At 42.0% G+C, this 57,671-nt stretch carries 42 protein-coding genes and 3 riboswitches (1 of these 45 running past the window's edge); of the genes, 27 read left to right on the top strand and 15 right to left on the bottom strand.

All coding sequences use genetic code 11. From position 1 onward, the window contains the following. A protein-coding gene (locus tag CSV70_RS01115) for a hypothetical protein (protein ID WP_099660879.1) crosses the window boundary here: on the top strand, positions 1-3,024 show its 3' portion. The gene continues 201 nt to the left of window position 1, outside the view; 3,024 of the gene's 3,225 nt are visible here — the last part of the coding sequence; its start codon lies beyond the left edge, outside the window; its stop codon occupies positions 3,022-3,024. A 15-nt stretch (positions 3,025-3,039) separates the two neighbouring features. Continuing rightward, the gene (locus CSV70_RS01120) at positions 3,040-3,648 is read left to right on the top strand and encodes an Ig-like domain-containing domain (protein WP_099628296.1); all 609 of its coding nucleotides are present in this window, start codon (positions 3,040-3,042) and stop codon (positions 3,646-3,648) included. Between the two features lie 299 nt (positions 3,649-3,947). On the opposite strand, the gene CSV70_RS01125 is transcribed toward CSV70_RS01120, so the two are convergent. The 4 genes from CSV70_RS01125 to CSV70_RS01140 all read right to left on the bottom strand — a co-directional run bounded on the left by CSV70_RS01125 (position 3,948) and on the right by CSV70_RS01140 (position 9,360). Next, positions 3,948-5,408, bottom strand: coding sequence for a CoA-acylating methylmalonate-semialdehyde dehydrogenase (locus tag CSV70_RS01125; RefSeq protein ID WP_099628297.1), 1,461 nt, complete (start codon positions 5,406-5,408; stop codon positions 3,948-3,950). Between the two features lie 33 nt (positions 5,409-5,441). Beyond that, positions 5,442-6,617 (bottom strand): iron-containing alcohol dehydrogenase, encoded by a 1,176-nt coding sequence (locus tag CSV70_RS01130; RefSeq protein ID WP_099628298.1) that lies wholly within the window; start codon positions 6,615-6,617, stop codon positions 5,442-5,444. A 126-nt stretch (positions 6,618-6,743) separates the two neighbouring features. Further along, complete coding sequence (locus tag CSV70_RS01135) at positions 6,744-8,459, bottom strand: sigma 54-interacting transcriptional regulator (RefSeq protein ID WP_158232382.1); 1,716 nt, start codon at positions 8,457-8,459, stop codon at positions 6,744-6,746. 286 nt (positions 8,460-8,745) lie between these two features. Beyond that, positions 8,746-9,360, bottom strand: a complete 615-nt coding sequence (locus CSV70_RS01140) for a TetR/AcrR family transcriptional regulator (protein WP_099628300.1) — start codon at positions 9,358-9,360, stop codon at positions 8,746-8,748. A 258-nt stretch (positions 9,361-9,618) separates the two neighbouring features. On the opposite strand from CSV70_RS01140, the gene CSV70_RS01145 reads away from it, so the two are divergent. The 3 genes from CSV70_RS01145 (at position 9,619) to CSV70_RS01155 (ending at position 13,467) form a co-directional block, all read left to right on the top strand. Next, positions 9,619-10,527: an NAD(P)-dependent oxidoreductase gene (locus CSV70_RS01145; RefSeq protein ID WP_099660880.1), complete on the top strand. Its 909-nt coding sequence runs from the start codon at positions 9,619-9,621 to the stop codon at positions 10,525-10,527. 33 nt (positions 10,528-10,560) lie between these two features. After that, positions 10,561-12,075, top strand: coding sequence for a CoA-acylating methylmalonate-semialdehyde dehydrogenase (locus tag CSV70_RS01150; protein ID WP_085132848.1), 1,515 nt, complete (start codon positions 10,561-10,563; stop codon positions 12,073-12,075). 108 nt (positions 12,076-12,183) lie between these two features. Beyond that, a complete protein-coding gene (locus CSV70_RS01155; RefSeq protein ID WP_099660881.1) occupies positions 12,184-13,467 on the top strand; it encodes a GntP family permease in 1,284 nt (427 codons plus the stop codon). A 125-nt stretch (positions 13,468-13,592) separates the two neighbouring features. Here CSV70_RS01155 and CSV70_RS01160 read toward each other — a convergent pair whose 3' ends face one another. Together CSV70_RS01160 and dapA are read right to left on the bottom strand one after the other, a co-directional pair. Further along, positions 13,593-14,198 carry a transposase gene (locus tag CSV70_RS01160; protein ID WP_233191732.1) on the bottom strand — a complete coding sequence of 202 codons (606 nt, stop codon included), beginning with the start codon at positions 14,196-14,198 and terminating at the stop codon, positions 13,593-13,595. Between the two features lie 512 nt (positions 14,199-14,710). Beyond that, positions 14,711-15,604, bottom strand: coding sequence for a 4-hydroxy-tetrahydrodipicolinate synthase (dapA, locus tag CSV70_RS01165; RefSeq protein ID WP_099660882.1), 894 nt, complete (start codon positions 15,602-15,604; stop codon positions 14,711-14,713). Between the two features lie 117 nt (positions 15,605-15,721). After that, a riboswitch (Lysine riboswitch) is annotated at positions 15,722-15,899 on the bottom strand. A gap of 288 nt (positions 15,900-16,187) precedes the next feature. Between dapA and grpE the strand changes: the two genes are divergently transcribed. Both grpE and CSV70_RS01175 read left to right on the top strand, forming a co-directional pair. Beyond that, a complete protein-coding gene (gene grpE / locus CSV70_RS01170) occupies positions 16,188-16,778 on the top strand; it encodes a nucleotide exchange factor GrpE (RefSeq protein WP_085132852.1) in 591 nt (196 codons plus the stop codon). Positions 16,779-16,862: 84 nt separating this feature from the next. Then, entirely contained in the window at positions 16,863-18,083 is a 1,221-nt protein-coding gene (locus tag CSV70_RS01175; RefSeq protein ID WP_099628304.1) for a tetratricopeptide repeat protein, read from the top strand. Positions 18,084-18,161: 78 nt separating this feature from the next. On the opposite strand, the gene CSV70_RS01180 is transcribed toward CSV70_RS01175, so the two are convergent. Continuing rightward, on the bottom strand, positions 18,162-19,235 hold the full coding sequence (locus CSV70_RS01180; RefSeq protein ID WP_099660883.1) for a YARHG domain-containing protein: 1,074 nt from the start codon (positions 19,233-19,235) through the stop codon (positions 18,162-18,164). A 285-nt stretch (positions 19,236-19,520) separates the two neighbouring features. On the opposite strand from CSV70_RS01180, the gene CSV70_RS01185 reads away from it, so the two are divergent. Further along, a complete protein-coding gene (locus CSV70_RS01185) occupies positions 19,521-21,011 on the top strand; it encodes a S8 family peptidase (RefSeq protein ID WP_099660884.1) in 1,491 nt (496 codons plus the stop codon). A gap of 67 nt (positions 21,012-21,078) precedes the next feature. On the opposite strand, the gene CSV70_RS01190 is transcribed toward CSV70_RS01185, so the two are convergent. Genes CSV70_RS01190 through CSV70_RS01200 form a run of 3 tightly spaced genes read right to left on the bottom strand, consistent with a single transcriptional unit; the run spans position 21,079 to position 23,632 of the window. Further along, positions 21,079-22,119 (bottom strand): ABC transporter substrate-binding protein, encoded by a 1,041-nt coding sequence (locus CSV70_RS01190; protein WP_099660885.1) that lies wholly within the window; start codon positions 22,117-22,119, stop codon positions 21,079-21,081. Next, entirely contained in the window at positions 22,116-22,868 is a 753-nt protein-coding gene (locus tag CSV70_RS01195) for an ABC transporter permease (RefSeq protein WP_199171582.1), read from the bottom strand. Before CSV70_RS01195 ends, CSV70_RS01190 begins: the two co-directional genes overlap by 4 nt. Further along, complete coding sequence (locus tag CSV70_RS01200; protein WP_099660911.1) at positions 22,865-23,632, bottom strand: ABC transporter ATP-binding protein; 768 nt, start codon at positions 23,630-23,632, stop codon at positions 22,865-22,867. The genes CSV70_RS01195 and CSV70_RS01200 overlap by 4 nt, the downstream gene beginning before the upstream one ends. An 87-nt stretch (positions 23,633-23,719) precedes the next feature. Beyond that, positions 23,720-23,817: riboswitch (TPP riboswitch) on the bottom strand. 141 nt (positions 23,818-23,958) lie between these two features. Further along, positions 23,959-24,146, top strand: a riboswitch (cobalamin riboswitch). A gap of 122 nt (positions 24,147-24,268) precedes the next feature. Between CSV70_RS01200 and CSV70_RS01205 the strand changes: the two genes are divergently transcribed. The 3 genes from CSV70_RS01205 (at position 24,269) to CSV70_RS01215 (ending at position 31,510) form a co-directional block, all read left to right on the top strand. Further along, a complete protein-coding gene (locus CSV70_RS01205; protein WP_099660886.1) occupies positions 24,269-27,697 on the top strand; it encodes a DUF4430 domain-containing protein in 3,429 nt (1,142 codons plus the stop codon). Positions 27,698-27,844: 147 nt separating this feature from the next. Further along, positions 27,845-28,414, top strand: a complete 570-nt coding sequence (locus CSV70_RS01210; RefSeq protein ID WP_099627316.1) for a TetR/AcrR family transcriptional regulator — start codon at positions 27,845-27,847, stop codon at positions 28,412-28,414. Between the two features lie 39 nt (positions 28,415-28,453). Continuing rightward, positions 28,454-31,510: a YhgE/Pip family protein gene (locus CSV70_RS01215; RefSeq protein WP_099627317.1), complete on the top strand. Its 3,057-nt coding sequence runs from the start codon at positions 28,454-28,456 to the stop codon at positions 31,508-31,510. Positions 31,511-31,618: 108 nt separating this feature from the next. Here CSV70_RS01215 and CSV70_RS01220 read toward each other — a convergent pair whose 3' ends face one another. Continuing rightward, positions 31,619-33,868 carry a DEAD/DEAH box helicase gene (locus CSV70_RS01220; RefSeq protein ID WP_233191733.1) on the bottom strand — a complete coding sequence of 750 codons (2,250 nt, stop codon included), beginning with the start codon at positions 33,866-33,868 and terminating at the stop codon, positions 31,619-31,621. 140 nt (positions 33,869-34,008) lie between these two features. Beyond that, on the bottom strand, positions 34,009-34,329 hold the full coding sequence (locus CSV70_RS01225) for a GRAM domain-containing protein (RefSeq protein WP_085132860.1): 321 nt from the start codon (positions 34,327-34,329) through the stop codon (positions 34,009-34,011). 933 nt (positions 34,330-35,262) lie between these two features. On the opposite strand from CSV70_RS01225, the gene CSV70_RS01235 reads away from it, so the two are divergent. The 7 genes from CSV70_RS01235 to CSV70_RS01265 all read left to right on the top strand — a co-directional run bounded on the left by CSV70_RS01235 (position 35,263) and on the right by CSV70_RS01265 (position 43,076). Next, positions 35,263-36,240 (top strand): LacI family DNA-binding transcriptional regulator, encoded by a 978-nt coding sequence (locus CSV70_RS01235; RefSeq protein ID WP_099628312.1) that lies wholly within the window; start codon positions 35,263-35,265, stop codon positions 36,238-36,240. Next, positions 36,240-37,118, top strand: coding sequence for a ribokinase (rbsK, locus tag CSV70_RS01240; protein WP_099628313.1), 879 nt, complete (start codon positions 36,240-36,242; stop codon positions 37,116-37,118). The genes CSV70_RS01235 and rbsK (CSV70_RS01240) overlap by 1 nt, the downstream gene beginning before the upstream one ends. After that, on the top strand, positions 37,115-37,504 hold the full coding sequence (rbsD, locus tag CSV70_RS01245) for a D-ribose pyranase (protein WP_099628314.1): 390 nt from the start codon (positions 37,115-37,117) through the stop codon (positions 37,502-37,504). The genes rbsK (CSV70_RS01240) and rbsD overlap by 4 nt, the downstream gene beginning before the upstream one ends. Positions 37,505-37,520: 16 nt before the next feature. After that, positions 37,521-39,017, top strand: a complete 1,497-nt coding sequence (locus CSV70_RS01250) for a sugar ABC transporter ATP-binding protein (RefSeq protein WP_099628315.1) — start codon at positions 37,521-37,523, stop codon at positions 39,015-39,017. Continuing rightward, positions 39,004-39,945, top strand: a complete 942-nt coding sequence (gene rbsC / locus CSV70_RS01255) for a ribose ABC transporter permease (protein ID WP_085132865.1) — start codon at positions 39,004-39,006, stop codon at positions 39,943-39,945. The genes CSV70_RS01250 and rbsC overlap by 14 nt, the downstream gene beginning before the upstream one ends. Before the next feature lie 16 nt (positions 39,946-39,961). After that, positions 39,962-40,897: a ribose ABC transporter substrate-binding protein RbsB gene (gene rbsB / locus CSV70_RS01260; protein WP_099628316.1), complete on the top strand. Its 936-nt coding sequence runs from the start codon at positions 39,962-39,964 to the stop codon at positions 40,895-40,897. A 505-nt stretch (positions 40,898-41,402) separates the two neighbouring features. Beyond that, positions 41,403-43,076, top strand: coding sequence for a glucosaminidase domain-containing protein (locus CSV70_RS01265; RefSeq protein ID WP_233191740.1), 1,674 nt, complete (start codon positions 41,403-41,405; stop codon positions 43,074-43,076). Between the two features lie 49 nt (positions 43,077-43,125). Here CSV70_RS01265 and CSV70_RS01270 read toward each other — a convergent pair whose 3' ends face one another. Beyond that, the gene (locus tag CSV70_RS01270) at positions 43,126-44,046 is read right to left on the bottom strand and encodes an NAD(P)/FAD-dependent oxidoreductase (RefSeq protein WP_085132878.1); all 921 of its coding nucleotides are present in this window, start codon (positions 44,044-44,046) and stop codon (positions 43,126-43,128) included. Between the two features lie 177 nt (positions 44,047-44,223). Between CSV70_RS01270 and CSV70_RS01275 the strand changes: the two genes are divergently transcribed. Further along, positions 44,224-45,159 carry a carbohydrate kinase family protein gene (locus CSV70_RS01275; protein ID WP_099660889.1) on the top strand — a complete coding sequence of 312 codons (936 nt, stop codon included), beginning with the start codon at positions 44,224-44,226 and terminating at the stop codon, positions 45,157-45,159. A 350-nt stretch (positions 45,160-45,509) separates the two neighbouring features. Beyond that, positions 45,510-47,438, top strand: coding sequence for an FUSC family protein (locus CSV70_RS01280; protein ID WP_099628329.1), 1,929 nt, complete (start codon positions 45,510-45,512; stop codon positions 47,436-47,438). Positions 47,439-47,773: 335 nt separating this feature from the next. Here the strand turns inward: CSV70_RS01280 and CSV70_RS01285 are convergent, their stop codons facing one another. After that, complete coding sequence (locus tag CSV70_RS01285; protein ID WP_099629169.1) at positions 47,774-48,058, bottom strand: hypothetical protein; 285 nt, start codon at positions 48,056-48,058, stop codon at positions 47,774-47,776. A 279-nt stretch (positions 48,059-48,337) separates the two neighbouring features. On the opposite strand from CSV70_RS01285, the gene CSV70_RS01290 reads away from it, so the two are divergent. The 4 genes from CSV70_RS01290 (at position 48,338) to CSV70_RS01305 (ending at position 51,581) form a co-directional block, all read left to right on the top strand. Beyond that, on the top strand, positions 48,338-49,396 hold the full coding sequence (locus CSV70_RS01290; protein WP_099660890.1) for a trypsin-like peptidase domain-containing protein: 1,059 nt from the start codon (positions 48,338-48,340) through the stop codon (positions 49,394-49,396). Positions 49,397-49,399: 3 nt separating this feature from the next. Next, positions 49,400-49,696: a TcaA NTF2-like domain-containing protein gene (locus CSV70_RS01295; protein WP_483315630.1), complete on the top strand. Its 297-nt coding sequence runs from the start codon at positions 49,400-49,402 to the stop codon at positions 49,694-49,696. A 137-nt stretch (positions 49,697-49,833) separates the two neighbouring features. Continuing rightward, complete coding sequence (locus CSV70_RS01300; protein WP_099627763.1) at positions 49,834-50,538, top strand: CBS domain-containing protein; 705 nt, start codon at positions 49,834-49,836, stop codon at positions 50,536-50,538. A 23-nt stretch (positions 50,539-50,561) separates the two neighbouring features. Beyond that, positions 50,562-51,581 (top strand): ATP-binding cassette domain-containing protein, encoded by a 1,020-nt coding sequence (locus tag CSV70_RS01305; RefSeq protein ID WP_099660892.1) that lies wholly within the window; start codon positions 50,562-50,564, stop codon positions 51,579-51,581. Here the strand turns inward: CSV70_RS01305 and CSV70_RS01310 are convergent. Next, on the bottom strand, positions 51,578-52,930 hold the full coding sequence (locus CSV70_RS01310) for a YjiH family protein (protein ID WP_099660893.1): 1,353 nt from the start codon (positions 52,928-52,930) through the stop codon (positions 51,578-51,580). The genes CSV70_RS01305 and CSV70_RS01310 overlap by 4 nt on opposite strands. A gap of 176 nt (positions 52,931-53,106) precedes the next feature. Between CSV70_RS01310 and rbsK (CSV70_RS01315) the strand changes: the two genes are divergently transcribed. The 3 genes from rbsK (CSV70_RS01315) to CSV70_RS01325 all read left to right on the top strand — a co-directional run bounded on the left by rbsK (CSV70_RS01315) (position 53,107) and on the right by CSV70_RS01325 (position 56,390). Further along, a complete protein-coding gene (gene rbsK / locus CSV70_RS01315; protein ID WP_099660894.1) occupies positions 53,107-53,997 on the top strand; it encodes a ribokinase in 891 nt (296 codons plus the stop codon). Between the two features lie 152 nt (positions 53,998-54,149). Next, a complete protein-coding gene (locus CSV70_RS01320) occupies positions 54,150-54,674 on the top strand; it encodes a DinB family protein (protein ID WP_085132893.1) in 525 nt (174 codons plus the stop codon). A 93-nt stretch (positions 54,675-54,767) separates the two neighbouring features. Further along, positions 54,768-56,390, top strand: a complete 1,623-nt coding sequence (locus CSV70_RS01325; protein WP_099627754.1) for a M20/M25/M40 family metallo-hydrolase — start codon at positions 54,768-54,770, stop codon at positions 56,388-56,390. Positions 56,391-57,671: the final 1,281 nt, after the last annotated feature.

Genomic DNA, 57,671 nt, shown 5'->3' on the forward strand with positions numbered 1-57,671 from the left:
GGCAAAGAGTGGGCTACTGACATATTAACAAATGCAGAAAAAAAGCAGATTTTACTTAATGCCATTATTGCCGATCAGGATAAAGAACAGTGGGAAAAGCTGAAAAAAGATATTACTGTCCAGGAAAATCCAACAGATAGAACCGAGTTGATCTTGACATTACCAAGTGGAAAAGATTATAAAGTTACTCAGAACCAGAATATCACCATCAATATCAACCCGGTATTAATTGAAAATTGGCCTGGAGAAGTAACACCTGTAAACTTTACGATTTTTGCAGAGCCGCAGATTACATTAGGCGGGTCTATTACGAAGGATACTGTACTGAATAACATACAAAAGGGTGGCAAAGTAGTAGAGCTTCAATTGTTAAATGCAAAATGGGATGAAGAATACATAACAACCATTACTAACTTCAATACGTTGTTAGACAGTTTTACAAACTCAGGTGCAGGTGTTTGGGATGCAGCACAGGCTTTGAAAAATACTGACCCTAACAAAACTGTTTCATACTCTAATGATAAGAGAACGTTACTGTTAAAATTACCTGCTTTAAATAGTAGCTATGCAGGTATTGTCAAAGTTCAAGTACCTAAACTATTTTATAAAGTTGAAAATGTAAATAGTGAAGGAATAATTAGTGAAACTGGGACTGAAATTACTGGCGATAAAATATCAGGAACGCCTGTTATGTTTACAATCAAACAAGACGCCACTCCTACTATGAATATTGAGGGAACGTTATTAGAAAAAGATATAAAAGATACTATAGTTTCACCGAAATTGACGTTTAAATTAGAAAATGCAAAGTGGGCTTTGTCTTCTGTCGAAAAGAAAATGCTTCTTCTCGATAGTATTCAAGCGAACGATCAGAAAGACCAGTGGCAATTAATCAAAAATAAATTGTCTTCTACTAATATTGATTCTACTACTAATGATTCAGAGGTCACGATTAATTTTCCTACAGTAGAAGATCTTCATTTAATAAAAGATATGCATTTGTCTATCAACATTCCTTATCAATTGCTACAGAACGATGTGAAAATTCCTGTACAACAGTTTAGCATTAAAGCACAGCCTAAAGTTCTGCTATCTGGTACCGCTATGCCAGTTATGACGCAGACGGACTTTGCTAAAGGTGGAAAGACCATTGTACTATCGTTGGTAAATAACACATGGCAACATGATGTAGCTACCAATACAACAAAGCGTGAAAATCTTTTAAAAGCTTTCACGTGGTACACCTCTGAAGCAGAAGTATTAGCCCGAGCAGATGTGAAACGTACAAATAATTATACAGTGACAATAAAATTACCAGCAGTTTCAGATAAATTCAGCGGAAAGATTCTGTTTAAAAGCCAAGAACTAACTGGGAAATCTCTTCTAGTAGCTGATCAATACTTCCTTAGTAAAGAGGATAGTATTGAAGTGGAACCTGTTAATAATCAATCAGCAGTCATAACGGGTACTGCAACAAGTAAAATCAATGATTTGGATGTGGCTAGAGGTGGTCAGACCGTAATCATTTCGTTGAAAAATGATAGTTGGAAATCAAATATAGAAAGTATTAATGCTACAAAACCGATTGTTTTATCAACGAGTAACAATAAGGAAATAAAATACAAAATCACAAGAACAAGTGATACAACCGCGACGTTGAAGTTATATAATAACGATGCATTCATATTGACAGAAGATCAACATGTTAATATTACGATACCTACAGAATTACTAAATGTTCGTGCATCTGGACCTCTACAAATTGACTCTGCTTTTAAAGTCGCTGCTGTCACAGCGTCTTTATCTGGAACAGGCATGAATTTAGAGCCGGAAGATATTCAAAGAGGAAGTAAAACTCTTGTTGTTACGCTTAACAATGCAGAGTTTAAAGACAACTTGAGTGTTGCAGAGTTAAAAACAATGTTCAGTAGTGCCTCGTTGCCTTGGAATTTCACGACTTCTGACTACTCCGTAGCGAAGAACAGATTGACGATTAAACTTCCTGCAGTTCCAACGTATTCAACAGAAAATGGACAATCCTTTACATTGAACTTTAAAAATACGATGTTGAAGAATTATGAAAGTAGTTCACCAGTGAAAACAAAAGATGTACAAAATGGAACAGTTTCAATTGGCGGAATTGCATCCGCAAGTTTAGGGCAAACATCATTTGCGGAGTCAGATGTCCAAGCGGGTAATCGTTCAATTACTATGACTTTAACTAATGCAGAATGGGACGCTACAATCGAAACGAATGCTAGCAAAAAAGCGGCATTACTAAAAGGATTTGTAGTGACTGACCAAACGAAAGAGTGGGCGATTGCATCTTCTGCCATAGCGAAAGATGGTAAGTTTATTGTGAATGGCAAAACACTTGTTATACATTTGCCTAAAATTCCCAGTTATTCTATTGTACGAGATCAAAAGATAGCAGTGACGGTTCCAAAAAGTGTGCTTAGCAACTATAAGTACGATATAAAAGTTAATCAAAGTTTACTTATTAGCGTTCCAGCTATTCAATCTGAACAATCATTTGCAGATATACTCGATTCAGGATTAGCTGATTATATCGATCAAGTTGGAATAGGCAATATTCGTATTGAAGTTCCAAAGAAAGTAATTCAGAAGATTTTCACGTATGCGGCTCAACTAGGTAACAACACGCTTACTACTGTCGAAGTAGAAGCCGATGCATTTGCGAAGAAGGCAGTAGCGACGATTCATTCTGCAGATGGGGAAGTAACAAAAGAGTCGGAAGTTAGAATGAATGATAAATTTACTTTTGTATTTGATGATGTTCAGCCAAATAGTACACTGGAAATTGTGGTGTATGATGATTCGGATACGGTGATAGACTCTTCATTCAATAAAATGGTTGCAGGAAATAAAATCTTTTCGGACCTTCCTGCTAGCCCACTTGAAGGCAGTTACTCATTATATTCATTGCTGACAGAGCAATCTTTATTGTCAAATATACTTAAATACTATTCACTCGAAGACTTGAAAATAGGAACAACCAATTAAGGAAGGTGAAGATTAATGAAAATGTGGAAACGATTCTTTTTATCGACAGTACTGATGTGCTTGGTAACTTTGGTCATTGTCCCTGCCGCTTCAGCAAAGTCATTCCCATCTAAATCAGTCCATGATGCTATGAAATCATGGAGTATTAAGTTCAGCCAACAGGTTGAACCGGGCTCTGTAACCGAAGCCAACATTTATATAATGGATGGCAGTAAAAAGCATGCTGCTTCCGTACAGTTATTAAGTGATGGTAGGACGATTAAAATAACACCAAGAACATCTTACGTATCTGGAAAGATATATCAGCTAGAAGTGTCAGATGAAATTCGCTCTACGAAAGGTGAAACGTTGAGTAAGAAAACAACTATGCCTTTTGAAGTAACGGATCCATTAGCAGCTATTGAAACCATACACTATACTTCTGGTGAAGGTTTGCATCACTTCAAAATTACCGCAAAACCTGAAGTCCACGCGGTCAAGATTAACGGGATTCCACTTCGTCTGACAGGATGGAATGAGTTTACCCATACGTTTAATAATCTAAAAGCAGGTAGCACAGTTACAATAAAAGCCTATAGCGAGACGAATAAAACGCTAGAAACGAAGACGTATAAACTGGATTAAAACGTATTAAACATGTTAATGACTAGTGTGAAGACGGTATGCTACCGAATTCACACTAGTTATTTTTAATTTAGTAATCAGTTCAGGTAGATACTCAAATATGTATAGATTGACGATATGATACGAGCTGGGTTTGTGGAGTTGTGTAAATATGTTGCAATTTATTAAAAGGCAAAGAGAGAGTTTATAGAAATTCTCTCTTTGCCTTTTTTGATTTCGGTTTTAATTTGGATCTGTCACTTCATTAGTGAGAAAGAGAAGTTTACTGTATCGGGTAACGCACTTCGATGATTTTTTACTTATTCCCAACGCCCCGTAAGTACTTTCTGACGTGTATAGAAATTCAGTCCGTCTTTACCGTTCGCATGAAGATCGCCATAGAAGGAATCTTTCCAACCGGAGAATGGGAAGAAGGCCATAGGTGCAGGTACGCCGATATTTAATCCGAGCATTCCTGCGTCAATATTTTCGCGGAAATTGCGTACGTTTCCACCGTCTCTTGTGAAAATACATGCGCCGTTACCGAACTTGGATTTATTCGATAAGTCGATCGCTTCATCCAAGTTTTTCACACGGCTGATCGATAGGACAGGGGCGAAAATTTCGTCTTGCCAAATCTTCATTTCGCTCGTGACATGATCAAAGATCGTAGGTCCGACAAAGTATCCTTTTTCTTTAGCTGCACTGTCTAGGCGACCATCGCGAACCATTGTTGCGCCTTCATTTTCACCAGTCGCGATGTATTGTTCTGTACGTTCTTTATGCGTGTCACGAATGACGGGTCCAAGGAAGATTCCTTCGTCCAAACCGTTTCCGATTGTGAGTTCATTTGCTCGATTGAGCAATGTTTCAACAAATTCATCTGCAATGTCCTCTTCAACAGCGACGACTGAACATGCCATGCAACGTTCTCCGGCTGAACCGAATGCTGCGTTGATGATTTGTGTGGCGGCATTGTCTAAGTTCGCATCTTTTAAGACGATGGAGTGATTTTTTGCTCCCGCTAGTGCTTGAACGCGTTTTAGATTATCTGTTCCGCGTTTGTAGACGTATTCTGCAACGGGCTGAGAACCTACGAATGAAATGGCGGCGATCTTTTCGTGATCTAGAATACTATTTACTACGTCGTGTGCTCCGTGCACAATATTGAATACCCCTTTAGGTAATCCGGCTTCTTCGAGTAGTTCAGCTAAGCGGTTTGCTAGCATCGGTGTGCGCTCGGACGGCTTGAGTACAAATGTATTTCCTGTTGCGATTGCCATCGGGAACATCCAGCATGGCACCATCATCGGGAAGTTGAATGGAGTAATTCCGCCAATGACGCCGATTGGATAGCGATAGGTTCCAGATTCCAAACCTGATGCGACGGATGGCAAGTTATCACCCATCATCAACGTAGGGGCTCCTGTGGCAAATTCTACACATTCAATTCCGCGTAGTACTTCACCGTGCGCTTCAGTAAGGTTTTTTCCGTTTTCGACTGTGATAATTCGAGCGAGTTCATCCCAGTGATCGACTAATAGTTGCTGATATTTGAATAGAATACGTGCGCGACGTGGAACGGGTACTTCTTTCCAAGTAACAAATGCTTCGCTAGCTACTTGTACTGCGCGATCTACATCTTCTTTTGTTGAGATGGGTACGTGTGCGACGACTTCTCCAGTGGCAGGATTATATACAGGCTCTGTTTGGTCTGTCGTAGCAGATACCCATTCACCGTTAATATAGTTTTGTACTGTTACTGTTGAATTTGTTGTCATATAGATGGCCTCCTAGTGTAATTACATATTCTATTAAAATTGGTATTCATAACATACTTGATATAGCTCTGCGATTTCTTCTTTTGAGGGTGTTTTAGGATTATTGCTAGGGCTTCCGCTGGCGATCGCGTCTGTAGACATTTTACTGATAGCGCTTACAAACTCTGCACGTGGAATTCCCCATTGTTCAAGATTCGGGATAGCTAATGCTTTACATAAATCCTTCACTGATTGTACAGCGATTTCTGCGGCAGCTTCATCTGATACTTGTTCTGCTTCGGAAGAAAAGATCCGGCCGATGTCTGCCAATCTATCAATACATGCATCTTTGCTATATTCCAGTATAGCAGGTAAAAGCATCGCATTCGAGAAACCGTGTGGCACATCAAATAGGGCACCAATGGGCCTAGACATTCCATGGATTAAACAAACGGATGCATTGGAAAATGCACTTCCAGCTTGAAGCGCAGCGAGTGACATACCTTCTCTAGCTTCGATGTTTTGACCGTCCGTGAATGCTTGATACAAATTCTTTGAGATTAACTTGATTGCGGATAATGCCATCATATCTGTCATCGGATGAGATTTTTTAGATATGTATGCTTCAATGGCGTGACTCAGTGCGTCTACGCCGGTCGCTGCTGTTACTTTTTGAGGAGAAGAGAGCGTCAGCAATGGATCGACGATGGCTACATTCGGCATGAAAGCAGGCTGTTTAATCATCATTTTCACTGTTGTTGCTGAATTCGTGATGACGGTGACGTCTGTGGCTTCTGAACCGGTTCCTGCAGTAGTTGGAATCGCGATGTGGGGTACAGGTGCTATTTGTGCAATTTTCTTCATGCCTACGTAGTCTTCGATGTTTCCACCGTTAGTCGCTACTACTGCAACTGCTTTCGCCGTGTCGATACAACTTCCGCCACCTAATGAAATAATCAAGTCGCATGTTTCATCTTGATATAATTGAAGTGCATCTTCTACATATTGGTCATTGGGCTCTGAAGCTACACCAAGGAAGACTACACTTTTAACAGAGTGTTCCAATAATTCACGCTGACACTCTTCTACGTATCCGAGATTCTGCATGATTTGGTCGCTGATGATCAGTGCTTTCTTACCGAGATGTACAGCTTTTTCACCAATCTGTGCAAATGAATTTTGCTGGTACAGTATGGTGGGTGGCATTTGAAACGTTTTGCAAGTTTCCATCAGGTCAGCTCCTTACATTATAATACGTGTAATAAAGTAGGACGTTTAAAACAGTAATAAAAAAGTGTAGCGTCTAGGCTACACTTTTATTAATAAACAGAGTGTAGCATTAAGGCTACACTCTAGTCAAATATTAAATTTTCTCATTTTTTTGTATAACGTCGTTCTGTGGATGCCAAGCAGCTCAGCGGTCTTTGATTTATTGCCGTCTGTTTTATCTAGTAAATCGATAATCATCTTTTTTTCTTCTGCGTCTTGTTTCTCTCTGATATTTTCCAATGTGTGGATATTTTGTCCATCCACGATTAGTTGGGGTAAATCTGTTACGTCGATGCTATTGGAATGAACCGTGCTGACTAAGTGTTCTAGCACGTCAATCAATTCTTCGATATTGCCTTTCCATTCGTAATTCATTAAGTACGTCACAGCCGAAGTGGTAAAAGACTTCTCGGGTATTTTATGTCTGAAACATATTTCCTGCATATAGTGTGACAGTAAATAGGGAATGTCTTCTTTCCTGTTGCGAAGTGCAGGAATGGTCAGTTGCAACGGATTTAATTGGGCATATAACTCGGAGCTGAATGCATCACTTTCGGCTAATTCATATAAATTTTGTGTAGAAGAAATAATGAGTTGGACAGGGAAGCCTTCTGGAGCGTGTCGTAAACAGTCCAGTAACTTCATTTGTAAAGTCATAGATAATGCTTCTATATCTTGTAAGTAGAGTGTGCTTTCGTTACCGGAAGTGAGGATTCCATGCATGCCGAAAAGCTGTTCGTCCACGTTTTTTAAGACCTCTACCGTACAGTGTATGATCGTAAATGGTTTTGATGCGAGTGGGCTTAATAAGTGAATGCTTTCTGCGAATGCCTTTTTCCCGGTGCCTTTTTCGCCTGATAGTAAAACGACAGCTTGTGTCCGTGCAGCAGTCCGCGCTTTTCTTTTCAAGTCGGATATCGCTTCACTCGTTCCGATAATTTGATTGAGACTCGAAAAGCCTTCTGATGATAGGGGAGGAAGTTCTGTATCGGCCATGACTTTCTGCAGTTGCAATCGTTCATAGATCCGGTAGATGTCCGAAACCCCTTCAAAAATGAGCATGCCGATTGCTGCGACTACTTTGCCATTTTTCCAAATAGGGATTCGGTGAACGACCATGTCTTGCCCTTGTATATTTTGTAGAACGCCTCTTTCCGGAATGCCTTTTTGGACCGTTTCATGTAAATTCGTGTTTTCAATTACGTCTGTTACATGCCTTCCCATTGCCTCGGATCTAGGTACACCTGTGAATTTGCTATATGCCTCATTGAATTCGATGATGATCCCATTTTCATCGACTACCGCAATACCTTCATACGCTTTTTCAAGAATAACAGATAAAATATCCGTCACTTTGTCATTTTGTATATAGCTTTCCATCAGTGCCGTTAGCCCTTTGAAGATTTCTTTTTGCGTTAGGAGGCCTGTGAGCATACCTTGTTGATTTTTCACCATATAGACAGCCGGATTGTCGGATTGAAAAGGGAGTTCACTCAACAATGACTGCTCATCTATTTCAGCTACTTGCGTGAAGAACATCGTCTCGAGCAACATATGTTTGTCACGGCCACTGACGAATTCTTCCAGTATATGGTTTGGAGTCATCATGCCAATCGGTTTATGATGTGAATCGACAACTGGAAGAAATTCAAGTTTCAATTCCTTCAAAACTTTAGCCGCTTCTAGCAATGTCTTATCTGATTGGATGACCGAAAAGTTTTCATTCATCCAATTCGCTACAGACATCCATTTCTTATCGTTTTCAAATTGTATGAGTGTATGAATAAATGCGTCTTTAAACATTAGAGCCTCCATGAGATATCTATTTTTACGTTGTGTTAGTTAATTATAGCTTGAAAATTATACATGTGCACGGGACTGAATGAAGGGAGAATGTATTTCGAACTTGCAGTAAAAACACCTTCCATAAAAATCGGTAGAAGGTGTTTGGAATTTACTATAGTTGAAACCGAATGCATTCGAGTGGTTTCTGTTGTGCGTGAAAGAAACAATAGATCTTTACGGTGAAATAGCTAGCGATCAGTAAAGGGAGTCTGTTCTGTCATTACACTCTCGTAAAAGATTTATTTCATTCACTATCACATTTTAGTCCATCTAACACTACGGAAGTAATACAGTGAATTTCTACTACAGGATCCAGACGTTCTCTAAAAATGATCCAATCGTAGATCGTTCCGCGCATGCAACGTGTGACGAGCATTGAAATCTCATCAACCGAAAGCTCTCGTTTAAACTCATTTCGTTCTACTCCTTCTTCTACATAAGAGCGAATGATTTGATACAGTTGGCGATTTTGGTCAGTTAAATAGTGTTCATCATCTATCGTTAATGCCAGTGCGCTTGTGTAAATCGTATGAATGAAATCTTTTCCTAAGACATCCCTTAAATACGTCATTTGGCCTTTATAAAAAAGAAGAATTTTTTCTGAAGCCTTGAGATCAGCGGGAATGCTAGGAATGAATGATAGATAAAATTCATCGATATCTTTAAATTTTTCTAAGAAGACATCATATTTCGAATTAAAATGAACGTAGAATGCCCCTTTGGAAACGTTACATGCTTTTGCGATACTTTCTACCGTTACATTATCGAAACCTCTTTCATGGAAAAGCTCTAGGCCTTTTTCTAGGAGGTTTTTCTTCGTCTCTTGCGCTTTTAATTGACGGGGTGTAAGTTCTATCATGTTCTGTTCCTCCTTTACCATGTTTGTTAACAGGATACCATGTTAGCAGGTTTATTTAAAATTTTTAGAAAATGGGTTGACTAATTGGATAATTCTAGATACTATTGAGTGACTGTAGTATGTGACTACGGTATGTGAAATAAATTAAGGATCATTATGTAATTATTAATCGTTTACAAATTGTTAGGTTTCTATATTTTTTTATTGTTAATGACAACGCTTACATTTTTATGAGCGAATTAAAAAGGAGGAATATGTATGGCGAATGAAAAGAAGATTGGTTTTATTGGGCTTGGAAATATGGGTTTCCCGATGGCGCGTAATTTATTGAAAAAAGGCTACTCCGTTTACGCTTTGGATATCAATAAAGAGTCGGAACAGAGCTTTGGAGAATTAGGGGGGCATGTGGGTCTTACCACTGCTTCGTTACTCAAGGAAGTGGATCTCGTTTTCACCAGTCTACCTACTCCTGCTATTGCGGAAAATGTGTATTTAGGTGAAGAGGGAATTGTGAATAGTGCTACGAAGCCAGTAGTATTAGTGGATTTAAGTACGATTTCACCTGAGCTGAACAGGAGAATTGAAATAGAGGCATTGCAACAAAATCTTGAATACTTGGGCGCGCCGGTAAGTGGAAGTGTCAGTGGTGCGGTGAACGCTACGTTATCCATTATGGTAGGTGGCGAAAAAGAAACGTTTGAATCGGTACTGCCTCATTTACAAGCTATTGGATCGAATGTATTTCATGTAGGAAAAGATCCGGGTGTTGGTACTATTGTAAAGCTCATCAATAATATGATGGCGGGTATCCACAATCAAGCAGTTGCGGAAGCTCTCTCACTAGCGAAGCTTGCGGGTGTTAATCAGGATATCGTCTATGACATCGTTAACGTCAGTTCGGGCGCGAGTACAATTCTTACGCGTAACTACAAGACGTATATTTCACAGGATGAGTACAATAAAGGTGCATTCACGACTTCATTATTATTAAAAGATTTGAAGCTTGCGAAACATGTATCAGATTCACTTAACGGAGAGCTACCGATTACTTCGCAGCTGATTAAATATTATGAAGAAGAAGTAGAAAAGGGTCATGCTCATGAAGATATGTCTTCTTCGTATTTGATGATTCAAGACAAGTTGAATCATCAAAAGCAAAACGTATAAGAGAATTCATTATAAATTAGGAGGAATAGATCTATGCAAAAAACAGATGTAAAGACGTTAACTCATTTTATTAATGGTGAAGAGGTTGAAGGCAAGAGTGGACGTTTTGGAGATGTCTTTAATCCTTCCACTGGAGAGAGGATTGCAAAAGTGCCATTGGCTTCAACAGAAGAAGTGAATGAGGTCGTGAAGCTAGCGAAAGAAGGGTTTACGCACTGGTCTAAGATTTCAGTTGGAAAACGAATGGAAGTACTTCACAAGTTCCGTGCCCTACTTGTAGAAAATACGGATCGATTGGCCTATGCAATTGGTGAAGAGAACGGAAAAACGCTCTCTGATGCAGCAGGTGAAATCTCACGTGGTATCGAGTCGGTGGACTTTGCGATTGGTGCTCCACACTTGTTAAAAGGTGAGCACTCGGTGAATGTGGGGGGAGAAATCAATTCGTATTCCATGCACAAGCCATTAGGTGTTGTAACATGTATTTCACCATTTAACTTCCCGGTAATGGTACCTGTCGCGATGAGTACGATGGCGGTGGCAGTAGGTAACGCGATGATTCTGAAACCTTCAGAAAAGGTTCCTCATTCTGCATTAATTCTTGCGGAGCTATGGTCTAAAGCGGGATTGCCAGCTGGTGTTTGGAATGTGGTCAATGGCGATAAAGAAGCTGTCGATGCCCTGCTTACGAATAAAGACGTTATGGCTGTTAGCTTTGTAGGGTCGACACCGGTAGCTGAAGCAGTTTATGAAAAAGGAACAAAAAATCATAAGCGTGTACAGGCATTTGGTGGCGGAAAGAATAATATGGTCATCATGCCGGATGCGGATATCGATACAGCGGTGAATTCATTCCTTGGCGCAGCTTACGGTGCCGCATCACAAAGGTGTATGGCAATTTCTTCTGCGATTCCTGTAGGTCAGAAAACAGCTGAAGCATTTGTTGCCAAGCTAACAGAAAAAGTGAATGAACTGAAAGTCGGAAAGTTCGATGACAAAGAAGCAGATTTCGGACCTGTGATCAGTGCTGAAGCAAAAGCGAGTGTAGTGAAATCCATCGATTTGGCTATAGAAGAAGGAGCCGTCCTAGCTGTGGACGGACGAAATCCTAAAGTAGCGGATGAAGGAGGCTATTACTTAGCACCAACGTTGCTTGATCATGTAACAACAGACATGAGTGTGTACAAGGAAGAAGTCTTCGGTCCTGCACGAATCGTGGTTAGGGTAGATACGCTCGAACAAGCGATTGATCTAATTAATGAGCACGAATATGGTAATGGCGTGACGATCTTTACCAACAGTGGAAGCGCTGCACGGACGTTCACGGATCAAATCGAAGTGGGAATGGTAGGGGTAAATGTTCCGATTCCCATTCCAGTTGGTTACCATAACTTCGGTGGATGGAAACGCTCCAGATTTGGTGAAGGGCAAATGTTTGGTCCGGATACGGTTCGCTTCTTTACGAAAACCAAAACCGTTTCTGAGAGATGGTTTGATACTTCTTATAATGATGAAAGCAAAACAGATTTCGACTTCCCAAGTAGTTAATTGACCATAAGCAGGATCGTAGTGAATATTTAACTCCGATCCTGCTATTTTTCTAAATTAAAGTCGTTTTATTTTGAATAGTACATAGTCAGTTGGAGGAGGGGTAGTATGTTAGGGATATTTATAGGTTTAGTGTTACTCATGGTATTGGCTTATAGAGGTTGGTCGATCATCTGGATTGCACCGATTTGTGCAGGAATCGTAGCATTATTCGGTGGATTAAACTTATTGGACGCGTATACGGATACATATATGACAGGGTTCGTTAACTTTGCAAAGCAATGGTTTCCGGTATTTATGTTGGGGGCAATTTTTGGGAAGTTGATGGAGTACAGCGGAATGGCCCATTCAGTAGCTATTGGAATTTCACGCGTTTTTGGTAAAGAGCGTGCAATCATTGGTGTCATTGTGGCAGCAAGTGTATTGGCTTACGGTGGTGTGAGTGTGTTCGTTGTTGTATTCGCAGTCTATCCATTGGCTCTGAATATGTTCCGTGAAGCAAATATTAGCAGACGTCTTCTTCCAGGAGCGATTGTAGCGGGGATGATGACATTCGCCATGACGGCATTGCCAGGTACACCGCAAATTCAGAATCTGATCCCGACACAGTACTTTCATACGACGGCGGCAGCGGCTCCGATTATCGGACTTGTTTCATCGGCGTTCATGATTGTCTGTTCCATATTGTATTTGAATCGTAGAGTACGAGTGTTAAGAGAAGCAGGGGAAGTTTTCGAAGAACGTGAAGAGGACTTGAATGCTGAACCACGTACGAACTATCCACATATCATACTTTCGTTATTACCTTTACTGGCTGTTATTATTACATTGAACTTTTTAAAATGGGATATTGTCATAGCCTTGGCAACGGGCATTGTTCTAATTTTACTCATTTCTATTAGAGAATTCAAAGGCTTCACAAAAGCCGTAAACAGTGGAGCGAGCGATTCTGTTATGGCGATGATCAACACGAGTGCCGCAGTAGGATTCGGAACGATTGTACGATCCGTTCCGGGCTTTGAAAAGTTAAGCGACGCGATTTTAGGAATCAATGCAAACCCTTTAATCTCTGAAGCCATTGCGGTAAACGTTTTAGCAGGAGCGACAGGGTCAGCTTCCGGTGGTCTTGGTATCACATTAGAAGCACTAGGCTCGCATTACTATGAGATTGCAACCACTACGGGTCCTGCGCCCGAAGCCTTTCACCGCATTGCATCGATTGCATCGGGTGGATTGGATTCTCTTCCTCACAACGGGGCGATCTTGACGATTTTAATTGTGACAGGTATGACCCACAAGGAATCGTATAGAGAGATGGGTGTGATCGCGATAGTGTTCCCTATGCTTTCATTGATTCCTGCGATTGCGCTTGGGATTATGGGGATTTATTGATGGTGTTCGCAAACGGTACCAGGTCCCCACACAACTTCTAAACTATTCAGACAACCCAGTGTATCGCGCCAAAAGACTTCTAATCCAGTACATTAGAAGTCTTTTGGTATTTCATTATATTGAGATTAAGGGAACGCTTCTAGAATGTCCTTACTTTTCTGGCGGTTCAAAATATCCTCTATGTCCATCAAACAATAATGCACGTAGGCTTCTGTAGTTTTCTCGAATGGTTGAGGTAGGCAGTGTGGGAGTTTTGATGTATCTAGATACGGATAAGGTGACGGTGCAGAAGAGTGATAGTAGGGGAATGTGCTGAATGGATAATCAGCCAAATGCTTGACCAAAGGTGTTTTTATTGTGATCGGATTGCGGTGAATATAGCGGCTTACAGCGAGCATTGCGTATGGAGATTTTACTTCTTTAGAATAATATCGGCCCTGATAAAGTTGTCCAATATATCCATAACGTTTAGAGTAATAATCGCTGTATTTTCGATTGATATGCCGCATGATTTTAGATAGGCTGTCTTCAGATTGAAGTAGAATATGATAGTGATTGGTCATGATACAGAACGCGAAAATTGTGAATTGATAATAGATAGATGCATGGCCTATGCATCGCATCAGATGCCACATATCATCTTCCGTGTTGTAGATGTTCTGTCGGTTATTGCCACGCATGACGACATGGTAGTTTGCATTCGGCCTCCAATTCCGTTTACGTCTTGCCATTAACCTCTCCTCCTATTATTTTGTGAATATATTGAGTATAGTGGAGAAGTTTTATTTTGGTCAAAAGAGTGAAATTGAATTTTGGAAAATGGAAAGTGCGTACGAATAACGTTATAGGTTTGAAGAATTGAATTTTTGCAGCTGTTACAGTAGAAGAATTTAATTCCTGAGTGAATTGAGTTCGAATTGTGTGAGGACCTGGTACCGTATCGTATCACAGCTGAATTGTGTTCGAATTGTGTGAGGACCTGGTACTGTGTCGGTATCACAGCCGAATTGTGTTCGAATTGTGTGAGGACCTGGTACCGTATCGTATCACAGCCAAATTGAGTTCGAATTGTGTGAGGACCTGGTACTGTGTCGTATCACAGCCGAATTGTGTTCGAATTGTGTGTGTACCTGGTACCGTATCGTAGAACCTGGCACCGTATCGAATGAATCAAAAAGCTGCTACGAGACGACCATATCATACGGTCGACTCGCAGTAGCTTAAAGTGGTTTCTATATATGGATCAAAGGCCGATTGCGGATTGGTTTCGAAGCGCTAGAAGGTCTTTTAACGATTCTACTTGTTCGTCAGGCAACGCAATCATCGGTAAACGAACGCCACCAACCGGTACGCCCGTCAAGTTCAGCGCGGCTTTTGTAGGAGAAGGGTTCGGTGCAGCGAACATCGCTTGCATGATCGGCAATAGGCCACGATAAATGGTAGCAGCTTGCTTGGTATTGCCGGTCTTGAAGTGGTGCATCATTTCTTGCATTTCATTTCCTATAATATGAGCAGAAACCGACACAATGCCTGTGCCGCCAATAGCGAGTACAGGAAGTGTAGACGCATCATCACCTGTGTAGACAAAGAAGTCATCTCCGGTATGTTCAATGATCGCCGCAACGGCTTCTAGATCACCACTTGCTTCTTTGACAGACGTAATATTCGATACGTTGTTAGCCAATCGGATAATCGTTTCGGGCAACATATTCACGGCACTACGTCCTGGGATGTTATACAGCATGACTGGTAATGTAGTCGTTTGTGCAATCGTCTTGAAGTGCTGGTACAATCCTTCTTGACAAGGCTTATTATAATACGGGACGACAAGCATAATTCCGTCGACGCCAGCTTCTTCTGCTTGGATCGTCAAGTCGATGGATTCTCTTGTACTGTTTGTTCCTGTACCTGCAATAACTGGCGCGCGACCTGCCACGGTTTGCACAGTGAATTTGAATAGTTCTACTTTCTCTTGTGCAGTAAGAGTAGGGGATTCTCCTGTCGTACCTGCGACAACTAGTGCGTCTGTTCCATTGGCTAGTAAGTGATTGATTAAGTTTTGTGTTGCTGGGTAATCGATGTCTCCTCTTTCATCAAACGGAGTAACCATCGCTGTCATAATTGATCCGAAATTCATTATTCTCCACATCCTATCATTTTATTAAAAAACATAGAGGTGGGGGCGGTACGTAATTGAACGCAAAAAGCAACAACGAGGGCTCGCTGTTGCGTTGAAATAATGAATTATTTCTTTGCACGAGATAGCCCACCATATAGTTTCCTATATGACAATCCTGCACTTGTTCAGTCCAGAATCAGCTTGGAGATCATGAGTGTCTCGCCGCTTCGGCAAATTCCCCTTTCCACAATCTTCACAGAACCTCATGATTCTCTGATTGTGTACTAATGGTTTTTGCGCCTCTATCCTTACTCCGAAATTATCGAAATAAGTGAAAGTTTAATTAATCCCTACTCTACTTGTTATCTGAAGAAATAGCAACCTTAACATTTCTAGATGAATGTTCTGTCTATCGATGCCACTTCGTGCAACAATGGGTCAACAAGTGTACGAAAGTCGCCTCATTCCTTCGACAATTCACTGCCCAGTATTGTGTTAGCCTCCAAAAAGTGCTATCTTATCAGTATAATAGCCTAAGGGTAAACTGGGCTTTTCTTGCTTGATTTATGCATTACATAAGTTTTCTGAAAAGGGGAATTCGATGAGTACTATACATGAGTCCGCGAATAACAGGCCGGAAGAGTTACAGCGCATATTGGATAAAGAATTATTACAGTTGGAGAAAATTACGATTGAAGATTTCGAAGTAGATCCTATCGAGAAGCCCGTCACACAAGAAGATTTAAAACAATTTCAGCAATTTACATCGACGAGTTTTCGCTCCCTAGAAGAATTGTTGGAGAGCAATCAAGCCGTCTTGCCCGTTGATGAGGCCATCACGCGTTTGCAAGATGAAGCATTGCAAGACCGCGTCCAAATGGCAAAACGCGCGGTGCAAATCTTTAGTTTATTTGAAGACGTGCGTCAAACGGTTGATCCTGCATCTGTCGATTTACTTGCACAATTGGATGCCGTGATGGATCAAGCGCAGCTTTTACTTGAAGAAATCGGTATAACAGAGTTACCGGTGTACGATGAGTATTTCGATGAAAGCTATATGGAAGCGGTTGGCACTATACCCGAAGAAGAAGCACAAGGGATCGAGCGTTTTAAAGTGGCGGCTGTATTCCGCAGAGCCTTTTCAATAGAAGGTCAAGTCATTCAAGATGCACTAGTGAAAACGGTTTCGTAAAAGGGGGAACGTTTATGACGAGCATAACAATTGATCAATGGGTGAGTCACTACGTACGCCCGTTTAGTAGGTGGAGGTGATTCAATGAGTTCATTTACTAACGTTCCTATGCTAATTCAGCAAATGCAACAAGAGATACGACAGAAACGTTACACGATGGCACTTGATACGATACGGGAATTGGAAAAGTTGAATGTTAGCCGCAAGCAGATTCTGTGGCATAAAGCGTTGCTTGAGAGTAAGGTCGGAAATTTGCATGTGGCATTAGCTTACCTGAAGGAACTAGATAGCGACGAGTCACATGCCATTAAATTGAAGCAAACGATTACCGACAATTGGGACACGTATACGCAGGTCATCGATGAATACAACCATGCAGTGTCGGAAATTCAGCTAGGATTTGGTGAAAACGCACTACATATTATTGATCACGCGATTCAACTGGCAGGAAAACTGCCCGTCCCGATTGAATTATATCGTATGAAAACGGTCTTGTTGGCGCGTTATGAAAGCGGTACTTTATCTCGTTATACGGCGGGGCTACCTTTGTATGTACTCGACGATCCGACTATCAAACGTGCTGTGGCGGCAGAACCTCCACGTCCAGATATCGCACGACCGGTTCCTAAACCTAGGCGCAAACGTAAGCTGAAAAAAGAGGCGGTAGTGCTATTCGCTAGTATTGCGACCGTGCTGTTAGTATTTTTCGTCTGGTTACTAGCGAATCTACTGACACAGCCTGAAACCGCTACGGAGTCACCCACTACAGCACCGGTGAAAAAACCGGCTATTACGGAGACTGTGTCTAAGAAAGAAGAGCCGGTTGAAAAAAGAGTAGAAGTGGTAGAGCCAAAAGAAGAAACGGAGCTTGCATTCGTTTCAAATGAAGCAGCGAATATGTATTATAATGAAGGCTATAGGCAATTCGTAAAGGAAGACTTCCCAGCAGCTGTTGCGTATTTAGAATACGCTGTGCGCACGGAAGAAAGTGATTACTTCACGGACGATGCATCGTACTTCCTAGCTTCGAGTTATTTACGCGAGCAGAAGTATGAAGATGTCGTGGAGGTCGCGAAAGCATTCCGTAAAGAACAAGATGTGAATTATATGGAATCACCTTACCGAGAAGGGATTCGTCTTCAGGAAAGCCGTGCTTTGTGGCAGCTCGGTGAAGAGGCACAAGCGGTTTCGATTTTGGACGAATTGATCAACAAGCCCGATGAAGACTGGGTGACGTATGAAGCAAGGGCTATGAAGAAGTTTGTAGTAGAAGGCGAGAGTGGGGATGACGAAGAAGCTAGCTGAGTTAGCTTGTGACCGCGCTACTCCACAAAAAAGAGGAGCAACCCGCGAAGTCAGCTGACTTCGCGGGTTGCTCTTCTTTCATTCTTGTGATTTAATCAACTCAATATTATGCTTCTCCCACTCGGTCATTTTTCCATCGAAGGATGGATTCGGTTCGTACCAAGACTGTGAGCCAAAGTAGTTCTGCAGTTCTTTTGATTTGAATACATAGCCGTGCCGTGCATAGATTTCATTGCGCGCTAAACGTAAATCATCTTTTGACAGTCCTTTTAAATCGGAAGTATCGAGGAAGACATCACCGCTGTACGAGATGATGAAATGGTCGTTTGAACCGCCAACTGGTACTTCTTTAATCACTTCTTTGACAATTACCGTTTCGACAGGTTCTTCTTTTACGACGTCGTTTTGCACGACTGGCAAATCGTTGTCGGTTTCCGTATTGGTTGCGATCGCCAATTCTTTGATCGAATCAAAAGCGAGATGAACCGATTGCTTCGCTCCGAATACGTTTGCTTGAATTTCTTCGCGCACGCTTTCATCATTCAAAGTGGTCGTCATTTTGATTGGATATATCCCTGCCATATACGGGCCAAATTCTGCTTGTTCTTTACTTTTTTTGATATAGCCCATCTCTGTATCATGAATTGACAGGACGGTTTCCTCCCCGATAGATTTCACTTTGAGAATATAGCCCGTCGGATTGATCGTATAGCGCGGGAAGAGGCCGAATCGTTTTCCTGTTATGCGCATGGAGAACATGCCTTCGTCGGTCTTTTCTTTTAAATTAGTTTCTACTACTTGAACGATAGAAGGGTTTTTTTCCACCAATGTAAGCAATGCTCCAATACTTTCTGCATTGATCGAAATACGACTATCTTTCGGCACAATCAATTCATGCAAAGCATCATGATCCTGCTCGATCAGCGCTGAAATAAAGTGCTCAGTTGTTGCCTTACGACCGTATTTAGTTTCCATAGCGTAATAGCTTGTAATCGCGACTAGCACAATAGCTAGTAATAAAATCGGGTACACTGGTGTTTTCAGTAACGACCGTTTTTTATTGGAATAGCGTGATGCCAGAAATGCTTTGCAGTGTGTACAGTACTCTTGCTGTTTTCTATTCATTTCATTACATATCGGACATTTTTTCATATAAATTCTCCTACTTCATGCTATGGCTCTCTCTTTTAAAATGAGTATAGATACCAATGTAGTCAAGATTATACTATGACTGACGGGATTATTCTAGACGTAAGGCAGGTAGTGGCATAAAGGAAGTAGGCCGTAGAGTATTTAGGAAAGTGGGTTTCTCAAAATATCTCAGGTAAAGTAGTCCTATCTAACGTATAGGATGTATGAAGATGGTAAATGGTGAGTTATAATGGTTTAAAAGAATCCCATATTGCTAAAGTGTGACAGGGAAGAAAAGAGGGTCGAATGAAAAGACAGCATCATCTACTTTTGATTATATGCATTGGATGGATGGCGGTATTTGGTTTACAAGAAATAGTTAGTGCGGAAGTGATTTCAAATGAGTTACTGGTAGAGTATGAAAATAATCGCCAAACGTTTTCTATAGACGAAAACTTATCGGGTGTAGAAAACCGCGAAACTATTACAGACGAAGTGGAGTTATGGAGCTTTACAGATTCTGCTGAGATGCTTCTGATGAAGGAACAACTTCTCGAAGATCCAAATGTTTTACATATTGAACCGAATTATGAGCGCTCTTCACATGTCGTATTCAACGATCCTCTTCTTGTGAAGCAGTGGTGGATTCCACAACTAAAGCCGCAGTTGATGTGGTCTAGGGTGCAAGAGCAAAAGAAAAATACCGTCGTAGCCGTCATTGATTCTGGTATTGATCTATATCATGAAGATTTACAAGGGCGAATACAGCCAGGCGGTTATAATTTTTACGCAGATAATACGAATGTTCAGGACGTCAACGGCCATGGAACCGCAATCGCAGGCGTCATTGCGGCTAGGGCTGGGAATCATCTAGGGGTAGTGGGAATTACAGGAATATATGATACCAAAGTATTGCCGTTGAAAGTCTCGCATCTGAACGGGCTCAGTAAAGTGTCAGATAGTATCCAAGCGATTGATTACGCCATCAAGAAACAAGTCGACGTGATCAACATGAGTTACGGAAGTAGCCAAGCTTCCCAATTGGAGGAAAAAGCGATACAGCGTGCAGTGGAATCGGGTATTACGGTCGTTGCGTCTGCAGGAAACGATGCAATGGAGGGAAATTCCATCATGTTTCCTGCATCCTACGCTTCTGTAATTTCAGTGGGGGCAACAGAAAGAGATAATCAGCGCGCTTACTTTTCAAACTATAACTCTCACGTTAGCTTAGTTGCTCCAGGTGCGGCAATCTATACAACAACAATTAATAATAGCTATAAGTCAGTCAGTGGAACTTCTTTTTCAGGACCTATGGTAGCAGGCGCAGCGGCGTTATTGAAATCTATAAAGCCCGAAGCGACGCCCACTGAGATTAGACGGTTACTTGAAACGACCGCGACAGACTTAGGGGCGCCGGGAAAAGACATTCATTTCGGTGCGGGATTAGTTAATATAGAACGACTTAGCAACGCATTGCTGAATGAATTTAAGGGCGATTTTCCTGAACTGCATGTACAACCAAATAAGGTATTCAAAATCAAGTTCACTAGTGCATTGCTACTGGAAGAAGACTATGCTCGACATATTTACATTACCCGTTCGCCAAATAGCACAGAACGTATCGAAAGTTTTACAGCGAAAGTGGATCCTTTAAATAGTAAGCAATTATTCATTACACCAACTACTGAATGGCCACAAGGGGTTCATTATTTACGTGTGGATCAAGGTGCGCAAAATAAGAATGGAGTTGCGATGAAGAAGTCATTTGCTGTGAAGTTTACCGTACTGCCTCACTAATCGAATATCATCGGAAAAGGCTATTGCGGTCCGTCATGGAGACTCTCGCAATAGCCTTTTGAGTATTTTATTTCGTTAATTTAGAGAACATTTCTCCCGTATTGATATCTAAGATCATCTCATCCACTTCAGGTTTCGTCTTGATCATTTCCATTTCATGTAGCCAGTCCCGTACTTCTTTCCAAGACGTTTCATCCAGCGTGCCAAATGCTTCACCATCTGTATCCATCTTAGGTAATAACACTTGTAAACTTTCCGTTTCGATTGCTTTGTCTAGCGGGAAGTTTGCTTGATCTTGGTTGTTCAGCAAGAGGTCGAGTGCTTCTTCGGGCTGTTCTACCATAAATTCATAGCCTTTTTGAGCTGCTCGCCAGAAAGCCTGGATGGCGTCTTGTTCTTTATCCCATGTATCATCACTCGTCAACAACACGATTTCACTATAATTCGGCACGCCATAGTCTACTGGATTAAAGTAGCGCGTTTTGAATCCTTTCGAGTCCATAACAGGCACTTCGTGGTTAATAAATGTTCCTGTTACGGCATCGACGCGTTTCGAAACGAGTGAAGATTCCAATTCAAATCCAACATCGATCATATTCACTTTGTCATAATCGCCACCGTCATTCGTTACCATCGTTTTAATCAGAGATTCGTTCAGTGGAATTCCAGGATAGCCAACTGTTTTGCCTTCGAGATCTTTAGGTGATTGAATCGAGCTTTCTTCCAACATGACTGTGTAATTAAGCGGCTCACGTACGATGGAGGCAATCGCTTTAACCGGAATATTTTCATTTGCTTGCGCTAAAATGACGTCCGGTTGGTAATACAATCCAAGTGTCACTTTACCAGCTGCGGTCAAGTTCATTGGGTCGGTCGGATTGGCAGGGAATTGAATGTCCACTTCCACGTTTTCTTCATTAAAAAATCCTTTTTCTTGCGCAACATATATATAGCTATGTACGGCATTCGGATACCAGTCGAGCATAATGCTGACTTTTTTCTTTTCATTGTTCGGTGTCTCTTCTTGATTGGCAGGGGTTGTATCATTTGTACATCCCACTAGAAGTAGAAGAAGACACGTGATGCTAAGGAACAGACGTTTTTTCATTGATGATTCCTCCATTGTAAAAAGTATTTTTCTATTACGACAACGAGTAAAAAGAAGATAATGCCTACTGCCGAAAGCAAGACGATCGGTGCGAATACAGCAGCACTATCAAATTGCGTCATCATTCTTCTGCTGAAATACCCAAGTCCTGCCTGCGCGCCTAACCATTCTCCAATGGCCGCACCGATTACGCTAAGTGTGACCGCCACTTTGAGTCCAGAGAAGAAAGATGGCAAAGCGGAAGGTAGGTCTAGCTTATAGAAGATATCTTTGGCGGATGCGCCCATTGTCAACATTAACTCACGTAAGTTCTTATCTGACGAGCGTAAGCCGTCGAATACGCTGACGGTGATCGGGAAAAAAGTGATCAAGACGGTGACTGCGACTTTACTCCAAATGCTGTAGCCGAACCACAAGACAAAAATCGGTGCAAGCGCAATGACAGGAATCGTTTGCGACGCGATCAAAATAGGGTAAAATGCTTGCTCAATTGGTTTCTTACTATACATCGCAATCGCTAGTGTGGATCCGATGATGATCGAAATCGATAAGCCGATCAAAATAGTTAAAGCAGTCGGAGGTAAGTGATGGATAAACAGCTCCGTTTTCAGCTCCCATAATCTAATCAGAATCGCTGAAGGGGACGGAAAGAGGAAACTTTTGTCGTAAAGTCGCGCTGCGATTTCCCATACGCCAAGTAGCATCGCGACGAGAAGTATAGACCAACTATACGAAGTCATCTTCTTCATAGCCGCGCCTCCGAACGAAGCTCGCTGATCAGTTGCTCTTTCAGTTCCATCAGTTCCGGTCGTGCCAAGTCTCGCATAGTGCGTGGTCGGCTGAGAGGTACGACGACTTCGCGAATCGCCTGTACCGGTTTTTCAGCAAGTACAAAGATGCGATCAGATAGGAATAAGGCTTCGTCAATATCATGTGTGATGAAGACGATCGTTTTATCGAGCTTCTGCCATTGATCGATTAGCCACTCTTGCATCGTCAGCCGCGTGATCGCATCTAGTGCACTAAATGGCTCGTCCAATAATAAAATATTTGAGCCGGTCAGGATTGTGCGCAAAAAAGAAACACGTTGTCGCATCCCGCCTGATAAGTTTCCAGGATAGGCGTTTTCTTCTCCTGCCAGTCCGAAGTCAGCAAGTAACTGGATGATTTCATCGGAAGAAGGTTTACGTTTTTGAAGCTCTACAGGTAATTGAACATTTTCAAGAATCGTCCGCCACGGCATGAGTAAGTCTTGCTGCGGCATATACCCAACCTTGCCTAACCGCTTCGTTGTCACTACTCCGTCCAATAAAATCTGTCCACTGTCAGGGTTCTCTAGGCCAGTGATGAGTCGAAATAACGTGCTTTTGCCATAGCCGCTTGGTCCAATGATGCTAACGAATTCGCCTTCCTTCACGTGCCAGTCAACTTGATCGAAAATAACAGTTGGTTTCGAAGCTTTCGTTGCTTGATAATGAAAAGAGACATTAGTAAACTCTAAAACTTTATTCATCATATTCTTACCACTTCTCATTTCTTAAAAAAATTCACACAAAAAAACCACTTCTCTATGCGAAGCGGTTGCATAGTACGGATAAAATCCGTCATATGTCCACTTCCCTCCGCTAGCATTATCTAGAGCAGGTTCAAGGGTTAAGGCGAACGCCTCTCTCAGCAAAAGCACCCCTAGTGTTTATCCATCTCTTATCGTTACATAGTCTGAAAAGATAGTCAAGATAGCGTTGAGAGAAATCGGTATAGGATAGAAGCCTGTATAATACATGAACCGTCAAATATTACGCTATTGCAATTGTTATGTCGACTCCTTATGATAAAGAGGAGTTTATAGCGTATTTTGGTGTCTTGCTAGTTTGCAAGACTTAAAAAGGAATCAGGTGAAAATCCTGAACGGTCCGGCCACTGTAATTGGAAAGTGACTTCAGACAACCACTGGTATTCGTACTGGGAAGGTTGAAGTTGCGTTTGTATCCAAAAGTCAGGAGACTTACCATAATACCATGCTTACAACCTTCCGGAAAAAGGTGTGTATGTGGTGTTGTATTAGGTACGTCTAAACACGCATCCATCCATCCTTGTCTCTTTCCGGAGGCGGGATTTTTTTATTGAAAAAAATAGGGGGTAGGAGTCGTTGAAGAAAGGTAGTCGAGTAAGTAAGGTATTATCTGTGTTGCTAAGTTTGATGTTGGTATTGTCGTTTGTAACTCCGGTGGTACAAGCAGTTGATACAGGTGTAGAGAATACAAAAGGAACGGTTGCCGAGCAGACAGATGTGGAAGACTTATTAGCTAAAACCGTTCAGTTTTATAAAAACAAAGAGATGAAACTGGATTCGTGGCAAACATTAGTCGGGCTTTACGCAGCAGGTGAAGATCTGAATGATGGCGAGTGGGTATTACCAGAATGGCAAAAAAAAGAGCCAAGTCATTTGGAACCTATACATTATGGTACAGAACATATTCGCTATATCTTCGGGTTACTCGCAATGAACGAAGATCCAGCCGATGCATGGGAAACGAAGCGTAATCTTTATGTAGAATTAGCATCGCAACAAAACAAAGATACAGGCGCATTTGGTGGCATTAATAAACATATGTGGGCATTGCTTGCGATGGATACAGGCGAACGTCTAGGAGCCAATTTAGGCGAGTGGAATAAAGATACGAAACAAAAAGCACTACAATTTTTACTCGATAAGCAAAATGAAGATGGCGGATATTCATTCAGCGGTACGGTTTCAGACCCAGATATGACAGGTATGGGCATGATCGCATTGTCTAATTATCAAGGGGAAGAAGCGGCGGATGCAGCTATTGAAAGAACGAAGGACTTACTACGAGCTAGACAACTAGACTTACAGACGGGTGGATTTAATTCGCCAGGTAAATTTGGAATGGGCGATAATGCCAATTCAACAGCGACAGCGATTTGGGGTCTAGCTGCAGTAAATGAAAACGTACTAGCAGAGAAATGGCATATTGGAAATCAGACAGTAGTAGATGCAATAAAAGGTTTCCAGTTAGAAGATGGCTCATATAAGTGGAAAGTGACTGATAAGAAAACCAACTTAATGGCGACTGAGCAAGTATTACTTGCGCTAGCAGACATAAATGCGGGAAGTTCAGTTTGGAATCGAATTGCTTTAAAAGCAGAGCAGCCTACAGCCCACGTGAAAATCGATGGATTAGATGGCTCTATTCTTTCAGAAACTGAAGTCACATTCGAAGAAGACAGTACGGTTGTACAAGTTGTTGAACAGTTGTTACAGGAACAAGATATTCCTTTTGAGATAGATGAACTGAAAAAGAATTTTGTGTCGATTAATGACATTCAAAATGGAAGCTTACATGGCACTGATCAGTGGGTGGTGGAAGTAAATGAAGGATCATCTACTTCACTAATCGATACTATAGTGAACGAACAGGATAAGATTCACATTTTTTATAAACGCAATGCAGTTTTCAAATCCAACACGAAGTTGAAAGTCGGGGACAAGAATCCGACTATTGAACTCACATTACATGGAGACGCGTTTACGGAAGCGGCCTCAGACGCTAGTAACTGGACTATAGGTAATAGAGGCCTAACAGTTGGCTCCGTTACCGTTGAAAGTAACCAGAAAGTACTTCTACATGTGCAAGGCGAAGTACCAAATGAAGTGTTATCCATAACGGGACTTGCTGAAGCAGTGCATTCAAATGTAAACACTACCGCAAATATATCTTCGGTGGAACCAGTAGTAAGCCGTTCGGTAGACGAGATGCTCGCGGATACGTTACGTTTTTATGAAGTAGAGAGATATAATAAGGATAACTTTAGATGGGGTATGCCGGGAATTAGTTGGACGGAACTGGTTGGATTGGGCGCATCTAGTTCGCAATTAATTGATGGTACAGCACGATTACCAGAGTGGATTACTAAAGATCCAGAATTAAATAGTGACGAGTCAGATACAGACCATATCCGTTATATCTTTGGTTTGCTGGCAGTAGGGAAGGATCCAACTACTGCGTGGGAAACGAATCGTAATCTGTATGCAGAGTTAGCGGCACAACAAAAAGCAGATGGATCAATTGGTCCTATAAATAAACACGCCTGGGCGATGCTCGCTTTAGATACAGGTATGAAGCGTGGGCAGGACGTAGGAACATGGAATGCTGAAGCGAAAGAAAAAGCGTTACAACATTTGTTAAAGCAAGAAAAGGAAAAGGGTGGATTTTCTCTTTCATTAAACGTACAAGACAAAGCTGATCCCGATATGACAGCGATGGTCTTATTGGCACTAGCAAATTATCAAGATGATAGTGCGGTGAATACAGCCATTGAACGAGCAAAACACGTCTTACGCGAACAACAACTGGATACAGCTGGCTGGGGCGCTTGGGGAGAAAACTCCAACAGTATTGCGACTGTCATTTCAGGACTGGTTGCGTCAGGAGAAGACGTTACATCTATCGAATGGCAAAAAGATGGGAAATCACCTGTAGATGCATTAAGCAAATTCCAAATGAAAAATGGAGCATTTGCATTCACTTTACCAGCCGATAAATGGGTCAATACGATAGCTGTCGAACAATCTTTAATTGCACTACAAGAAATTAAAACGGGTAAATCTGTCTGGCAACAATTTTCTGAAGAAGAAACTATAGAGCCACCAGTACATCCAACGAATATTACATTTTCCGTAGAAACACGAACAATGAATATGGGGGATATTATTAGCCCAAAACAGTTGGAAATTGAGTCGGGGGATACGGCGTTCACTGTACTACAACGTGAAGTAGAAAGTGGCTCAATACCAATCAAATTTACTGGTATAGGTCCAACCCTATACGTGAAAAGTATTAATAATGTAGCGGAATTTCATGGCGGTCCGCTAAGTGGCTGGATGTATTCAGTCAATGGTGAATTCCCGCAGTATAGTGCTGGAATTTATGAATTAAAGAAAGACGATATTTTACGTTGGCAGTATACAACGAACTTAGGAGCAGATCTAGGAGATGATTGGAATCCTATACCGAACCCTGAACTCTCACTCAAATCACCTGAAAATGTAAAAGCGACAATTACAGATAGGAAGCTTCAAATTCAAGTGATAGATGAAAAGACTGGAGAACTGCACCCGGCAAAAGTAGAAAAAACAGAAGTGGTTGACGGAAAGATGATCGTTCAAATCGGGGAAGCGGGTAAAGTGCTGGATGCAGTTGAAGGTCTCGAACTGTCTTCAGAAATACTGCAAGTTGTAGTGATCGAAAATGATCAACCCTATACGTATTTCGATTCTGAAAATGAAGTTCAAACGATGAAAGAGTGGACTATCACGTTTTCAGATACATTACAACATGATGCTGCGAACTTAGAAAAAGTAGTCGTGAGAAATGCAATGGGTGAAATGGTTACGGTTTCTACAACACTCGGAGAAGATGGGAAATCAGTAAAAATCAAGCCGATTGCTAGATATACTAAAGGCGAACTCTATTATTTAACGATTACCGAAGTGAAATCAGCAAACGATAAAGTAATCAAAGAACCGATTCGCAAAGTATTTATAATCGAATAAAAAATTGAAGACTATCATACAAGTCAGTACCATATGGCTTGTATGGTAGTCTTTTGTGTAATATCTTGCATTTATCTATAAATCTATGTAATATAATGACTAGAAGACCGAAACGGTATTCCGGTCATTTCTGAAGGAAGTGTCATAATGGATCGTAGAGAAGAAATTATATTGGCGGCTGAAAAATCGTTTACGATGTTTGGATATAAAGCGACGACGATGGATCAAGTAGCGAAGATTGCGAATGTGGGGAAAGGTACAATCTATACATTTTTCTCGAATAAAGAAGAGTTATTTCATTCAATTGTCTGGAAAATGGTTGAAGAAATGAAAAACGTCTCCGAACAGACAGCTAAAGAAGGCGCGTCATTTCAAGAGAATGCCCATGCGCGTATTATGCAATTGTTGAAATTTCGCGAGACCCATCAGTTATTTATTAAATTGATCGAAGAAGAGAAAGAGTTACGAACACCTGCTGTAGGAGACGTGTTAACGTCTATAGAGAAGGAAATATTAAAATTCATTGCAAGAAAGATTGATCGCGGTGTCGCAAAAGGTGAATTAAAGCCATGTGACAGCGAGCTAATTGCATATCTTTTATTCAAAACGTATTTAGCACTAGTTAACGATTGGTCAAAGACGCATCATGAACAACTGACGGAAAAGCAAATCACGGACGTGTTGAACGATACGATCTTTTCCAGTTTGTTAGTGTAACGTGCGAATGACAGAATATAGAGTGAGGGTTTATATTACATGAATAAAATTTGGTTTATAGTTAGACGCGATCTTCGGAATATCTTCAAGAATAAAGCAGCACTCATTGTCATTGCGGCGATTGCATTTCTGCCTTCTCTATATGCTTGGATGAACATCCTTGCTTCATGGGATCCGTATTCCAATACGAAAGGCGTAGAAGTCGCGGTCGTCAGTGAAGACGTAGGTGCGAAAATAGAGGATAAGGAATTCAATGTCGGAGATGAAGTCATCGTCTCGCTGACCAAGAACGATGATCTCGGCTGGCAGTTTGTAACGAAAGAGGAAGCGTTAAAAGGCGTGAAACATGGTGATTACTATGCTGCGATCATCATTCCAAAAGACTTCTCAGAGAATTTAAGCAGTGTCATCACCGACGATATTAAGAAACCCACATTAGATTATTATATCAATGAAAAAATCAATGCAATTTCCCCGAAAGTAGCGGGCAAAGGTGCGTCTGCTATTGTAGAAAATATCGATAAAACATTCGTTGAACAAGCGAATGAAGCAGTCATCAAGGTATTCAATAATCTCGGAGTAGAACTTGAAGGAAATCGTGTGAATATCGAAAAGCTACGTGATTTAATTTATCAATTGGAATTTGACATTCCTGAAATCTATTCAAAGTTAGAACTGATGGATAAAGGCTTGAATTACGCAGACTCTTCTATTGATCGTGTAGATGTTGTGCTTGACGACGTCAATGCCGTGCATGCCAATGCGAAAAAGTTGAACGCACGCTTGGTCAGTAAGTTGCAGGAAAATGAAAAGACCGTAGATAACACATTGCGCGTCATCACATCTAACTTGGAGAGCGCACAGACGGCATTCCGCAAAGTACCTAATTTGACGAGCGAGTTATCAGGCAAAGGTGAAGACATCGATCGTCTTGTCGATTCGCTACGTGATAAGCAAGGCAAACTGGAAGATACGAATGCTCGGTTAGATGATATTTACGATTTTTTAAAGAAACAGGATCAGAATCTAAAAGACTCAACAAATATTAAAGATTTACAGAGTGCCTTGAACAATAGCGCCACAGATTTAAACCGTCTGAAAACGAATTTGGAAACCATCATTTCTGATTTGCAGAGCGGTAACAATCCGGCTACTGATTTAATTACGCAAACACAGGCGTTGTCGGGTAAACTCACTGAAGATATGGATAAAATCAAAGATCATTACGAAAATGTATTATCACCGCAAACTGAAAAGCTCCTGAAGCAGTTGAATGAGCTTTCTGTGAATATCACGGGCTTATTGGATCGTGCGACGGAAGTAAACAGCCGGGCACAAAAAGTCGTTCAAAACTTAATCGATAAGCGTGAATCTATTGATTTCAGCAAATACCAAGAACAACTCGACAGTATGTCTACCGCGATAGAAAGTCAGATTGGTAAAATGGATACCGTCATTACTGTTTTAGAAGCTGCAGGTAAAGTGACAGGCAGTGACAAAATTGGCGGTCTGCAACAAAAAATCATCGCGTTACGGGATCAGTTATCATCGACTAAACAAGTTATTGATCAAGTACAAGCTACTATTAATAAAGGTGAAAAACCTAGCCTCGAGTTGTTGAATCAACTGAACGGTCAGCTACAGGCAAGTCAACAAAAGATTACCGATGCACGCAATCAATTTGATGCAAATAGCCAAAAAGCAATCCAGGATGCGATTGAACAATTACAAACTTTCGATGAAGGACTGCGTGATCGGTTCAATGAACTCCAAGCATCGAAGACAGAAATTGATGACAAGCTTGCAGGATTGCTAGAAACTGCGGAAGATCCTAAAGTTACGATCGGAGTGCTTCAAAAGATGGTTGGCCGTATCGATAGTGGACTGACGGCAATTGGCTCCATTAACAATGGATTAACGGACCTGGAAAAATTCATTAAATCCGATACACTGTCTGCTGAAATCGAACGAATCAAAACGGTTCAAGACAGTTTGTCATCTGCCAATTCATCCGTTGACAGCTTAGTCGGTCGAATCAATGAATCAAAAGCAAACGGTAAGAAACATTTGGCGGAAGTCGACCGTGTATCGGGTGAATTAGATCGTTCGGTTGGAAATGCTATCGATTTTGTCAATAATGATTTGACGAGAAAGTATAAATCTGCGATACGTGATGCTACGAATGCGTTGTATGATGTATCCGATGTACTGGATGAAGTAAACGGTCGGATCCCACGTTTACGTACTGCGCTTGAAAAAGCAGAAGAAGGGATTGCGCTTGGGAAAACAGATTTAGCGAAAGCGCAGAAACACTTCCCAGAAGCTCGCGAAACCATTGAAACGATGGCAGAAAAGATTCGCAAGTTAGAAGAAGACGGAGACTTGGATACATTATTGGATGTGCTGGCAACGGACCCAACAGGCGTCAGTAAGTTTTTCGCTGAACCAGTCGTCTTGAATGAGCACCAGTTATATCCGATTCCAAACTACGGTTCAGCCATGAGTCCGTTTTACACGACGCTTTCATTGTGGGTCGGTGCATTGCTCATGGTATCCACGTTGAAAGTGGATATCCGCGAGAAGACACGATTCAAGAGCTATCAAACGTATCTTGGACGGTTAATTATCTTTGCTGGGATTGGCACGATTCAATCATTGATTGTCACGCTCGGTGAATTATTCATCATGAATGTCTACGTCGTGAACAAGCTACCATTTGTCTTATTCGGCGTATTGATCAGTGTAGTATTCGTTTCCATCGTCTACACACTCGTGTCCGTACTCGGTAACACCGGAAAAGTCATCGCAATCGTTTTGATGGTCATGCAACTCGGTGCATCAGGAGGGACATTCCCCATCCAAATGGCACCCGAGTTCTTCCAACAGATTTCTGCATTTATGCCGTTCACGCATGCGATCACCTTATTGCGTGAATCGATCGGCGGAATTATCTGGGCAGTAGCGTTAAAACAAATCCTCTATCTACTGATCTACTTCGCACTAGCGCTTGTAGCAGGACTTGGATTGAAAAAGTTCTTCAATAAATCGAGTGATAAGTTTATTGAGAAGGCGAAGGAAAGTAATATTGTGATGTGATGGAATGAAGACTGTACAGAAAGTGGCTTTACTAACTTTTTGTACAGTCTTTTCATGTGTAATTAGATTTAGAAGTCTCAATTAAATGGATATACCGGAACTATTACATTAAAATAGCTTCATTTGTTCAGAATTATTATTCTCACATGCTCCATTAACATACCCCATATCCCTAAAGCCTTTTGAACGCTTTTTAGCCATGTTTATAAGGGTAGGGACTTTCTGGTCAATGTAATCGTATACGCGTACTTCTTGTTTAGTAGAGTGGTTGCGGTGTAACCGTCCTACATATTGAGTTAATAAACCTTTCCAAGAGATCGGCATAGTTAGAAACAGCGCATCTAATCGTGGAAAATCAAATCCTTCACCTATATATTTTCCTGTCGCTATAATTAAGAGTTCTTCTTTGCACGGTAGATCTCGGATGAAATTTAATGCCTTCTCTTGTTCTTTTTTAGAGAGTTCTCCCGAAAGAACTATGATATTTTTTGCAAATCCCTTAAACAAACTATGAAGTATGTTTACATGGTTTATTCTTTCGGTCAGAATTAATGGCGTCATACCTTCTTCTAGTGCTAAAAGCACGTCTTCGAAAATAAGCCCATTACGCTTAGTATCTTCTGCGATCTCATTGTACATTTGCTGGATATTTTCAGATGTAGTCTTATAAGAGGTTCTTCTTTCAAAGATTACATGATGAAAAGGGCGAATGAGTGCTTGTTCTTTAGCATCTGTTTTATATAAAATCGGACCACATTGCATCGTAATTATTGGGTGAAGCCCATCTTTACGAGCTGGTGTGGCCGTAAGTCCATATACATATTTTGCTCGAATCATCTTCATTAATTGTTCAGAAGTATAAGCTGATAGATGATGGCATTCATCTATAATAATTTGACCGTATTGAGTGATAATAGGATCAATCCCGCTAGAGGTCAATGTTTGTATGGTGGCTACATCTATTTTTCCTGTAGGCATCCGTTTTCCACCGCCAAATTGGCCTATTTCCTTTCGGGGTGAGTCTAGAAACAGTGAAAGCTGATCAATCCATTGATTTAGTAATTGTTTACGGTTCACTATGATCAGGGTATTAACTTTTTGTTCAGCGATAAGAGCAGCCGCTGTTACAGTTTTGCCAAATCCAGTGGCGGCTGCTAAGACACCGCCATCATGTGCTTGCAACTGTTGAAGTGCGTCTACCTGTTGTGAAGATAAGGTGCCATTGAAATCTGTCTCTATAGGATTTCCTACAAAACGTTCATCTATCCAATCTAATTCAATTCCCTTAGAAGACATTAATTCTTGGATAGCCTGCTCACATCCCCTTGGAAGAATTAAATGTGAAGTAGTTTTATCGAAACAATCAATCGAAGAAGGTATGGTATACGTAGACAGTCTCTTTGCTTTTGCTTTAAAATACTCAGGATTTCCAAATGAAGCTAAGCTTTCGAGTTGTGATGTAAGTGCATCAGAAAGTTCTTCTAATTTGAAATGAATACCGTTCTTCTTAATGGCTTTTATTGTAGTTGAATATCCAATAGCCTTATTAGCAGGAATTTGAACTTTAAGTAACTGAAGATATCTGTAAACCATGTTCTTATCCACCTTATTTAAACAAGATAAATAAAGCCATTGATCTACAAATGGTTGAAAAAATTCATCAACAAAAACGCTATTGCCAAGATCTCGGGAATAGCGTTGTAGTGGTAGCGCGATTAGATTTCCTAGGCTTCTAGTATTTGCAAGAGAATCCTGACTTGGAAATAAACGATCAAAAGAATCTAGCTCAGTAGATGTATTCTTATCCGCTTGTGCAATCAGTGCTTTACCGAGAGTGCGAGCTAATGAGGAAGGTAAGGCTTCTGAAAAGAAGAACCATACATGCGCCCCATTACCAGAGCGGGATCTTTCAATGCTAAAAGGAAGCTGAATACTTTTACAAACATTTACGAATGCAAGTACATCCTCCTGCCAATTCTTTTTGTCAAAATCTAAAACAAGAAACCAACAAGAGTTATCTACTAACAAGGGATATAGACCAACAATGTGCTTACCACTTAAATGATCATAAATTGTTTGATCTGTAAGAGGGGTATTGGCCTTATTCCGACGAACTGGTGAATAGCCGCTCTTACCATCCTCCGACTGCCATTTAGTTGCATATACATCTGTTCTACCTCGAAATACACTTTTAAATAGTTGAACTTTCTGTTGTGCTGTTGATTTATTGGTAATTAAATTATTAGATTGTTTTATTTGAAGTTCTGGTAAATAATTTTGTACTATCATTTTTAAGTACTTATTCTCAGTCTGAAGTTTTTCTAGTTCTAGATTAAAATCCTGTTCAGATATCTTCATAACCATACACCTCTTATAATTCAATTCAGTGATTCGCTATACTTAGTGTACTAATAAAGATAGGGTGAACACAAGAGAATTCCCAATATTCAATTTTGTAGAATTGTATTTGATTTACAAAATATTTAGACACTCACTTCTCACATCAAATCCCAAACGGTCTTAATAATATCATCGCATTTCACAAATAGTGAACTCTCTAAAACAAATGTATGCAGAGTACCATCTTTTAACTCCACGGTAATTCCGTTCGGCACAATACCTAACACGAAGGAAGAGTCTATATTATTGATGTCGGAAATATTGAATTCCAAAATATCTCTTTGAAAATGCATATTGCGTGGCTGGAAGATGAAGCGCTGATTTGTAATAAATAAGTTGCCACTGACGTAATCTATACTCTTTCGCAAGTCCACAGGTAATTCATATTGGACTTTTTCGTTTTCTCGAGAATTCGTCATGCAGATCTCTCCTCTATGGATTTTATCTATGACTCTATTTTCATTTTACCTCTATAGATATGTATAGACAAGACATCTTGATTTGCTTAAGCGCTCTATGTCCGTCGGTATCCGCTCATTCTCAGTCCGCGCGCGCTCAATGTGTTGATTTAAGCGCTCTATCGCCCGCGCTATCCGCTCAATGCCAATCCGCGCGCGCTCAATGTGTTGATTTAAGTGCTCTATGTCCCGCGGTATCCGCTCAATGCCAGTCCGCGCGCGCTCAATGTGCTGATTTAAGCGCTCTATCACCCGCGTTATCCGCTCAATGCCAGTCCGCGCGCGCTCAATGTGTTGATTTAAGTGCTCTATCGCCCGCGCTATCCGTTCAATCCGCGCGCGCTCAATGTGTTGATTTAAGTGCTCTATGTCCCGCGGTATCCGCTCAATGCCAGTCCGCGCGCGCTCAATGTGTTGATTTAAGCGCTCTATCGCCCGCGCCATCCGCTCATTCCCAGTCCGCGAGTGCTCAATGTGCTGATTTAAGCGCTCTATCGCCCGCGCTATCCGCTCAATGCCAGTCCGCGAGCGCTCAATGTGTTGATTTAAGCGCTCTATCGCCCGCGCCATCCGCTCACCCCAAGTCCGCGAGCGCTCAATGTGCTGATTTAAGCGCTCTATCGCCCGCGTTATCCGCTCAATCAATGTCCGCGAGTGCTCAATGTGCTGTCTTAAGTGCTCTATCCCCCGCGGTATCCGCTCACTCCAAGTCCGCGAGTGCTCAATGTGTTGACTCAAGCGCTCTATCACCCGCGCCATCCGCTCTATCTAACCCAATATTTGCTCAATAAACCACACTCAAAGCAAAACTACTTCCCTATTGACACTAAAAAACTCCGTCTGTTATCATTATGTGTAACCGGTACCACATAGAACAGAATGTAGGTGAAATAGTTGGCAAATATACGGGATGTAGCTAAAGCCGCTGGAGTTTCGGTAGCGACTGTTTCACGCTATTTAAATAATAAAGGATACATAAGTGAAGAGGCGAAACGCGTGATTGCTGAAGCGGTTGAGGAGTTGAATTATCAGCCGAGTATGATTGCGCGTTCGCTTAGTACGAAACAATCTACGTTTATTGGGTTGATTGTTCCGGATATCGTCAATCCGTTTTTCCCGGAACTGGCGCGTGCGATTGAAGATGTTGCGTTGGCGTACGGATACACGGTGATTCTGTGTAACTCGGATGAAGATTTGGAGAAAGAAATTAATTATGTGAAGACGCTGCAACAGAAATACGTGGCGGGTTTCATTGTCGCGACAAGTCACGCAGAAGTGGAACATTACATGGGATTGGATATACCCATCGTAGCAATTGACCGAAGAATTCATTCGTCGATACCGTATATTGCGACGGATAACCGCGAAGGTGCTCGTATAGGAACAGAGCATTTACTGGAGAGCGGCTGTAAAAACATTCTTTGCATGCGAGGACCTTCCGGATTAGGTCCTGCAGATGATCGATTTGCTGGGTTCAATGATGCGGTGAAGGGGAAGGATATTAATACACATATTATTGAATGTCCATTTCAGTTCGATGTAGCGGAGACCATGGTGAAAAAGGTATTGGCAGAAGTATCGATTGATGGAATTTTTGCGAGTAGTGATGTGACGGCAGCAGGCGCAATGAAAGCGGCCTATTCAGCGAGTATTCATGTCCCCAGTCAGCTTCAAATTGTTGGATATGACGGAACGATGCTTGCGAGCCAATTAACGCCAGGCTTGACGACAGTAGCACAAGACTTATATAGAATTGGCGCGATGGCAGCAAGGATGCTCATTAAATTAATTGAAGGGCAAGAGTTGACGGAGCGTGAAGTACTGATTCCGGCAGAGTTGCTCATTCGCCAAACAACAAGGAGTGAAGCATGATGATAACGGTAATTGGTAGTGCCAATATGGATTTGGTAGTTGGCACGCAGAATTTCCCAAACCAGGGCGAGACGGTTCTTGGAAATGTGTTCGATACAGTGCCAGGTGGAAAAGGCGCGAATCAGGCAATTGCTGCGGCGCGACTTGGTAGTGAAACACATATGGTTGCTTGCGTAGGAAATGATTTATTCGGTACGAGCATTGTAAATAACCTTCAACAGAATCAAGTCGGCGTCACGGGTGTAGGTATGGTAGAGGGAGCTTCAGGCATTGCGAATATATTGCTGTCAGAAGGAGATAATCGGATTATCGTCGTACCGGGCGCCAATTCTTTGTTGATGCCAACTCATATTGACAAGATAGAAGATCTGATTAAGCGCAGTCAATTGGTCATGCTTCAACTTGAAATTCCGATACCTACTGTCATCTATACATTGGCGAAGTGCCAGGCGCTAGGAATTCCCGTTATGTTGAATCCTGCACCGGCGGGCGGATTCGAACTTGACATGATGCCTTCGATTACTTATTTGACGCCGAATGAAACGGAATGTGAACAGATCTTCGGCATGGATATGGTCAGTGCGTTAGAAAAGTATCCGAACCGTTTAATTATTACGCTAGGTAGTGACGGTGCACGATTCTTCGATGGAGAAAAGCATGTCATCGTAGAAAGCTTTAAGACAAATGCAGTGGATACGACAGGCGCTGGCGATACGTTTAACGGAGCTCTTGCTCATGGGATTGTAGCCGGAATGAACTTGGAACGAGCAGTTCATTTTGCGAATGCGGCAGCTTCACTTTCCGTAGAAAAGTTCGGCGCACAAGGTGGCATGCCTTCGTTTGAAGAAGTGGAAGCGCGTTTGGAGGAGAGCCGATGAAAAAGCACGGCATGATCAATCGCGAAATTGCGGCTATGCTGGCTAAAATGGGTCATACCGATCAATTGACGATTGCAGATTGCGGCCTGCCGATTCCTGAAGGTGTTCCGTGCATCGACCTTTCTTACGCAGTAGGAAAACCAGGATTTACGGAGATTTTATTGGAACTCATGAAAGACTTTCAAGCGGAAAAAGTATATATTGCGAGCCAAATAAAAGCAGAAAACCCTACAGTCTATAATGAAATCACACAATTACAATGTCCGATAGATGAACTAACACATGATCAATTAAAAGAACAATCCAGACAATCGAAATTTATTATTCGTACAGGAGAGGCGACACCATATGCCAATATTATCGTCCAGTCAGGCGTCATATTCTGAAAGTGGGTGTGCAGAGATGATTGCGATGAGCGGAATATCGAAAAGTTTCAATGGAAATAAAGTACTCGACAATGTGGAGTTTAATGTAGTCAAAGGTGAAATCCATGCGCTCATGGGAGAGAACGGTGCAGGGAAATCGACGATGATGAAGATTTTGACAGGGATTTATACACGTGACGCAGGGGAGATCTCGGTCAAAGGTAAGAAAGTAGAGTTCAAGAACGCCAAGGAAGCTGAAGCTGCCGGAATAGCGGTTATTCATCAAGAGCTTAATATTTTACCAGACTTGACAGTTGCTGAGAACTTTTATTTAGGTAAAGAAAAGACGTTCGGGAAAAGTGGGATTTTGAAGACGAAAGAAATGAATCGTCAAGCGGAAGAAATTTTATCGAAACTAGGGTTACATGTCGATGCACGCACGATTACTCGTGAATTATCTGTCGGTAAACAGCAGATTATTGAGATCGCGAAGGCGGTTTCTTCTAATGCTGAATTAATTGTGATGGATGAGCCAACTGCAGCACTGACGGATCGAGAAATTGAAACGTTATTTACAACTGTTCGGGCATTGCAAGCTGAAGGTGTTTCATTCGTTTATATTTCACACCGGATGGAAGAAATTTTCGCGATGTGCGACCGTATTACAATTTTGCGAGACGGTCAATACGTCGGTGTGCGGAATATAAAAGACACGACGTTTGAAGAAATCGTCCAGATGATGGTCGGCCGTGAACTGGGCGAACGATTTCCAGCACGTGCGTGTGAAATAGGCGAAGTTAAATTAAAAGTAGAAAATCTCTCGCGTAGTGACTATTTTGAAGATGTCTCGTTTGAAGTGCGAAAAGGTGAAATTGTCGGTATTGCTGGATTGATGGGTGCGGGGCGTACGGAAGTCATTCAATCGATTTTCGGTTTTAAGAAACCCACTGCAGGTAAGATTTTCATTGATGGCAAGCAAGTAGTCATTTCGAATCCGTTGCAAGCGAAAAAGCTCGGTATTGGATATGTCACGGAAGATCGGAAATCGGAAGGGTTGATTCTTGATTTTTCGGTTCGGGAAAATATGTGTCTGACGAACTTCAATCGAATTTCAAATTCAGGAGTCATTCAACGAACAAAAGAAAACCATTTATATGACACAATGTCTAAACGTCTCGGTGTTCGCACGTCTGGACCTGAACAAATCGTCAAGTCGTTGAGTGGCGGTAATCAGCAAAAGGTTGTCATCGCAAAATGGCTTGGTATTGAGCCGGATATTCTGTTTTTGGATGAACCAACAAGAGGTGTCGACGTTGGGGCGAAGAAAGAGATTTACAGTATCATCAATGAATTGGCTGAGCGTGGTGTCGCCATTGTGATGATTTCGTCCGAACTACCGGAAGTAATCGGTATGGCAGACCGGGTGCTCGTCATGCACGAAGGCCAGTTAATGGCAGATATACCGAAAGAGGACATGACACAAGAACGCATTATGCATTTTGCAACAGGAGGTGACAAAGTTGTCCAAGACTAATATGAAATCGTCATTACAGAAATTAGGACCGGTCATCGGTTTATTGTTGATTGTCGTTATTATTTCAGTTATGAGTCCAAGTTTTTTAACGCTGAACAACTTGTTCAACGTATTGCGTCAAGTTTCCATTAACGCATTGATTGCGTTCGGGATGACGTTTGTTATTTTGACCGGTGGAATTGATTTATCAGTCGGATCGATTCTCGCGTTAACCGGTGCTGTGACAGCGGGTATGATGTCAGGTGGCATGGATCCGATTTTGGCCATGCTACTCGGCGTATTACTAGGTGTGCTGCTCGGTGCAATCAATGGTTTGATTATCGCGAAAGGAAAGGTCGCACCATTTATCGCGACACTCGCGACGATGACGATTTTCCGCGGATTGACTTTAGTTTATACTGAAGGCCGTCCGATCTCAGGACTTGGCGATTCATTCACATTCCAAATGCTTGGGAAAGGATATATTTTCGGTATTCCCGTCCCAGTCATCACGATGGCCATCTCCTTTGCAGTGCTGTACTTTATATTGAAGAAAACGACGTTCGGACGCCGTGTGTATGCGGTCGGTGGCAATGAAGAAGCATCACGTCTATCCGGAATTAATGTTGATCGAGTGAAGATTTATGTTTATTCATTGGCAGGCGGTCTGACGGCCATTGCGTCATTAATTTTGACATCACGCTTAAACTCCGCACAGCCAACAGCGGGTAATATGTTTGAACTAGACGCCATTGCGGCCGTTGTACTTGGTGGGACAAGCTTAACTGGCGGTCGCGGTTGGATTGTCGGTACATTAATTGGTGCATTGATTATTGGTGTCTTGAATAATGGTTTGAATTTGATAGGCGTATCCTCTTTCTTCCAACAGGTTGTAAAGGGTGCAGTAATATTAATCGCAGTGCTCTTAGATCGCAAAAAAACAGCATAAGGAGATGTGAATTTTTATGAAAAATATCAAATGGTTACTACTTTTGGCAGTCGTGTTCGTCATGGCAGCTTGTTCATTGGATCAGCCAGGTTCAGAGTCTTCATCGGATGATAAAGGCGAGGCTGGAAATGAAGGCGACAAAGCGTATAAAATCGGGCTTTCCGTATCGACGCTTAACAATCCATTCTTCGTGACGTTGAGTGAAGGTGTGAAGGAACAAGCGAAAGAATCTGGATCCGAAGTCATCGTAGTAGATGCACAAGACGATGCATCTAAACAAGCGAGTGACGTAGAAGATTTAATTCAGCAAGGTGTAGATTTATTGATCATCAACCCTACAGATTCTGAAGCGGTTGTCTCTGCAGTGGAATCGGCAAATAGTTCTAACGTTCCGGTCATCACGGTAGACCGCAGAGCAGAAGGTGGAGAAGTTGTTTCCCACATTGCTTCAGATAATAAAGCGGGCGGCGTGTTAGCTGGAGAATACATGATGGAATTACTTGGCGAGGATAACCCAAAAGTGGCGGAACTTGAAGGGATCGCAGGTTCATCCGCAGCGCGTGACCGTGGAGCCGGCTTTAACGAAGCGGTTGACGGCAAAGTGAATATCGTGGCGAAACAAACAGCGAACTTTAACCGTGCAGAAGGTTTGACAGTAATGGAGAACATTTTGCAAGCTAACCCGGACATCCAAGGCGTATTCGCGCATAATGATGAGATGGCATTGGGCGCACTAGAAGCCATTCAGTCAGCTGGTAAGGACATTCAAGTGATTGGATTCGACGCGACAGACGACGCGATCAAATCTGTCAAAGACGGCAAGTTGTCCGCGACGATTGCACAGAAGCCCGAGGAAATTGGGATGAAGGCAATGAAGGCGGCGGTTGCAAAGCTAAACGGCGAAGAAGTAGAAGCAGATATTCCAGTTGATTTGGAGTTAATTAAAGAGTAAGTTGTAGTTTGAAAGGAGCCCTCTGGCCAGTTTTTCTGGCTGGGGGGCTTTTTGTGTGTTTTGTGAGTGAGTGGGGGATGGGGTGGGGATTGAGCGTATATGGTGTATCATAGAGCGGTTGTGGGCTGCAATAGAGCTTTTGGGTGTCTCTATTGAGCGGATCTTGCGTGAGATAGAACGGATATCGTGTATCATAGAGCGGTTGTGGACTGCAATAGAGCTTTCGGGCGTCTCTATAGAGCGGATCCCGCGTGAGATAGAGCGTTTCCGGACTGTAATAGAGCGAATCTCGAGATGAATAGAGTGCTTAAATAGATTAGTGAGCATTTAAGAAAAAATATCATTACTAAAAACACTTTTCATCCATATCCCTGCGTTAAAAACGTCAACTGATCCGTCACTCCACGCAATATGAAACTATGCGACTACTTTTCAGTTGTTTATGTAAAATCTAGTGAAATCCTGTATAATTAACACAAAAAGGAGGTTGCTAGATTTGAAATCCATGACGAAATATATTATAACTGCTATGATCGCCTTTCTACTCACCTTCGCGATGACGCTATCAACTGAAGCCGCTACTTGGCAGGACCATTCACCTGATCAAAACCCGGACAAGCCGTGGACTATCACGTTCAATAAACCAGTAAATAAAGATACGGTTGATCCCAATTCGATTTATATCAAGGACTCTAAAGGAGTAACGCAGCCCAATGTAATAACATACTCAGACTCCGACAAGAAAGTACATATCGCACCGCCAGCAGGAAATTATCGTAGTGGCGAAACTTACACATTACATATTACGCAAGCTGTGCATAATACAGATGGCAAACCATTAAAAGCACCGGTTACTAAAACGTTTTCCATTAAAGCGGGAATCACATATGACTTGGCGAATGTACTAGCCAATGGCACGACCACTATAGTGGAAAGGTTTCCAAGTTTTGAAGCAGCGGCAAGCCGTATGAATAGCAATCAAGTCGTGCTGTTACAAAATAACATCATCCATATGCCTAAAGGGCTGATCTCGACCGTAGCTTACGGTGGCAGTTCATTGACGATTTTGTATGCCGATAAAGACTTAAAACGTCAGGAAACTTATGTTCCAGCAGACACGGAACTTGTATATGTTGACTCGACAACGACATCTGTAAAAGTCGAACTAGCGGGAAGAAACTTTTACATCAAGCCACAAAACGCAACGATGCTACCGAGTCAAACCGTATCGGATCGCACACACTACAAAGTATTAAGAGATTCGCTTTACCACTTGATTTACTCGCACAAGACAAAGACATTCGCTTCGTATGAAATGGGTGCTGCACCGCGCTTCATGCAGGAAGGGGTAAAGTATTATAGTACGGACGGCAGTCATTTTCATAATGAAACAGGGGCTTTGATTGGCACGGCTCATCAATACTTCCAGTACTTGCCGATGCGCAGCATGACGCGCTATACAGCTGAAGAGTTGGATACGTATATTATGAAACAGCTAAGCATTCTTGAGACTAACAATCCTAATTCTTCAACTTATAAAGATGCTACGACAAGAAGTAAGTTGATTGGGTTAGGGACGGAGTTGAAACGTATTGAGCGAGAAAGTCATGTGAATGCGATGCATATTCTAGCGTTAGCGCAACATGAAAGTCAGTACGGTCTAAGTAAGCGCGCGCTGGACAATAATAACTTATTCGGTTTGTATGTGACAGATGATAATCCATCTAATCAAAAATTTGATTCAGTCAGTAAGAATATTCAAGAGCTAGTCGATGCTTTCTTGAATAAAAACTATCTACCACCAAGTGCTACCTATGCAAACGGTACAAATTTTGGTAATAAAGCGGTTGGCATAAACGTCAAATACGCTTCCGATCCGTACTGGGGATCAAAAATCGCAGGTCATTTGTATCGAATGGATCGTTTGATGGGTGGGAAAGAATTGGCGAATCAGTTGAAAATTGGATTGACGAATCCACCCAGTTTGAATGTACGTCCTACACCTTCATCAGCTCCGGGCACGCCGATCATTTATACATATCACAAGATGGGCATGCCGCTCATTATTTTGGATGATCAACTACCTGAAGCACCATGGATTAAAATTCGTTCAGATAAGGCTCCATATGACACAGTATACGTGCATGGCGATTTAGTAGATCTGTTGGAATGGCAATGAGCACTGAACTACCCCCTCACCTAAATTGTCGGTAAGGGGGTAGTTTTATTCAATCACGACTGAAAAATTCTTTCGTCAAGTCACCATTAATCCCAATGGCTGCGGCGCTTCCGGTTCCTGCGGCGACTAGAAGCTGTGAAGGCACAATATGTGAAACGTCTCCCGCTGCGTAGACATTCCAAACGGTTGTCCGTCCGTATTCATCGGTCAGAATCCCACCGTATTTATTTCGCTCACAACCTAAATCTTGAGCGAAATGATTGGGATGACTCCAAAGAGGAGAGGCAAATCCGCCTGCGCGGTCTATCAATGTACCGTCCTCAAGCCGTACTCTATGCAGTTGGCCGTCCTCGCCTTCAAGTCCTGAAATGATATCATCGACAATTTGTATCCCTTTCGCATTCAACTTCTTTTGTTCCTCTACCGTCAGCTGACCTTCTCCACCGGTAAATACAATTAGATCTCGGCTCCATGTATAAACTTCAGTCGCCAATTTAAACACATTTTTATCAGCAAATACAGCCAATGAACGATCTCGTAATTCCCAGCCATCGCAATACGGACAACTGAAAATGGATGTACCGTAAAAGCGCTCAATACTTGGTACGTTAGGCTGTTCATCACGTAAACCGACAGCAAGAAGTACTTTTTGCGTGCGGAACATCCTACCGTCTGCTGTCATTAATTCATAATGCGATTCATCCAAACGTTCGACTGAAACAATCTTTTGATGATGAAATACCACAGACGGATACTGGGTCAATTCCTCCCGTCCCATCTGTCGTAATACTGAAGGTTGCATGCCGTCACGTGTTAAAAATCCATGAGATGCCCGGGAAACACGGTTTCTAGCCTGATCGTCATCAAAAACAATAATATTTCGTCTTGCCCTTCCAAGTACTAAAGCCGCACTTAATCCAGCGGGTCCGCCACCAATGATTGCACATTCATAGATCATTCCAATTTTCATCCCTTTTCACTGCATTTTAGTTATAGGACTTCCCATGAAATACTTGAAGTAAACTGTAGGTGTGCAGATTAACTTAATTAGTATAGAAAGTATGGATCAACATTTTATTCGGACATTATCACAGTTAAGTTAGTTCCATGATACGATAGAAAGAAAACTTCTTGGGAGGTCGGGTACATGAAAAAACGACAAGAAAAACACGTCCTAATATACGGAGACATTTTCGTAGATTATATCGCAACAGATCAAACGAACACCGAATTCTCCACATTTCTTGGCGGAGCAACAGTCAATGTAGCAGCGGGTGTCTCACGCCTAGGTGCTAAATCCTCACTAATCACCGTAATTGGAGAAGACGAGGATTCGAGATTTGCAGAAAATCAGCTACGTCACGAAGGTGTCGATATAACGTTTGCTGTTCGTTCCCCAGAGAAGAAAGTCAATCGTGTCTATGTACATTTGACTCCAGAATACGATCGAGTATTTGTGAAATACATTGACGATACGCCTGATCTGCAAGTCCAACCGAGTGATTTACAAGAACAAGCTTTCCAAAACGCTTCAATTTTACATATATGTTCGGGTACGATGTTCCAGCCAACAGCTTTGGCAACAACGAAAAGAGCTGTCGAATTGGCAAAAGAACATGATCTATATCTTTCAGTAGATCCTAATATTCGGCCGTTACGTTGGGAAAGCGAAGAGATATGCCGTGATACTATCCTTTCCTTTTTAGATCAAACGGACTTACTAAAACTTACCGAAGAAGAACTCGCTTTTCTTATGCAAGAATCAAATATAGAAAAGGCACTAGATCAATTGGTCGCCTATAATATCCCTGTCATCATGCTGACGATGGGCGAGGCAGGAACTCTTGCAGTCATCGAAGGGGCACAGCATCATGTAACGGTGGAGCCCATTGAGCCCGTAGATACAACAGGAGCAGGGGATGCTTTCTTGGCAGGCGTACTTCGCGGACTTCATCTGAACGGCAAACCGAAATCGCTCGAAGAAATGCTTGCACATATCGAGTTTGGCAATCAAATGGGGGCGCGATGCGCAATGAAAGTCGGCGCGCTGTCCGCAATGCCGTATGCGAATGAACTGGAGTGATGATGCAATTTCGATTTTGCCTTTGTGCTCAATACGTGCGTTTATCCGCTCTATCGCGGCCTGTAACCGCTCAATGCATGTGATATCGGCTCTATCATGACCCATAAGCGCTCAATGTCTTCGTTTATCCGCTCTATCGCCACCCATAACCGCTCTATCCACATTTTCCAACAGGACTACATGGCGATATAAACTACTTTGTATAGAACTGACTTTCATTGTGGGATACTAAGTTAACTGTTACTTCTGTAATAGAACTTTTATATGAAAACACTGTGCATATTTATATACTGGCAGTCATTTTAATGTTAAAGTACTTAACGATATAAATTGATGAAAGTAGTGAATGCATGAAACTGACAAAGAAATTGATCATTTCCAATACTATTTTATTTATTTTCATTATTGGATTTGTTGTAGGCTTTGGCGCCTTGTTCGGGAATGAAAATATTTTAATTGGTGTTTCGACGATTACTGCCATGCTGATGTTGCTTGAACGGGATTTAACGAGTCATCCAGTCAGCAATACGATGAAATTTATTGCCCTCAATGTATTTATGGGAATCGCCGCATATTTAACGGGCTTTAACGTGTGGTTGGCTGTGCCGATTAACTTTATCACCATGTTTGTAATCAGTTATTCGTTATTGTTCAATCTGAAAAACCCTCTTTATTTACCTTTTACTCTTCAATATTTATTTCTTCTAGCTATGCCTGTAGCGGCTGATGCTATGCCGATGCGATTAGGCTCTCTCGTCTTTGGAGCGCTGGCTATCATGGGTGTCCAGATGATTGCAAATCGAAATAAAGTACAGAAAAGCGGCAGTAAGAAGGTGCAGCTGATTTGTAACGCGCTTATTGAAAAGATTCGATTACTGCAAACTGGGGAACCGCGAGAAGATATTACTACCCAAATTGCTAGCGACATCAACAGTTTGAGAAGCATCATTTATGACAAACGGGAAGAAAATTACTATTTGACAGAAGAAGGTCGCCTGAAACTGAATATCTCCGTTGCGTTGGAGAAGATCGATATTCTACTTGATGATGTAACGGAAGAAGAACTGGATCAAAAGCTACTTGAAGAAGTAATACTAACTCTTCAGTTTGCTGCTGATAGTATCCATGACAAAGAAGCGATGGCCGCTCTAGAAGAATCATTTGATACGATGCTAAAGAAATATAAAGCAGAGCATAATCATAAATTATTTGTGCTCGGCATGCTGAATCATATTGGATCCCTCCAGTTAAACTTGAAAGAGTTGACTTCAATAGAAAAAGGCCAAGCCAATGTCGTGAAGCGGCTGGAACAGATTCCAAAAAAGTTCCAAAAACTGACGATTAGTGAGAAGAAAAGCCATACAAATTCCATTAAAATATCCTACGCAATCCGCATGGCAATCGGAATCTCGATAGCAGGTTTCATTACAGACTTCTTCGACTTGGCTGAAGGACGCTGGATGATGTTCACGCTAATGTCCGTCATTATTCCGCTATATGAACAATCCAAGAAAAAAATGCGTGACCGGATATTCGCCACTATCGTTGGTTCGGTGGCGGTCACATTATCATTCATGGTATTCCACAGCAACACCGCCAGATCTATCATCTTGATGTTTTCAGGTTATTTAATGAGTTATGTGAAGACTTATCGTTATAACACCATTCTTGTGACATTTTCCGCTATTGGTTCGGTAGCTCTAATAACGGGCACGACGCACGTCCTGACGCTCGAACGAGTTTTATTTGTCATAGCAGGAGTAGTTCTGGCGCTACTGATCAATAAATTCATTTTGCCATATAAATTGGAAGATGCGAATCGCGATTTACGGGAGATGTACGAAGATACGATTTTTGAAATGACAGTTGAAGTCGATAGGAAAGTGAAGGGTGGCGGAAATGAACATGCCATCAAAAACTTGCTGTTGATTGCGAATAGGATTGAAGATCGTGTGAAATTGAATAATCAAGGCGCGCAAAGTAAAGAAAGTATGACTTGGCTCAAGCATCAGAGACGCGCCGCTACGACATTGTTCGAATTATACGGTTGGCTAAATCAGCATGGCTTGCGTGAATCTAATATCCCTGCAATCACTCCAAGTTTAGAAGTACTTCTGCAACGCACAATTCCTGAAAGTGAAATGGAGCAAGCTATCACAGAAATGGAAGAAGTGATTCACGCCACTCCACGGATCGAAGACCGAATGGTGTTGAGTATGTTAGTGGAAGTAATGAAAGAGTTGAAAGGATCACGTAGCGTGATGGATGATGGAATGTAGGACTGTGCTCAAAGTACATGTTTAACTGATCTATCAAGTGGCTCAACCGCTCTATCGGGATCCGTGAGCGCTCTATCAAGTCCGGTAACCGCTCTATGCAGACCTCTGAACGCTCTATCGCGGTTCACGAGCGCTCTATGGCGATGTTCATCCGCTCTATCGCACCTAGCAACCGCTCATACACAAACTAACTAACATATAAAAAAGCAGCTCCGCATATGCGTGAGCTGCTTTTCTCACTAATCAAATATTAAATTCCTGAATCACATTTTGCACTCCCAATATCCGCACAGTTTGTTCTGATGATTCATCCGCTTCAATTAGATGTAATGATTTCAGGAGCCATATCTAATAGTGCAAATATCCTCTACATCAATCATCTGGACTTCTGAATCACCAAATGGTTGAAAGTGGACTGTGCGAATTTTTCTGTCGAATTGTAAGTAGTATCCGTTATGTTGTACATCCTTTGAATCCTTCAGTGTAATTTCTACAGGCGCGCCCATTGTCAAATCAACAAGTATATGAACAATTTTCTTTTCATCATAACATCGTGCTTTTCGTCTTGAAATGTACGGCACGTCATAATCATGGGGTGGTCTAAACCTTTTAGATGACATATTTTATGCACCTCCTTCTCTCTTTAGCGTATGTGAAAATTGGCTAGAGAACTGTGCCGCTTCATTGGATATATGAATAAGAATAGTTTGGTGTATATATATTGAAAGGAAATTTACTGAAAGTCATATTTACAATGTCGGCAGGGTTAGTTGAACTAGAAAACACTTCAAAAATAAATGAATCAAGCTATTTAGAGTGTGTCTTTTGTATTAGTCCATATGATATAATCGAGAGAAAAGTCATTCGAAACCATTGGGGAATGGAAGAGGGGGAACTATATGTACTGTCCGAAATGTGGTCATAAACATACAGAAGAAGCGAACTTTTGTGGGGGTTGTGGCAAAGCGATGCACAAATCGCGCAATACGAAATCTATTTTCGCCATGATCTTGGTATTGTGGATCGGTGGGATTAGCTATGGCTATGCGACAGATTGGAGTTTTCGCTGGCCGATAGAAACGATTGCCTCCATTCAAACAGAAGAGGACAGTCAAGTTGAAAAGAAGTTGAAGATTAAAAAGGCACCTACCGTTGCGAATGAAACAAAGAAGCAGGCTAAAGATAAAACAGAACTCATTCAAGAATCGTTACCGAGTGTTTTTACGATTGATACGAGAGATGGTTCGGGGTCAGGTTTTCTTTACAAAGCAGGCGGCTATATAGTGACGAATGCACACGTAGTGGCGGGCTATACCGATGTAGTGGTAAGAAATTCGATAGGCAAAGATTTTGCTGGTACTGTCATTGGAATTTCAGATCGTTATGATATCGCGCTGATCAAATCAGAAGCGAACAAACATGTGCAACCATTTGTGACTGAGACAAAAGAGACGCCGATCGGTACGGAAGTCATTGCGCTTGGGAGTCCAAAAGGTCTTGAGAACACAGCGTCTATTGGCTATTTAACCGGATTGAATCGTGACATGGAAATGGACTTCATTTATGAGAAAATCTATCAAATTGATGCACAAATCGATCACGGCAGCAGTGGCGGTCCATTGCTCGATGCAACTACCGGCAAAGTTATTGGTATTAACTCCTTACTATATAAAGACAATACCGTATTCGGATTTTCCATTCCGATGCATAGTATGCAGAAACAGGTTGACGACTGGATTAACGAGCCGATGAGCAATAAAGCGGTGGCTGCGTTATTCAACGTCTACGATGATTATGTACCAGAGTCGTATCAAAATTCGGATGATACCTCGTTTGACTATGAGGGGTATGACGATTCAGAAGAAGAGCCAGATCCGGAAGAGTATGTGGATGATACGGAAGTAGCGGATGAACAGGTAGAGTATTTCATTCATGATTTCAGGAGCCAATATGAATAGGCTATCGATTATAATGATTATGAGTATATAGCACCCTATATTGCAACCGGAAGTTCAGCGGAGAGTGAACTACTAGATTTCTTACAAGACCTGTCCGTGAAAAGTGAGTTTTATGAGTTCATCGATACGTCAGTGACTGACATTGTCTATAGTAATCAATCGATTGAAGTGTATACGTATGAAACATTGAATTTCACGAAGGAAGACGGAACGGTGCAATTTTTAGAAAAGAAAAAGTTATACACAGTGGTGAATGATGAGTATGGTGATTATCAAATCAAACAGATTTCCAATCAATAAAAAGTTGTTGCTGTGTCCTAAATGAGGCACTGCAACGGCTTTTTTGTATCTTTAGAAGCGGAATATTTCATGAAGTCTACAGGCTTGAATGGTAGTGGAATATGCTATACTTTTCCTAGAATAGGAGGCGATGTGTAATGGATCATAAAAATTCAGAGCGTTTTCTCATTGCATTTAACCGAATCGATAAATCGTTAATGAAGATCACGAATTTACCAAACCATTTATCATTCTCCAAGAAAATGGATAGAGCTAAATCACAACATGCGTTGGTTGCGCATTATGAAGAGGATCTGCGGGAATTCGGCAGTTTACGTAATGCGATTGTGCATAACCGGACAGGGTTTGACTATGCTATAGCAGAACCTCATGATGAAATTGTAGAACTGATTGAAAGTATAGCAGAACGATTAGCCAACCCCGTAACAGTCAAAGATTTATTCACTGGCAAAGTACATATTGTGCAAGCGGATGAATCACTCGCCACAGGTCTGCGTTTAGTTAGAGAATGGAAAATCAATCAATTACCCATTTACAAAAAAGGTCGATTCATCGGATTAATTACTGCAGATGGCATTATGAATTGGCTGGCGGATCAGGAAACAGATTGCATTTCCCGGGAAATACCGACATTATTAGACGTATATAATCACGAGAAAAGACGAAAAACTTATCGTTTCGTCAAGAGTTCCATGTCGGTTTATGAAGCAGAAGGTTTTTTTAGAAAATCTATTGCTTCAGGAAAACGTCTGGAAGCATTGCTCATCACCGAACAAGGTGGTAAAGATGAAAAACTCATTGGCATTATTACGCCATTGGATTTATTGAAAATAGATGAATGAAGTGTTTGGAAAAGGTGAAATGGATGGATAGTGAAAAGAATAAATCATTATATGAGCCTGCGATTCATTTTCATAATGTGTCGTTTGAAGTAGAGGACACGAAGATTCTCGATGCGATAACCGGATCCTTCCCAACAAACCAAATTACCGTATTACTCGGTCCTTCAGGTGCTGGGAAAACGACGTTATTGAAAATGTGCAACGGTCTGCTGAGTCCAACTAGCGGAGAAATTACGATACAAGGGCAAGCAATTCATGAATTGTCGCCGATTGATCTCCGTCGCAAGCGCTCTATCGGACGCGCGATTCGCTCAATGTGGGTGGAGAAGCGCTCTATCGGACGCGCGATTCGCTCAATGTTGGTGGAGAAGCGCTCTATAGGACGCGCGATTCGCTCAATGTTGGTGGGGAAACGCTCTATCAGTCTCGTGATCCGCTCAATGTTGGTGGAAAAGCGCTCTATCAGTCGCGCGATTCGCTCAATGTGGGTGGAGAAGAGCTCTATCGGTCGCGAGATTCGCTCAATGTTGGTGGAGAAGCGCTCTATCAGTCTCGTGATCCGCTCAATGTTGGTGGAGAAGCGCTCTATCAGTCGCGTGATTCGCTCAATGTTGGTGGAGAAGCGCTCTATCAGTCGCGTGATCCGCTCAATGTTGGTGGAGAAGCGCCCTATAGGACGCGCGATCCGCTCAATGTGGGTGGAGAAGCGCTTTATAGGTCGCACGATTCGCTCAATGTTGGTGGAGAAGCGCTCTATCGGTCGCGTGATCCGCTCAATGTTGGTGGAGAAGCGCTCTATCGGTCGCGTGATTCGCTCAATGTTGGTGGAGAAGCGCTCTATCGGTTGTGAGGTTCGCTCAATGTTGGTGGAGAAGGGCTCTATCGGTCGCGTGATTCGCTCAATGTTGGTGGAGAAGCGCTCTATCGGACGCGCGATTCGCTCAATGTTGGTGGAGAAGCGCTCTATCAGTCGCGTGATCCGCTCAATCCAAAACAAAAACCCGTCACTCTATAAAGAAGTAACGGGTTCTCACTCTGCTTAAAACAACAAATGTGCAATACCTGCAATGATTGGTAAGGCAATAATTGTACGCAATAAGAAAATGATGAGTAAGTCGAAAATATTCAATGGAATTTTAGTACCTAAGATCAAGCCGCCAACTTCGGACATGTAAATGAGCTGGATTACGGAAACGGCTGCAATCGTAAATAGAGTAATAGGCGATGTAATAACGCCTTCCGCTAAAATCACAGGCAAGAACATATCCGCAAATCCGACGACCATCGTCTGTGCGGCTTCTGCAGCCTCAGGAATCTGCAAGAAATTCAAGATATATTCAAACGGCTTGCCTAAAATGCGGAATATACTCGTATACTCAGCCATTACTAAAGCGATTGTTCCAAAAGCCATAACTACTGGTGCGACGCCGAACCACATGTCGAGCACGTTTTGCATTCCTGCGCGAACTGTCTTCATAACAGAGCGTTGGTTTGAAGCTGTCTCGAGAGCGCTAGTAAGTCCTAGTTTGATTACGCTTGTTCCGGCAGGCAGTTTTTCATTCTCAGTGGAATATTCGCGATCGTCAATATACGTATTCTTAATTGAACGTAATGGATAAATTCTCGGCATGATCAAGGCGAGGATCAATCCTGTAAACAGAACGGTCGCATAAAATGGTAAGAAGTAATTTCCGAGACCGACTTTGTCAATGATGACGAGTGTAAAGGTAATCGACACAACAGAGAACGTAGTGGAAATAATGGCTGCTTCACGCTGTGTATAGTGGCCTTCTTCGTATTGTTTACTTGTAAGTAAGACACCAATTGTTCCGTCTCCAATCCATGAAGCCAGTGCATCAATGGAAGAGCGTCCAGGTAATTTAAATAATGGTCGCATAATCTTGACCATCAACGTACCGAAGAATTCGAGCAATCCGAAGTTCAGTAATAAAGGAAGTAGCAGACCGGCGAAGAAGAAGATACTGAACAGGAAGGAAACGAGTCCATCACCTGCAAGTAGCAATCCGCCTGTATTCTCGCTCCAAATCGCTTCAGGACCTAATTTATAGACGACCATAATGGCAAAGATTGCCCCTACAATGCGGGTAATCGTCCAAAATGGTGTAACTTTGAATAAATTTGTAAAGAATGAAGGTCTGTTAGGATCTTTTTTAACGAATAGATAAAGCACCGATCCGAGTGCAGACACAATGATCAAGCACATCATAAGTTGTGGAATAATCGGTTCCAATGAGCCAGACAATATATCCGCTAATTTGGCAATCGGTACTTTCCAGCCAGCCGTAAATGGTAGTGGAATCATGAATAATAGAACACCGAGTATAGACGGAATTAAGAATACTAGCCAAGTGCTAGCTGTATATTTTTTCAAGGTATTTCTCTCCTTGCGCATAATCTAATTGATGTATATTTATTCATTATACTGTTTAACGAGTCGATGTAAATACTTTAGCATAAAGTGTAACTTTTCAGTCAGCAAGCAGTCTATATGGAAATAGCATATTCGAACGTATATGATCGAAAAAAGAAAGGAAGCGAGGCGTAGGCATGATTACAGTAATTGGCAACGCGAATATAGATTTGATTGCACAAGCTGATAAGTTTCCTTTACAAGGCGAGACCGTTAGAGGAAAGGACTTTCAGACGGCACCTGGTGGCAAGGGGGCGAATCAAGCTGTAGCATGTGCGAAACTTGGCCATAAAGTTCAGTTAATTGGTACGACGGGCACGGATTCATTCGGAGAAATGATTGTGGCTAATTTGCGGAAGCAACAAGTGGACACTTCGTATATCACGCAAGTAGAAGGCCCTTCTGGCGTAGCCGTTATTTTATTGACGGAAGGGGATAACCGAATCATTTCCATACCAGGAGCGAACCATGCGCTCAGTGTAGAACGGATGAAGGAATTGAAATCGATTATTGGAGCTAGTCAACTGGTAATGATGCAGCTGGAACTTCCTGTAGATACTGTGTGGTATGTGCTCAAGCTGTGTAAAGATTTGGAAGTGCCTGTTATGATGGATCCGGCGCCTTCCACGAGCTTTCAAATGGAATACATGCCATATGTTCGTTATCTGACACCCAATGAAACCGAGTGTGCACAACTCTTCGGTACTTCAATAGAAGAAACGGTGACAAACTATCCAAATCAACTGCTCGTGACACTTGGAAAAGATGGTGTTTGTTATCACAATAACGAGGAAATCGTCTTTGTGCCGGGTGTGCCTGCGCAAGTTGTGGATACGACAGGTGCAGGGGATACATTTAACGGAGCGCTCGCCAGCCGACTAGTGCAAGGGAGCGATTTACAGTCTGCCGTTGAGTTCGCTAATGTGGCGGCTTCATTATCGGTAGGCAAATTTGGCGCACAAGGCGGTATGCCGACTATGCTAGAAGTAGTAAAAAAAGCAGAAAATCTTGCGAATGAAAATAAGTAGAAATCCTTTTATATCAAGCCTGATTGGCACTGGTCTGTCACCGCTGACGAGCTTTACTAAAAATCTAGCCGTTCCCCCTTTAAATCTCTGAACAAAAGGCGTATGCTATGGCAATAGAGTGGATTACGAGGAAGAAATGGAGGTAGATGTTGATGGTTTTTGGAGAAAACATCAAGGTCCGTAAACGCATCTTGCAGTTGATTGATGGCTTAACAGATGAGGAATTTAACGGAACACCATCACATGGCGGCTGGTCACCCAAACAGATTGTAGAACATTTAGCCTTAATGGAATGTCGAGTTGCTACAAACATCGCCCAAGAATTGAAAAATCCTGAGAGTTTACGTGTATTCAAAAAACCGATCAGTGTATCGGCAAGTCCTTTAGTAAAGGCGTACTTCATGGAATATACACAACCAACAGATATGCATCTTTCAATTCCAGAAGTGAAAGAGAAGTTGCATGCATCTAGAAATTATTTGTTGGATATCTATGAATCTGCCACCATTACAGAACTTCGCTGTAAATCGCTCAAGCATCCGATTTTTGGAAATGTGCCGTTAATTCAATGGTTCCGTTTCGTAGGATTCCACGAAAAACGTCATCTACGACAATTGAAACGTGCAGTAGAGCAAGTGAAGTCGGCTCGTGTACAACTAGTTTCAACGTCTAAATAATAAAAAGAACTTGTTGCCTCCTATGGTGCAAGTTCTTTTCTCATCTTGCTGCAAATCAGCTATACTTTACCTATCCATGAAGGAGGAGTTGGAATGAATCGATACCGTTTTGATACCCCTGAAAAGCTACGTGCATTGCTTTGTGAACTAGTAAGTTGGGATAGTCGTTCGTTGACGGAAGGAGAGCGTTTCTTTTCCTGGAAGCTGCAAAATAAGTTGAGCGAACTGGAATATTTCACTGAGAATCCTGACCATATTACACTTCATGATGCGGGTCTCGGGCGGCAAGTCGTGCATGCTCTTTATGAACATCCTGATGCCACTGATACCATTGTGTTGATCAGTCATTTTGATACTGTACAAACAGATGAATATGGAGCACTTGAACCACTCGCTTTCCATCCGGAAGAGCTGACGAAGAAGTTGTTAGAAAATAAAGATATGTTGCCTGAAGCTGCACGTCTTGACTTAGAATCTGGAAAATATCTATTCGGCCGAGGTACGATGGATATGAAGATGGGGTTGGCTTTACATATACAGTTGATCGAGCGAGCAAGTATGGAAAATTGGCCTATTAATTTATTATTATGTACCGTACCGGATGAAGAAGTGAACTCAGCGGGGATGCGGGCTGCGGTAAAGGAACTTGTACGTCTGCAAGAACAGGAAGGTCACCGCTATAAATTATTCTTGAACGGTGAGCCTTCATTTTCACAAGGACCTGCGGATACGAAAGAATATATTTATTCGGGGACAATTGGAAAGATTATGCCTGCCGCATTATTCTATGGGAAAGAAACACATGTCGGCGAACCGTTAAAAGGGATTACTGCAGATTATATGGCGTCGTTTTTGACACATAAGATGGAGTGGAATCCTTTATTCCGTGAAATAGAGCAGAACGAATCAACACCTCTTCCTGTCACACTGCATCAGAAAGATTTGAAAACGCAGTACTCTACACAAACACCACAGCGGGCAGCTGCGTTATATAATGTTTTCTTATTCAAGCGGACAGCCGCTGAAATCATGTGTTTATTTGAACAAGTAGCAAAAGAAGCGATGGCACAGTGTGATGAACATTATAAAGCAGTGTGTGATCGTGAATCGGCAGTGCCGTTAGGAGATATTCGTGTACTGCGATTTGAAGAGTTACTAAAGTACGCTGAAGATCAGTTAGGAAAAAACGAAGTGAACAGATTAAAACAAGAAGTGCTATTGCAAGAAGAATGGGATGACCGCGAGCAATGTATACGTATTGTCGATACATTAATGATGGAGTGTCAGGAACTTGGGCCAGCGACCGTTCTATTCTATGCGCCGCCTTATTATCCAGCTGTTAACTCGTCAGAAGATCCACTTGTGAAGGAGTCGATTGAGTTTTTGCAGGAGCGTGCGCAAGTGTTTGATCTGACAATTGAACAGGTGCATTATTTTAATGGAATTTGCGATTTAAGTTATGTGCATTATAAGGATGAAGAAGATCATTGGAAAGCGTTTGCAGAGAATACGCCGGTCTATGGTGAGACGTATTCTATTCCGTTTGAAGATATGCGCAAGCTCACTGCACCGGTGTTAAATGTGGGGCCGTTTGGTAAGGATGCGCATCAGAAGACAGAGCGGTTGCATATCGATAGTGCGTTCAGGGAGATGCCGGTGTTGTTGGAGCAGTTGGTGAAGAAGCTTGCGGGCATGAACCAGCCGAAGTCTAGGTGAGGTTTCTTAACGTTTACGTGGTATTGGTGTAGTTGTAGGGAAGCGTATAATACCCGATTTATAAAAGCGGTAGGCAGAATAACTATGCGGCTGTGGGGCTTTGTCACTTTTAGTTGTGGTCGTTGCTCGACTGGTTGTTGGGTACTGAAGTAGCGAGTGTTCACTTTCTAGACCCGCGCAGGCACGTGGGGGATTGCCTCTAGCCATGAGCCAGCTGGCGGTAGGGACTGCCAGCTGGCTCATGGCCACGGCCTACCCCGCAGTTGTGCCCGCGCTACTTTGGGAAAATGAATTAGTTTGTGTTTCTAACAAAAAGAAAAACAGTGACATTGTGATACATGTATTTCTTGCTCACTTTTTGTTGGGTACGTCGCTCGACTTATTTTTGGATTTTGAAGTTAGCAAGTGTTCACTTTTTGGACCCGCGCAGGCACGTGGGGGATTGCCTACAGCCATGAGCCAGCTGGCGATGGTGCTGCCAGTTGTCTCATGGCCACGGCCTACCCCGCAGTTGTGCCTGTGCTACTGTGGGAAAATGAATTAGTTTGTGTTTCTAACAAAAAGAAAAACAGTGACATGGTGATACATGTATTTCTTGCTCACTTTTTGTTGGGTACGTCGCTCGACTTATTTTTGGATTCTGAAGTTAGCAAGTGTTCACTTTCTGGACCCGCGCAGGCACGTGGGGGATTGCCTCCAGCCATGAGCCAGCTGGCGATGGTGCTGCCAGTTGTCTTATGGCCACGGCCTACCCCGCAGTTGTGCCTGCGCTACTTTGGGAAAATGAATTAGTTTGTGTTTCTAGCAAAAAGAAAAACAGTGACATTGTGATACATGTATTTCTTTCTCACTTTTTGTTGGGTACGTCGCTCGACTTATTTTTGGATTTTGAAGTTAGCAAGTGTTCACTTTTTGGACCCGCGCAGGCACGTGGGGGATTGCCTCCAGCCATGAGCCAGCTGGCGATGGTGCTGCCCAGTTGTCTCATGGCCACGGCCTACCCCGCAGTTGTGCCTGTGCTATTGTGGGGAAAATGAATTAGTTTGTGTTTCTAACAAAAGGAAAACCAGCGCCGGAGTGGGGCAATGAAATCTCCACTTACACTGCCAGCTAAACTACAACCCAACGCCGCTTATTACGCACGCTTTACAGAAACGTAATCCGACAGCAGTTGGATGATTAAAAACAACTTTCCCACGCTCCACTCACTTTTATTACCCGCCAAACACAACAATACATAGTACACAGACGTGCATGTTTTCAACTTACTCGAATTTCGGC

This window comes from Sporosarcina sp. P25 (assembly GCF_002743235.1).
GTDB lineage: Bacteria > Bacillota > Bacilli > Bacillales_A > Planococcaceae > Sporosarcina > Sporosarcina ureae_B.

Excerpts from the sequence above, each read along its gene's own strand:
- CSV70_RS01120 (WP_099628296.1), top strand. The coding sequence starts at position 3,040 with ATGAAAATGTGGAAACGATTCTTTTTATCGACAGTACTGATGTGCTTG.
- CSV70_RS01125 (WP_099628297.1), bottom strand. The coding sequence starts at position 5,408 with ATGACAACAAATTCAACAGTAACAGTACAAAACTATATTAACGGTGAA.
- CSV70_RS01130 (WP_099628298.1), bottom strand. The coding sequence starts at position 6,617 with ATGGAAACTTGCAAAACGTTTCAAATGCCACCCACCATACTGTACCAG.
- CSV70_RS01135 (WP_158232382.1), bottom strand. The coding sequence starts at position 8,459 with ATGTTTAAAGACGCATTTATTCATACACTCATACAATTTGAAAACGAT.
- CSV70_RS01140 (WP_099628300.1), bottom strand. The coding sequence starts at position 9,360 with ATGATAGAACTTACACCCCGTCAATTAAAAGCGCAAGAGACGAAGAAA.
- CSV70_RS01145 (WP_099660880.1), top strand. The coding sequence starts at position 9,619 with ATGGCGAATGAAAAGAAGATTGGTTTTATTGGGCTTGGAAATATGGGT.
- CSV70_RS01150 (WP_085132848.1), top strand. The coding sequence starts at position 10,561 with ATGCAAAAAACAGATGTAAAGACGTTAACTCATTTTATTAATGGTGAA.
- CSV70_RS01155 (WP_099660881.1), top strand. The coding sequence starts at position 12,184 with ATGTTAGGGATATTTATAGGTTTAGTGTTACTCATGGTATTGGCTTAT.
- CSV70_RS01160 (WP_233191732.1), bottom strand. The coding sequence starts at position 14,198 with ATGGCAAGACGTAAACGGAATTGGAGGCCGAATGCAAACTACCATGTC.
- dapA (WP_099660882.1), bottom strand. The coding sequence starts at position 15,604 with ATGAATTTCGGATCAATTATGACAGCGATGGTTACTCCGTTTGATGAA.
- grpE (WP_085132852.1), top strand. The coding sequence starts at position 16,188 with ATGAGTACTATACATGAGTCCGCGAATAACAGGCCGGAAGAGTTACAG.
- CSV70_RS01175 (WP_099628304.1), top strand. The coding sequence starts at position 16,863 with ATGAGTTCATTTACTAACGTTCCTATGCTAATTCAGCAAATGCAACAA.
- CSV70_RS01180 (WP_099660883.1), bottom strand. The coding sequence starts at position 19,235 with ATGAAAAAATGTCCGATATGTAATGAAATGAATAGAAAACAGCAAGAG.
- CSV70_RS01185 (WP_099660884.1), top strand. The coding sequence starts at position 19,521 with ATGAAAAGACAGCATCATCTACTTTTGATTATATGCATTGGATGGATG.
- CSV70_RS01190 (WP_099660885.1), bottom strand. The coding sequence starts at position 22,119 with ATGAAAAAACGTCTGTTCCTTAGCATCACGTGTCTTCTTCTACTTCTA.
- CSV70_RS01195 (WP_199171582.1), bottom strand. The coding sequence starts at position 22,868 with ATGAAGAAGATGACTTCGTATAGTTGGTCTATACTTCTCGTCGCGATG.
- CSV70_RS01200 (WP_099660911.1), bottom strand. The coding sequence starts at position 23,632 with ATGAATAAAGTTTTAGAGTTTACTAATGTCTCTTTTCATTATCAAGCA.
- CSV70_RS01210 (WP_099627316.1), top strand. The coding sequence starts at position 27,845 with ATGGATCGTAGAGAAGAAATTATATTGGCGGCTGAAAAATCGTTTACG.
- CSV70_RS01215 (WP_099627317.1), top strand. The coding sequence starts at position 28,454 with ATGAATAAAATTTGGTTTATAGTTAGACGCGATCTTCGGAATATCTTC.
- CSV70_RS01220 (WP_233191733.1), bottom strand. The coding sequence starts at position 33,868 with ATGAAGATATCTGAACAGGATTTTAATCTAGAACTAGAAAAACTTCAG.
- CSV70_RS01225 (WP_085132860.1), bottom strand. The coding sequence starts at position 34,329 with ATGACGAATTCTCGAGAAAACGAAAAAGTCCAATATGAATTACCTGTG.
- rbsK (WP_099628313.1), top strand. The coding sequence starts at position 36,240 with ATGATAACGGTAATTGGTAGTGCCAATATGGATTTGGTAGTTGGCACG.
- rbsD (WP_099628314.1), top strand. The coding sequence starts at position 37,115 with ATGAAAAAGCACGGCATGATCAATCGCGAAATTGCGGCTATGCTGGCT.
- CSV70_RS01250 (WP_099628315.1), top strand. The coding sequence starts at position 37,521 with ATGATTGCGATGAGCGGAATATCGAAAAGTTTCAATGGAAATAAAGTA.
- rbsB (WP_099628316.1), top strand. The coding sequence starts at position 39,962 with ATGAAAAATATCAAATGGTTACTACTTTTGGCAGTCGTGTTCGTCATG.
- CSV70_RS01265 (WP_233191740.1), top strand. The coding sequence starts at position 41,403 with ATGACGAAATATATTATAACTGCTATGATCGCCTTTCTACTCACCTTC.
- CSV70_RS01270 (WP_085132878.1), bottom strand. The coding sequence starts at position 44,046 with ATGAAAATTGGAATGATCTATGAATGTGCAATCATTGGTGGCGGACCC.
- CSV70_RS01275 (WP_099660889.1), top strand. The coding sequence starts at position 44,224 with ATGAAAAAACGACAAGAAAAACACGTCCTAATATACGGAGACATTTTC.
- CSV70_RS01280 (WP_099628329.1), top strand. The coding sequence starts at position 45,510 with ATGAAACTGACAAAGAAATTGATCATTTCCAATACTATTTTATTTATT.
- CSV70_RS01285 (WP_099629169.1), bottom strand. The coding sequence starts at position 48,058 with ATGTCATCTAAAAGGTTTAGACCACCCCATGATTATGACGTGCCGTAC.
- CSV70_RS01290 (WP_099660890.1), top strand. The coding sequence starts at position 48,338 with ATGTACTGTCCGAAATGTGGTCATAAACATACAGAAGAAGCGAACTTT.
- CSV70_RS01300 (WP_099627763.1), top strand. The coding sequence starts at position 49,834 with ATGGATCATAAAAATTCAGAGCGTTTTCTCATTGCATTTAACCGAATC.
- CSV70_RS01305 (WP_099660892.1), top strand. The coding sequence starts at position 50,562 with ATGGATAGTGAAAAGAATAAATCATTATATGAGCCTGCGATTCATTTT.
- rbsK (WP_099660894.1), top strand. The coding sequence starts at position 53,107 with ATGATTACAGTAATTGGCAACGCGAATATAGATTTGATTGCACAAGCT.
- CSV70_RS01320 (WP_085132893.1), top strand. The coding sequence starts at position 54,150 with ATGGTTTTTGGAGAAAACATCAAGGTCCGTAAACGCATCTTGCAGTTG.
- CSV70_RS01325 (WP_099627754.1), top strand. The coding sequence starts at position 54,768 with ATGAATCGATACCGTTTTGATACCCCTGAAAAGCTACGTGCATTGCTT.